We start from the raw sequence: 55087 nt of genomic DNA on the forward strand, positions 1-55087 counted from the left end.
GGGCACCCGGCGAACCGGTCACCGTCAACGGCCGCCCCCTCGACGAGCCGTACGTCATGTCCGGCGAACCGGGCGCCGCCAGCCCCCGCTACTCCGTCACCGTCCCGGCCGGCCGGATGTTCCTGCTCGGCGACTACCGGGGCAATTCCAGGGACTCCCGCTCCCACCTCGACACGGACGCGGGCACCAGGCCGCTCTCCTCCGTCCAGGCCCGCGCCCTCGACAGCCCGACCATGCCCCTGACCCTCGCCTCCACGGCCCTACTCGGCCTCCTGGCCACCCTCACGGCCCTCCCCCTGGCGATCGCAGCCAAGATCGCCCACTCCCGCGCGAAACGCGCCCTCCCCCCCCACACCGACGTATGGCACCTTGCAGTAAGCCGACACCCCCGAACACGCCGAAGGCCCCCTGGCTGATCCAGGGGGCCTTCGCTGCTGTGCGCTCGGCAGGATTCGAACCTGCAACCTCTTGATCCGCGGGCAACCCGACCAATGGCCCCTGCCGTGTCTGAACCACCGCTGATCTGCGACGGAAGGTGCGCAGACGCTCGCGCTTGTTCGCAGCCGCACGCCCTAGCCGCCACGCGCTTGGGCACTCAGACGACCCGGGGCCGACCCGGCGGGATCACGAACTGCCGATGTCGATCATCATGACAACCACGCCCACGAAAATCACCGTGATCCCCCCGATGACGACCAAGGCAACCGTGCCGGCGACACCCGCGCTGATCGCCAGTCCCGCCCGCGCAGCTCTCTCGGCTCGCTCTACCGCTGCCTGGTAGTCACTGCCGTCGTTCCAGTCGCCGCTGCCGCCCATGGCACCCCCTAGCGGCAGACTAAGCGACACGGAAGAGTACCGACGAGACCTCGGACCGGATCAGCTCGCCCGAGCAAGACGTATCCGAGCTGCACATCCTGGAGCACTACCCCAGATACGGCTCGCCCCGCCGCTCAAGGTAGTGGCGCAGTCGTAGCCGCTGGGTGTGGTGCATCGGTAGTTGCTCAAGGTCGCCGGGTGCGACGAACTTCAACTCCGTCGACTCCTCCGAGATCGCGAGTGTCCCGCCGGTGATGCGGGCGGTGAAGCAGATGTTGAACTGCCGGCGCACTTCGCCGTCGGTGTAGGCGATGACGTGGCGGGGGTCGGTGTACGTACCCACGAGCCCGGTCACCTCGACGTCGAGGCCGGTTTCCTCCCGGACCTCCCGCACGGCGCAGCCGGGCAGGCTCTCGCCCACGTCCATGCCGCCGCCGGGAAGCGCCCACAGGCCGCTGTCCGCGCGCCGCTGCAGCAAGATGCGCCCCGCGTTGTCAACGACCACGGCGGACGCCGCAACGACCATGGCGTTGGGCTCGGGGGCGGCCGGATCGTCGAAGAACTCGCGGCGTGCCATCAGGCTTCTCCCTCGACCGGGCGGGCGGTGTCCCACACGGCGGCGAAGGACTGGGCGTAGGTGTCGAACAGGCCGCCGTCCTCGACGCGGCGTAGCTGCCAGACAGGGGCGGCGTAGGCGTTGACGCCGAAGACATGCGCGTTGACGAGCACCTGGTCATCCGCGCGGTACAGGGAGTTGTACAGAGGCGTGTCGTGCAGACGCAGTTCGATCCCCGGCGTACCGAGCAGCGGGAGGTAGTGCATCAGAGCCAGCCGGCAGCGTGACTCGATGCCGTGCCCGAAGCGCTCCTCAACGCCGCGCTGTTGAACGTTCGCGCTGTCGGCGTCCCCCAGCGCGATCCGCACCCGGCATCCCTCGGCGGCCCGCTCGGCGAGCAGCTCGTTCAGCCGCGGATACGCCTCATGCAGGAAGATGCCCGCGTAGACCAGGACGTCGATGTGCTCGCGAGCACGGGCGAACAAGTCGACGAACGCGGACACCGGAAGGTCGGCGCGCTGGGCGTACAGGGCCACCAACTCCGCGTTCACAGCGCGGGCCTTACGTCCCTGGCGCAGTGCCGGCCACAGTGCGTGTACGTCCTCCCCCAGTGTCTCGGCGGCCCGCAGCGCGGTGACCCGGCGCGGGATGCGATCGAGGTTGACCCACCGCTCCACGCTCTTGGGGTCGACGTCCGTCGCGCCGGCCAGCATCGCGCACGTCCAGCCGCCCGCCGCCATCACCGCCCGCAGCCTCTCGTTCGCCATGCCAGTCCCCCTCCTGGGCGCAGGACACCACCAGGGACGTTCTACCCGACATAGGACGTCCCCAAGTGGTGTTCGTGGGAGGTTCCCCCGTCCCGGCGACCGGAACGACCGTAGAGAGCATGGCGACCAGCACCCCCGCACCTATCCGCCCGCCGGCCAGCGCCCAGTGCGCCGACGACGCACACGAGGTGTGCCCCGGCTGGCGGGGAATCTACGCCCGCGGCGCCGCGTACACCGATCCTCCGCTCCTGACCGTCCCCTGCGGCTGCCGGGCCTGCGCATGCGGGCACCGCGGGGAGGAGCAGTGACACATCCCCGACGACGGCGAGATGGACCGGTGGGCCGCCTACGCCCGCGACCTGGCCGCCGAGCGTCGACAGCCCACCCAACCGGACTGGAACCCCACCCGGCCGCCGCAACCCGCACCCCGGTGCGCCGACTGTGACCAGCTCGCCCAGCAGCGCCACGACGCCTACGCAAGGCACGACTACAGCGCCGTCACCGACGCCGACGTCCACTTGCGTCACCACCTGGGCGAGCTGCTCGGCTGGGCAAGGCCCACAACTGAAGAGTGGGAAATCGTGAGACGAACGGCCCCTAGAACGACCAAGGGCCCTGTCTCACCGGAGTGAGATCAAGGCCCTGACCTGAGGTGGAAGCTAGCTTCCGTGTGTGCGCTCGGCAGGATTCGAACCTGCAACCTCTTGATCCGTAGTCAAGTGCTCTATCCGTTAAGCTACGAGCGCTTTGCTTCCCGGTTTTTCTTGCCGGTCGGCGTTGCGGGAACAACATTACATGACCTGCGGCCGGAGGCGAAATCCGTTTGTCGCACCTGCTCTGACCTGCGGAAACGTCTATGCGTTCGGACGGGGGGCGGCCTCGTCCGGGGCGCCGCGCGGGGCCGTACAGCAAAGAAGCCCCGGCCGTAAGGGCCAGGGCTTCGTGATCGCGGGGATCGAAGGGCGGAGGCGGAGGGATTTGAACCCTCGATGGGGGGTAAACCCCAAACCGCATTAGCAGTGCGGCGCCATAGACCGGACTAGGCGACGCCTCCAGCACACGCCACGCGTCACCCGGGGGTGCCGCAAAGGTGTGAGCAGATGATGGCACAGCCGCAGGGGCTGTCACCAATCGCCCCCACCGTACCCGGCGGGGGGCTGCGAGGGCAAAGCTCTTCCCGCTGCGATCCGCATCCGCCAGCGGGCGACCGGCGGGGCGACCGGCGGGAGCGCCCTTCCCGCACTCCGCCCGCGCACTCCGCCCCCGCCTCCACCCCGCCGCCGTAGCATCGACATCGCGGTCGCGGGGCGCCCAGGCCCGGGGCCCGATCGAGCCGACCGACTGGCTGACTGGCTGACCGACTGGCTGACTGACTGGCGACCCGAAGCGCCGACCCGCGCACCCCCCACCCCCCGAGGAGGCCCCGCATGACGTCCGAGCGCCGCCCGGTCCGGGACGCCAGCGCGAGCGTCTGGCTGCGCGAGAAGCCCGTCCGCGCCTCCTCCGCCGGCGGCGGCGCGCAGCCGGCGGGGCTGCGGCTGGAGCGCATCGTCGCCGCCACCGTCGAGCTGCTCGACGCCGAGGGCCTGGCCAAGCTGTCGATGCGCCGCCTCGCCGCCGGGCTGGGCGTCACCGCGATGTCGGTCTACTGGTACGTGGACACCAAGGACGAGCTGCTGGAGCTGGCCCTCGACCAGGTCCACCAGGACCTCCGGCTGCCCGCCGAGGACGCCGACTGGCGCGAGCGGCTGCGCCAACTCGCCCGCGAGCACCGGCGGATGCTCGTCGCCCACCCCTGGGTCTCCCCGCTGGCCGGCGAGTACCTCAACATCGGCCCGCACGCGCTGGCCTTCGCCGGGTCGGCCCAGCGCGCGATCCGCGCCTCGGGGCTGCCGGACCACTCCTGGATGGGCGCGCTCTCGCTGCTCTTCCAGTTCACCTACGGCTTCGGCACGGTGGAGGGGCGCTGGCGGGAGCGCTGTCGGGCCTCGGGGGTGGACGAGGACACGTTCTACGGCGAGGTCATGGAGCGGCTGTCGGGGCGGGAGAAGTACGCCGAGTCGCTGGCGACGGTGCGGGCGCGCGGCGGGGAGACGGTGCACGCGATGCGCGAGCGGGACTTCGAGTTCGCCCTGGACTGCGCGCTGGCGGGGATCGCGGCGCTCGGGGGGCAGGCGCGCTAGCCGCGCGGACACGGGGCACAATTCACCCTGTTTGACCCTTTATCAGCCCTACCATGCGTAGCCATGCGCCGCCTCCCCCTCCTCGCCACCCTGCTCGCCGTGCTCGCCACCGGCGGGACCGTCCAGGCCGTGTCCGCCGACACCTTCGCCGCCGGTACGAGCGACCGCGCCGCCGCCGGCGGGACCAACATCCTCGTCGCCGGCGTCGACACCCGCCGCGGGCTCTCCCGCGAGACGATCAACAAGCTGCACGTCGGCGGCGAGGGCTGCGACTGCACGGACGTGCTGATGCTCGTCCACCTCTCCGCCGACGGGAAGCGCGCGAGCGCGGTCTCGCTGCTGCGCGACTCCTACGTCGAGTTCGCCCCGCACGACCATCCCCGCCACCACGGGAAGATCAACGGCGCCTACCAGCACGGCGGTCCCGACCTCGCGATGCGCACCGTGGAGCGGGCCACCGGCCTGAAGGTCGACCACTACCTGCAGGCGGACTTCCCCGGCTTCGCCGCCGCCGTCGACGACCTGGGCGGCGCCACCGTCTGCACCGCCGAACCGCTCGCCGACAAGAACTCCGGCCTGCGCCTGGACCCCGGCACCCATCACGTGGACGGCAACGGCGCCCTGCGCTACGCCCGCGCCCGCCACGTCCCGCCGCCCGGCGACGGCGGCCGGGTGCGCCGCCAGCACAGGCTGCTCGCCGGGATGCTGGAGCGGCTGCGTACCGGCGGTGCCTTCGCCGACCTGCCGTCCGCCGCCCGCACCGCGCGCACGCTGCTGCGCTCGGTCCGTACGGACCCGGGCACCTCCCCGCTCGAACTGGCGCGGCTGGGGCTGGCGTTGGGGAAGGTGCGGGACACGGAGTTCGCCACCGTGCCGGTCGCCGACTGGGACCACCGGGTGCCGCAGTGGGGATCCACGGTGCGCTGGCACGGGCGGCGCGCGGCGACGCTGTGGAAGGCGCTGCGCGAGGACCGACCGGTCACCGGCGACCAAGGCGTCCTGCCGGGCGGGGCCGTGGCGGTGGACATGCCGCCGACGTTCGTCCAGGTGCGCGCCGCGGACGGGCGGGTGGCGCGGGCGCTGCGGGCCAACGGCTTCGACGTGCGCGGGCGCGGCCCCGTGGCGGCCGCCGGCGGGGAGCGCACCGTCATCACGTACGACCCGCGCTGGCAGCGCTACGCCCCCACCCTCGCCGCCGCGCTGCCCGGCGCCCGGCTGGACCCGGTGGCGGGCCACGGCCCGGTCTTCGACGTGCGTCCGGGGACGGACCGCCAGCGGACGGCCCGGGTGGTCTTCGACCGCACGGCGGTGCAGGGCGCCCCGGTGTCCGGAGAGTCCCTTCTCTGCCGGTGAGGGCCGGTGAGGGCCGATGAGGGCCGATGAAGGCCGCTGGGGGCCCGTAACAACGCGTAACAGCGGGTGGCCAGCCCGCCGGGGCGTTCGCTAGGGTGCGGCTCCATGGCTCACACTCCCCATGGTCAGGCTCCGGATCCGAACTACGACCCGGCGGGCAGCACGCAGATGTTCCGCGCCTTCGTCGACGAGGGCGCCCCGCAGGGACAGCCCCGCCAGCCCGGTCACACCCCGCCGCAGGTGCGGCGCGCCGCCGGCGGCTCGCGCCTCGGCCTGATCGTCGGCGTCCTGGTCGTCCTGGCCGCGGTCGCGGGCGCGGCCTGGATCGCGCTGGGCTGATCCCTCCCGTACGACACCCTCCCGTACGACACCCGCCCGCACACCCGTGGGCCCCGCCCCCGCGCGGGGCCTCCCGGTGTCCGTACGACGCGGGCTGCGGGCCTCAGTCCGCCGTCAGGCCCTCGCGCAGCTGCGCCAGGGTGCGGGTGAGCAGCCGGGAGACGTGCATCTGCGAGATGCCCACCGTCTCGCCGATCTGCGACTGCGTCATGTTGGCGAAGAAGCGCAGCATGATGATCTGCCGCTCGCGCGCGGGCAGTCGGGCCAGCAGGGGCTTGAGCGACTCGCGGTACTCCACGCCCTCCAGCGCGCTGTCCTCGTAGCCGAGGCGGTCCGCGAGGGAGCCCTCGCCGCCGTCCTCCTCGGGGGAGGTGGAGTCCAGGGAGCTGGCGGTGTAGGCGTTGCCCACCGCGAGGCCGTCGACCACGTCCTCCTCCGATACCCCCAGGCAGCGGGCGAGTTCGGGGACGGTGGGCGAGCGGTCGTACTTCTGCGACAGCTCGTCGCTGGCCTTGGTCAGCGCCAGGCGAAGCTCCTGCAGCCGGCGCGGGACGCGCACCGACCAGCTGGTGTCGCGGAAGTAGCGCTTGATCTCGCCGATGACCGTCGGCATGGCGAAGGTCGGGAACTCCGTGCCGCGGCCGCAGTCGAAGCGGTCGATCGCCTTGATCAGGCCGATCGTGCCGACCTGGACGATGTCCTCCATCGGCTCGTTGCGGCTGCGGAAGCGGGCCGCCGCGTAGCGCACGAGGGGGAGGTTCAACTCGATGAGGGTGTCGCGGACATAGGTGCGCTCGGCGCTGTCCGGTGCCAGCTCGGCGAGCCGCAGGAACAGGGAGCGGGAGAGCGCGCGGGTGTCGATGGCGCCGCCGGTCGTCGGCAGGTTGCCGGTCGTGGTCACGGCGTCGGTCGCGGCCGCAATCGCCGGGTCGTCAACGGTGAGCACCTTGGAGCTGCCCAGTTCTACGGACATGCCACCCCCTTGAGGTCGCGGTCGGTTCGCAGCCTTCCTGCCGGGCGGCATCCGCCCGGTCGGTCCAGCCTCATCCTGAATACCGGAGGGCGGGCCGCGGCAAACACGGTTCCAGCAGAATGTCACAAGTCGGCAACACGCTGAAGCGCCAAATCGACATATCCGCGCTGATGGCAGCCCTGGGGACCGGAGCGGGCCCTACCCGTTCCGGTTACGAATCGATCTTGTTTGCGGACCGCAGCCGCGCGAAGCTCCGCGAGAGCAGCCGGGAGACGTGCATCTGGGAGACGCCCAGCTCAGCGCTGATCTGCGACTGCGTGAGGTTGCTGTAGTAGCGCAGCACCAGGATCCGCTGCTCGCGCTCGGGGAGTTGGACCAGCAGGTGCCGGACGAGGTCGCGGTGCTCGACGCCGACGAGCGCCGGGTCCTCGTAGCCGAGGCGGTCGAGCAGGCCGGGTGAACTCTCGCCCTCCTGTGCGGCCTCCAACGAGGCCGCGTGGTACGCCCGTCCGGCCTCGCGGCAGGCGAGCACCTCCTCCTCGGGGACGCCGAGGCGCTCGGAGACCTCCGCGACGGTGGGGTGGCGGCCGTGCAGGGTGGTGAGGTCCTCGGTGGCCCCGTTGACCTGCACCCACAGCTCGTGCAGCCGGCGCGGGACGTGGACGGTGCGCACGTTGTCCCTGAAGTAACGTTTGATCTCGCCGACCACGGTGGGCATGGCGAAGGTGGGGAACTGCACGCCGCGCTCCGGGTCGAAGCGGTCGATGGCGTTGATCAGGCCGATCGTGCCGACCTGGATCACGTCCTCCATCGGCTCGTTGCGGCTGCGGAAGCGGGCCGCCGCGTAGCGGACCATCGGCAGGTTCGCCTCGATCAGCGCGGCCCGGATCCGGGCGCGCTCGGGGGAGCCGGGCGGCAGTTGGGACAGCTCCTGGAAGAGCACCTGGGTCAGCGCCCGGGTGTCGGTGGGCCGCTGCCTGGGGGGCGTCTGCGGTGACACGGGCGGCCCTGGGGCGGGCGGCGCGGCGCTGGTCGACACGGACCGAACCACCCCTTCTGCATACCTAGTCAGCGGGGGACCCCGGAGATCAGCGGCGGCCCTCATGGGAACAAAACGGGAAAACCAGGAAAAGCGGTCATAGCATCACAAGAGATGTGCACTGTGCGCAAGCACCGCAATTCGTCGTGTTGACGATCGATGGGGTCGAACACCCCTTCCCATACGGTCAATTCGACCCCGGGCGGGCGGAGCCGACCGCCGCTCGGCCGGCCGGTCAGTTGACCAGCTCGCTCATGAAGTCGCCGATGCCCTCCGCCGCGTCCGCGAGGCCGCTGAAACCGACACCGACCAGCTCGGCGGAACGCTCCGGCGAGGTGATGATGGTGTACAGGACAAAGACGACCAAGATGGATATCGCCAGCTTCTTCACATCCACGATGCGCCCACAACCTCCCCGGCGGTCGCCCATGCGCCGCCCTCCGCCATCGGGCGAGTCTATCGATCGGCCTTGCGATTGACGGACGAAAGTCCCCTGCTCCCAGGTCTTTCGGCGCTCCGGATAAGGACCGGGGCAGGGCACCATGGAAAGCGAGCCCCCGGATCCGCCAGGAACCGGGCGCGCTCCGGGACGGCCTCACTGCGTGGCCGACGCGCGCCGCACTTCCCCCAGCGGCGCAGCGGGGCCTGACGGCCGTCCTCGTCGGGGGGAGGCGGCGCTGTCCCCCCGATGCCGCCTCTCCCCGTACCCCACCGATACGCAGTCACCGCACCAGCCCCACCCCGGAACGGCCGCTCACGGTCCGGACGTGGGGCTTTCGCATGTCCGGGGGCGGATCGCGGGGCGTGCTCCGTAAAGACCTGCGGCCATAAATCGAACAGCAGTAGCATTGCGGGGTGGCTGAAGCGATGAGGGAAACCCAGCAGCCCGAGGCCGAACTCGCCCGGGTGCGTGCCGATCTGACCGCGCTCTGGCGCACTCTGCCCTGGTCCACCGACCCCTTCCCCGGCCGCTGCGAGGACCTGGGCTGGCTGCGGGTGGAGCTGGTGGCCAGCCCTGCCTGGACCCCCGAGCAGCAGGCGGAGGTGGAGCGGCTGCGGGCCAGGGAGCGGGAGCTGGTGCTGTGGCTGGGGAGGGCGGCGTAGCGGCTGCTACGCCCCGGGGGGCGGCACCGCCCGCGGTCCGTACGCCCCCGGTACCAGCGGGCCGCGCTCGCGCTGGGCGTCCAGCGCCGCCTCGGCCAGGGCCCGTACGAGCGCGGTCTCGTGGGCCGTACGCCAGACCAGCGCCCAGCGCGAGTGCTCGGCGTCGCGGATGGGGACGAAGTCGATGTCCGCACGCGGGTAGTGCCGGGTGACCGGGGCGAAGACCACCGTGGCGCACAGCCCCGCGGCCACCATCGCGAACGCCTCCTGGATCGTCGCCGCCCGGGGCCCGGAGCGGATCGGCCGGCCGCCCGGGGTGTGCGCCGGGCGCAGGGTGCGCAGCCAGTAGTCCGGCACCGGGGCGGTGGGCTGCATCAGCTCGCAGTCGCCCAGGTCCTCCAGCGTGACGTACGGGCGCCCGGCGAGCGGGTGGCCGGGCGCGACTGCCAGCGCGACCGGCTCCACCAGCAGCTCGGGGCCCACCGTCAGGTCCGGCTCGCGTACCGGCAGCCAGGTCAGCTGCACGTCCACCTCGCCGGCCCGCAGCGGGCCGAAGGGGTCGCTGAAGTGGGCCTCGCGGAAGCTCAGTTCGCAGTGCGGGCGGCGCTCGCGGAAGAGCGCGGTGACGTGGGCGATGTCGTGGGCCAGCGGGCCCATGATGCCCAGGCTCAGCGTCCCGGCGGCCCCGCGCGCGGTCTCGGCGGCGCGCCGCAGCCCCTCGGTGATCTGCCGGTAGCCGGCGTCGAGGTCGGTGTGCAGGCGCTCGCCGATCGCGGTGAGGGTCACCCGGCGGCTGGTGCGCTCGAAGAGGGCGGCGCCGATCCGGCGCTCCTGCTTGGCGATGGCCTGGCTGACCCGCGCCTGGGAGATGTGCAGCCGCTCGGCCGTGCGGCCGAAGTGCAGCTCCTCGGCGAGCGTGAGGAAGATCTCGATGTCGCGCAGCTCCACCCGGCTTTTCCGCCTCCCGTCCGCATCCATAACTGGAGGGTTATTCAACCATCTCCGATATGGAGTTGATCAGGACATGATCTGCGGAAATGGTGGAGGTCCGATACGGGTGGCAGCCGCCACGGGGGTGCGGCTGCCCACCCGGGTCCCCCCTGGCGTCCAGGGCCCCCACCAGCCCGTATCCGTCCGCACCGGCACCGGCGGCACGCAGACGGCGGGGGCACGCAGACGGCGGGGGCCCGCCCACTGCAGCCGGGCAGGCCCCCACCTACGGTCATCGACCGTGACTCAGCGTAACGTCAGAGTGTGACGACTGTCAGCTCCCCGTCCGCGTAGCTCTTGCGCAGCGCCTTCTTGTCGAACTTGCCCACGCTCGTCTTGGGCACCGCCTCGATCAGCGTCCAGCGCTCCGGCAGCTGCCACTTCGCGATCCGCTCGCCGAGGAAGGCGCGCAGCTCCTCGAAGTCCAGCTCCGCGCCCGCCACGGGCACCACGGCGGCCAGCGGGCGCTCGTCCCACTTGGGGTCGGGGACGGCGACCACGGCGGCCTCCGCGACCTGCGGGTGCGCCATCAGCTCGTTCTCCAGCTCCACCGAGGAGATCCACTCGCCGCCGGACTTGATGACGTCCTTGGCGCGGTCGGTGAGCGTCAGGAAGCCGTCGGCGGTGATGGTGCCGACGTCGCCGGTACGCAGCCAGCCGTCCTCGCTGAACTTGTCCTCCGGGCGGAAGGGCTCACCCTGCGCGCCGCCGTAGTACGCCCCCGCGATCCACGGGCCGCGCACCTCCAGCTCGCCGGCCGCCGCGCCGTCCCAGGGCTGCACCGTGCCGTCGGGGCCGACCAGGCGCGCCTCGACGGAGGCGGCGAAGCGGCCCTGGGTGAGGCGGTAGGCGAACTCCTCCTCGCCGTCGACGCCGGGCGGCGCGTAGCAGACCGTGCCCAGCGGGGAGGTCTCCGTCATGCCCCAGGCGTGGACCAGGCGGATGCCGTGGCGCTCGTCGAACGCCTTCATCAGCGCCGGCGGGCAGGCGGAGCCGCCGATGATGACGCGGCTGAGGGAGGAGGTGTCGCGCGGCTTGGCGTCCAGCTCGGCCAGCAGTCCCTGCCAGATGGTCGGCACGGCGCCGGAGATGGTCGGGCGGAGCTGCTCGATCATGTCGGCCAGCGGGGCCGGCTGCAGGAAGCGGTCGGGCATCAGCAGCGAGGCGCCGGCCATGAACGCGGCGTGCGGCAGCCCCCAGGCGTTGACGTGGAACATCGGCACGACGGGCAGCGCGAGGTCGGCCGGGGTGAGGCCGAAGGACTCGGCGGAGTTGACCTGCATGCAGTGCAGGTAGACCGAACGGTGGCTGTAGAGCACGCCCTTGGGGTCGCCGGTGGTGCCGGAGGTGTAGCACAGCGCGGCGGCCTCGCGCTCGTCGATCTCGGGCCAGTCGTACGTCTCGGGGCGGCCGGCGATCAGCTCCTCGTACTCGTGGACCCGCACGCCCAGGCCCTCCAGCGGGGTGCGGTCGCCGACGCCGGCGACGACCACGTGCTCGACGCTCTTGAGGTGCGGCAGCAGCGGTGCGAGCAGCGGGATCAGGGTGCCGTTGGCGATGACGACGCGGTCCGCCGCGTGGTTGACGATCCACGCCAACTGGGCGGGCGGCAGGCGGAGGTTGAGGGTGTGCAGCACGGCGCCGGCGGCGGGGATCGCCAGGTACGCCTCCAGGTGCTCGGCGTTGTTCCAGGCCAGGGTGGCGACCGGCTCCTGCGGGCGGACGCCCAGCTCGTCGCGGAGGGCGTGGGCGAGCTGTGCGGCGCGGGCGCCCACCTCGGCGAAGGAGCGCTCCTGCGGCTCCCCGCCGGTCCAGGTGACGACCTTCGCGCGGCCGTGGACCGTGGACCCGTGGGTCAGGATCCGCGAGACGGTCAGGGGTACGTCCTGCATCGTGCTCAGCACGTGGGCCTCCAGGCGGCGGTATGGGAGGCGCTGATTCACGGAACGGAAAAGCGCCAGCAATCACTGGCGCTGATTGTGCCGTCCGGGGGTCGGATTGTCACCGGTTCGGCCCCATGAAGTCCCGGCCCCGCCCCGCCCCCGCGCTAGGCGGCGGCCACCAGCTCCTCCAGCCCCGCGTCCTCCCGCAGCTTGGCCAGCGCGCGCGAGACGGCGCTCTTGACCGTACCGACCGAGACCCCGAGCAGCTCGGCGGTGCGGACCTCGCTCAGGTCCTCGTAGTAGCGCAGCACCACCATCGCCCGCTGCCGCGCCGGCAGCCGCAGCACCGCCCGCCACACCGCGTCGCGCACCGCCTGGCGCTCGGCCGGGTCGCCGCAGCGCGCGGACCGCGGCGCGGCGGCCGGCTCGGGCGACTCGGGCAGCTCGTCGCCCGCCGCGAACTCCGCCACCCGCCGCCGGCGCCACTGCGAGGTACGGGTGTTGAGCAGCGCGCGGCGGACGTAGCCGTCCAGGGCGCGCGGGTCCTCGATCCGCTCCCAGGCGAGGTAGGTGCTGGTGAGCGCGGTCTGCAGCAGGTCCTCGGCGTCCGCCGGGTTGGGCGTCATGGCACGCGCGGTGCGCAGCAGGACCGGGCCGCGCTCGGTGACGTACGAGGTGAACGTCGGCCGGGGCGGGAGGGCGCCGGGGGCGGTGTCGGCGCTGCGGCGCAGGGTGGCGGTCATAGCGTCCACGCTAGGAGCCGGGCACCCGGCGCGGGATCGGCCAAAGGTCGCGAGCGCGGCTCCGCCTCAGGGAGTAGGGGTGGGGCCCGCCCCACCTCCTGAGGTCGGAGAAGCCCCGGCCCCGTCCCTGACACGCGGCGGCCGCGTCCCTCGGGGGACGCGGCCGCCTGGGCTCGTACGGGCGGGCTTACCAGAGCTTGGAGAAGAGGATCGTCGTCTCGCTCTGGTCGATGTAGTTGCCCCAGCCGATGACGTTGGCCGAGTTGCTCTTGTTCGAGCCGCCGCCCAGGGCCACCTGCTGGACCTGGGAGTTGATGCCTCCGCTCTTGCCCTTCACGGACAGGGACTGGCCGACGTTGGCGGCGTTGGAGAAGCCGTGGGCGAAGGCGCCGTCGTCCGCATGGGCGATGCCGCCCATCATCGCTGCGGCGAGCGGGATCGAGGCCACGGCGGCGATGAGGCGAGCGGTGCGGATCGATGCCATGTGGGCCATGTGGAATGCCTCCCGTAAGGATGGAAGTCGAGCTGGTACCGGGGCGGTTGGCCGGCCTCCCGGCTGCGGGTTGCGACGTCGCGGAGACATCTCTGCCCGGCGATAGGGGACTTATCGCAGCAGATACCTCGAATCCCCCGCAGGCGTGAGCGCAGGCCCGCAAACCTCCCGCCCCACCCCCTTCCGATCATCGAACGTTCGTACGAATATAGGGGTATGGACGGACCTGTTTCGGCCCATTCCCCCGCGCTGGCCGCGGCCCTCGCCGCCGCCCGCCACCAGCTGCCCGTCTTCCCCCTCTCCCGCACCAAGCAGCCCGCGATCCCCTCCCCGCACCGCGGCGCCCCTCCCGGCGGGGAGCCCCCCGCCCCCTGCCGCGGCGAGTGCGGCCTCCCGGGCCACGGCGTCCACGACGCCACCACCGACCCCGCCGCACTGCGCGCCCTCTTCGCCGCCGCCCCCTGGGCCACCGGCTACGGCATCGCCTGCTGCCGGCCGCCGCACCACCTCATCGGCGTCGACCTGGACGTCAAGCACGGCGCCGACAGCCTCGCCGCGCTCCAAGCCCTGGGCGGAGTCCACGGGTTCACCCTCCCGGAGACCGTCGTCGTCGCCACCCCCAGCGGGGGCCTGCACCTGTGGTTCACCGGGCCGCCGGACGCCGCCGTCCCCAACTCCGCCTCCCGGCTGGCCCCCGGCATCGACGTCCGCGGCCGCGGCGGCTACCTCACCGGCCCCGGCTCGCGCACCCTCGCCGGCGGCTACCGCCTCGCTGCGGGCTCCGCCCTCTTCCCCGCCCCTGTCCCCGCCGCCCTCCTGCGCCTGCTCACCGCGCCGCCCACCCCGACGGCGCCACCGCCCCGCCGCGCCCCCGGCCCTCCCCGCACCCCCGACGCCCGCGCCGAGGCGCTGGTGCGCTTCGTCCAGCGCTCGCGCCCCGGGGAGCGCAACGCCCGGCTGTTCTGGGCGGCCTGCCGGGCGTACGAGTCCGGGCACGGCAGCTCCCTCGCGCAGACCCTCGTGGACGCCGCCACCGCCACCGGCCTCACCCCCCGCGAGGCCCGCGCCGCCGTCGATTCCGCCGCCCGCCACCAGCGCCGCGACCGTTTCCCGCCATCTGCCTGCTGAGTCCCAACCCGCCCCGTTACCTTGAGCGTTGAACGAACGCGCGTGCCCCGCCGACCTCTTTGCAATGGAGACCACGTGACCACCCACGCCGCCCAGCCCGACCCCGTGATCGACACGACCGTCCCGCACTCCCCCCGGATCTGGAACTACTGGCTCGGCGGCAAGGACAACTACGAGGTCGACCGCGTGGTGGGCGACCAGTTCTGCGAGATCTACCCGGACATCGTCCCCGTCGCCCGCCACTCGCGCGCCTTCCTCAGCCGCGCCGTGGCGCACCTCGCGGGCGAGGCGGGCGTCCGGCAGTTCCTCGACATCGGTACGGGCCTGCCCACCCTGGACAACACCCACGAGGTCGCCCAGCGCACCGCCCCCGACGCGCGCATCGTCTACGTCGACAACGACCCCATCGTCCTGGCCCACGCCCGCGCCCTGCTCACCTCCAGCCCGGACGGCGTCACCCGGTACATCGACGCCGACCTGCGCGACCCCGACCGCATCGTCGCCGAGGCGGGCGCGATCCTGGACTTCGACCAGCCCATCGCCCTGATGCTGCTCAACATCCTCGGCCACATCGAGGACACCGGCGAGGCCCGCTCCATCGTCAAGCGCCTGCTGGCCGCCCTGCCCGCCGGCAGCTACCTGGTCACCGCCGACGGTACGAGCGAGGTCACCGGCGCGGCCTTCGAGCGGGCCATCGAGATCTGGAACGAGGTCGGCCGGCCCACGTACCACCTGCGCACCCCCGCGGAGCTGGCCGGCTTCCACGAGGACAACGAGCTGCTGGAGCCGGGCGTGGTCTCCTGCTCGCGCTGGCGGCCGGTGGAGAACCCCTTCGGGCTGCCCGCACAGGTCGACGAGTTCTGCGCGGTGAGCCGCAAGCCGTAGGCGCGGCGGCGGGCGGCGTCACCCGCCCACCCGCCCCCGCGTGCGCGCGGACCCCCCGACCGGGAGGGTCGGGGCATGGCCTCCGCTTCCCCCTCCCCGCTGCTGCGCCTGTGGCCCGCGGCGGTCCCCGCCCTCGCCCTCGTGGTCCTCGCCGCCTGCTGGGGCCGCGACCTGGCCGGCTGGGGGATCGCCCTGGTCGGGCTGGCGCTGGTCGGCGCGGTGGTCGCCGCCGTCCACCACGCCGAGGTCGTCGCCCACCGGGTCGGGGAGCCCTTCGGCACCCTGGTCCTGGCCGTCGCCGTCACGCTCATCGAGGTCGGCCTGATCATCACCCTGATGGTCTCCGGCGGCAGCGAGGCGGACTCCCTGGCCCGCGACACGGTCTTCGCCGCCGTGATGATCACCTGCAACGGGGTGGCGGGCGCCGCGCTGCTGGTCGCCTCGCTGCGCTACCGCACCGCCGTGTTCAACGCCGAGGGGGCCGGCGCGCTGCTGGCCACGGTGATCACCCTGGCCACGCTCACCCTCGTACTGCCGCGCTACACCTCCAGCCAGAACGGCCCGGAGTACTCCCCGCCGCAGCTCGCCTACGCCGCCATCGCCTCGCTGCTGCTCTACGGGGTCTTCGTGCTGGTCCAGACGGTCCGCCACCGCGAGCACTTCGTCCCGGTCCGCTCCTACGAGCCCGCGCCCCCGCCCGCCGACGCCCGCCCCTCCCCCGTCCCCGCCACCGCCACCCCGCACGCCCCCACCACCGCCCCAGACACTCCGGCCGAGCGCTGCCGCGACCGCTACCCCGGCGACTACGAGCCCGGCGACCACGGCCCGCGCCCCACCCCCCGCCAGGCGTGGACCAGCCTGGCCCTGCTGCTGCTCGCGCTGATCGCCGTGGTCGGCCTGGCCAAGCTCGCCTCCCCGGCGCTGAAGTCGGCCGTCGACTCCGCCGGCCTGCCCGCCGCCGTGGTCGGCGTCGTCATCGCGCTGCTGGTCCTGGCGCCCGAGACGATCACAGCGGTACGGGCCGCGGCCCGCGACGAGGTGCAGACCAGCCTGAACCTGGCCTACGGCTCCGCGGTCGCCAGCATCGGCCTGACCATCCCGGTGATCGCGCTGGCCTCCATCTGGATCGACGGCAAGCTGCTGCTGGGCCTGGGCGCCACCCATCTGGTGCTGCTCGTGCTGACCGCGATCGTCGGCACCCTCACGGTCGTCATGGGCCGCGCGACGCTGCTGCAGGCGGGGGTGCACCTGGTGGTCTTCGCCTCGTTCGTCTTCCTGGCGGTCAACCCCTGACCCCGCGCCGGGCCGCCTGCGAAAAAAGCCCGAGGGCCGGCGGGGACTCCCCGCCGGCCCTCGGTGCGCACCGCCGGGGACTCAGCCCCGACGCAGGCGCGCCATCCACTCCTCGACCTCGTCGGCGCGGCGCGGCAGCCCCGCCGAGAGGTTCACGTTGCCGTCCTCGGTGACCAGGATGTCGTCCTCGATGCGCACACCGATGCCCCGGTACTCCTCCGGCACCGTCAGGTCGTCGGCCTGGAAGTACAGCCCCGGCTCCACGGTCAGCACCACGCCCGGCTCCAGCTCGCTGTTGACGTACTGCTCGGTGCGCGCGGCGGCGCAGTCGTGCACGTCCAGGCCGAGCATGTGGCCCGTGCCGTGCAGCGTCCAGCGGCGCTGCAGCCCCAGCTCCAGCACCTTCTCCACGTCCAGGTCGCCCAGCAGCCCCCAGGACACCAGCCGCTCGGCCAGCACCCGCTGGGCGGCGTCGTGGAAGTCGCGGTACGGGGCACCCGGCTTCACGGCCGCGATGCCGGCCTCCTGGGCGTCGTAGACCGCGTCGTAGATGCGGCGCTGCAGCGCGGTGAAGCGGCCGTCGACCGGGAGGGTACGGGTCACGTCGGCGGTGTAGTAGCTGCGCGTCTCCACACCCGCGTCCAGCAGCAGCAGGTCGCCGGAGCGCACGGGGCCGTCGTTGCGCACCCAGTGCAGGGTGGTGGCGTGCGGGCCGGAGGCGCAGATGGAGCCGTAGCCGACGTCGTTGCCCTCGATACGGGCGCGCAGGAAGAACGTGCCCTCGATGTAGCGCTCGGAGGTGGCCTCGGCCTTGTCGAGCACCTTCACGACGTCCTCGAAGCCGCGGGCGGTGGCCTCGCAGGCGAAGCGCAGCTCGCCGATCTCCCAGGCGTCCTTCACCCGGCGCAGCTCGGAGAGGTGGACGCGGAACTCCTCGTCGCGCTCGGCGGTCACCTTGTCGGTGAGCGCCGACTCGATCACGGTGTCGTAGCCGCGCAGCACCCGCACCGGGCCGGTGGCCCCGGTCAGCGCCTCGGGCAGCTCGCGGACGTCCTTCACCGCGAGGCCCAGCAGCTTCTCGTTCTCGGTGAGGCTGTTGCGGCGGCCGACCCACAGCTCGCCCTGGCCGGAGAGCCAGAACTCGCCGTTCTCGCGGTCGGAGCGCGGCAGCAGGTAGGCGGTGGCCTCGTGGCCGGCGCCGTCCTTGGCGGGCTCCAGCACCAGTACGCCGTTCTCCGTGTCGTCGCCGGTGAGGTAGACGTAGTCGGAGGAGGGGCGGAAGGCGTAGTCGGTGTCGTTGGCGCGGACCTTCAGGCGGCCCGCCGGGATCACCAGGCGCTCGCCGGGGAAGGCGGCGGACAGCGCGGCGCGGCGGCGCGCGGTGTGCCCGGCCTGCTCGATGGGCTCCAGCACGTGGCGCTCGGTGTCGGCCCAGCCCTGCTTCATGTTCTCGGCGAGTTCGTCGGAGACGCCCGGGTACAGCCCGTTCTTGCGCTGCTTGAGCGCCTCGGCCTGCTCACCCTCGGTGGTCTCCGGGGCATCCGGGCCGACCGACTCGCCCAGCTCCGTCTGCCCGTCCCGGTTCTCGGTCGTCCGCTCCGTCACTGCTGCCTCCTGAATCGATACGTCCCCGTCCATCGTATGGGGGAATCCGACAGGTCAGGGCAGCGCGGCGGCGGGAAAGGGGCTACGGGGCGGTCCTGCCGCGCTCAGCGCGTCAGCTGCACCGCCAGCAGCACCACGTCCTCCGGATGGTCCTGGTCCTGCGCCCTGCCGTCGGGGCCGTCCGGCAGCATCACCCGCAGCACGTGGTCGGCCAGCAGCTGCGGATCCTGGCGGGCCGGGGGCGGGGCGCACGACGCCGCCTGGTGCAGCCGGCTCAGCGCCCGCTCCATCGGCTCGCCGCTGCGGTGCAGCAGGCCGTCGGTGTAGAGCAGCACCGTCTCGCCGGGGGCGGGGTCGATGTCGATGCTCGGCGCCTCCCAGCAGGCGAGCATGCCCAGCGGGGCGGACAGGGTGGTCTCGGCGAACTCGGTGCGCCTGTCGCCGGTGATCAGCGGCGGGCAGTGCCCCGCCCCGGCCAGCACCAGCCGCCGGCTGCCCGGCTCGACGTGCGCGTAGAGCGCGGTGGCGGTGCGCCGGCCCTCGGTCTGGCGCATCAGCAGCTCCAGGTCGGACAGGACCGCGACCGGGTCCTCCCCCTCCATCACCGCGTACGCCCGCAGGCCCGCCCGCAGCCGCCCCATCGCGGCCACCGCGGCGGCGCCGCTGCCGGTGACCGAGCCGAGTGCCAGGCCCAACGCGCCGTCGGAGAGCGGCAGTACGTCGTACCAGTCGCCGCCGCCGCGCGGGCCCGTGCAGTGCCGGACGGCCAGTCGGGCGCCCGGCACCTGCGGCAGCCGGGGGGGCAGCAGCCCCTCGCGCAGCAGCAGCAGCGCCTGCTGGGTGCGGCGCAGCTCCACCCGCCGGGCCAGGCTCTCGGCGGCGTGGCACAGGTAGAGGGCCAGGAGCTGGCGGCGCCCGTCGGGCGGGACCGTCGGCTCGTCGAAGAGCCAGACGGCCGCGCCGAGCACCGCGCCGGAGCGGGTCACCAGCGGCACCGCGTAGCTGGCGCCGCAGCCCAGGCGGGCGGCGACCTCGCGGTGGCGCGGGTCCAGGTCCGGCTCCTGGGCGAGGTCGGGGTGGAGGATCTCCGCCGCGGGCCGGCCGGGGGCGTCGATCAGCAGCTCGCAGGGCGCGGAGTGGCGCGGGATGGTCTCGATCGCGCCCAACTCGGAGCGGCTGAGCCCCAGTCCGACGTGCGCGATGGGGCCGAGGCCGTCGGCGGGGCGCAGCACCACGAAGCCGCGCCGGGCGCCCACCAGCAGCGCGCCGGCCCGCAGCACCTCGTGCAGCGCGTCGTCCAGGCCGGCGGTGTGGGAGAGGGAGGAGGTCAGCTCGTGCAGGGTCGTCAGGTCCGCGATCCACGAGGTCAGGGCGCCCCGGTCGGCGTCCTCCCCCGCCCCGCCGGGCGCGCCCACCGCGCGGGGCCCCTCGGCGCCGGCCTGGGCGGCGGCCGCCGCCGGGGGCGCGAGGGGCGCGCGGGGCAGGTCGATTCCCGCCACATTCGGCAGCGACGGGGTGCTCAAGGGAGCCGCCGTCCGATCACGGCCGGCCCGTGCCATGCGCTCGTCAGCATCACTAGCCACCCCGTGCCCGTAGATGAATGCCGCCAGCTACCCGGCTGACAGTGCGTCCACATTTACACGTACCGGTGACGCGATGTCCAGTGTTGTCGGCTTGCGGCAGGGTGCGTCTGAAGTGTCCTGGGAACACCTGTGGGATTGGCTGAAAAGCGCCCCTTGCCGCGGGGTGTTGCGGTCTGCTGGGCATGAGTTCTACGGTCTCGAAGACACGCCCCGGAACCCGCGGGGCGTACCGGAGCGTCATACCCGAGGAACGGTGTGACCCCTGCGAACGGCTCCTCCGGGGGGAGGGCGGCAGGGCGTCTCGAGTACTGTCCGCGTGCCGCGCCCGGATCGGGCGGCCCGTGCAGCATGCTCAGGGGGCGGGCACGCGGTCGGCACGTCGGCAACCAGCTTCAGGGCAGCGGGTGTTCATGCCCGCACTCCGCCCGGCAGTCAGGCACGTCAGTCAGTCCTGTTCTAGTCCTGTTCTAGTCCTGTTCCGAGCTGGCCCTGGACCGGACCAGCGGTCCACGCAGGTGCGCGCGACACCCGCCGCACCCCCGTCGCGGGAACGATCGAGGAGGCGGTGCGCTGATGCGCGAGACCCCCGGAAGACGCATGCGGCGCAGGCTCGGACTCCCCGGGAGTACGGGCTCCGCGCTGCCGGCCGCGGCCTTCGACTACGCCGCCGGCTTCGGCTGGCGCGTCCTGCCCGGCGCGAGCCCGGCCCCCCGGCGCGAGCCGGAGGTCCCGTTCCTCGTACGGCGCGCCGCGGCCCGCCCCGCTCCGGTGCGCTGTTCGTGCCCCGTCCCCGACTGCCCGCAGCCCGGGGCGCACCCCCTCGATCCGCCGCTGCCGGCCGCCACCGCCGATCCGCGCATGGTGCGCTGGTGGTGGCGGGTACGCCCGCAGGCGTCCCTGCTGCTGGCCACCGGCGGCCGCGGCCCGAGCGCCGTCAGCCTCCCCGCTCCGGCCGGCGCGCAGGCACTGCGCGCCCTGGACAGGCGCGGGGTGCGCACCGGCCCCGTGGTGGCCACGCCACAACGCTGGGCACTGCTGGTGGCCCCGTACAGCCTGGCCGAACTGGGCGAGCTGCTCTACGAGTTGGAGTGGGTCCCCCCCACCCTGCGCTTCCACGGCGACGGCGGCTACCTGGCCCTCCCCCCCACGACATGCGGAGCAGCCCGAACACACTGGGAACGCCCCCCGCAGACAGGCCCGACCACAGCCCCCTGGCTACCGGAGGTATCCACGGTAATCAACGAACTGGTAGCGGCAGGCGCGGCAATGAGCCCCTCAGAACAGAACGGCCGCTAAGCCTTATAGCTCACCCCGGAGAGCGGCGTCCGGTGCGTGCTCTCGGCGTGCGGTGGATCAGGTCATGTGGCGGAGCCACCTGTCCTGATTCGCCGTGCGGCCGGGGGTACCCCCTGCTCGAAGAGCTTGGGGGCGCGTGCCGGGCGTTGCGAAAACCCGGTCGCTGGCGACGGGGGATGCACCAGCGACCGGGCGTATGAGTGACCGTAACAAGGAATCGGCGATACGCAAATTGCCGGCCGGCCTCCGATCGCGGCTTTCCCGACCGGAGTGACCAATGCCATAGCGCCCTTGTGCGGTGCGTGTCCGGACCGTCGCCGCAGGGTGACGAAGCGCCCGCGGCGGCGGTCGGTCCGCGCGGGGGGAGGCCCCGCGCGGATCGCTCAACTCAGCGTGATCTGCCGGTTGGTGAGGCTGCTGCGCGCACCGCGCTCGGCCGCGGTCAGCGGACCGGTCGCGGTCAGTGCCCCGGTCAGGCGCTCGGCGAAGGCGGCGGCCGGCTTCTCGCAGTCCTCGGCGGTCATCGTCGTGGGCAGGTCCCAGACCGGTACGAGCAGGCCGTGCGCCCGGAAGGAGCCGACCAGGCGGGTGCCCTCGCCGAGCGAGGACTCGCCGGCCGCGTGCAGCCGGGCCAGCGCGTCCAGGAGGCGGTCCTCCTCGTGCGGCATCACCCAGCGCAGGTGGTTCTTCTCCGGGGTCTCGCACCAGTAGGCCGACTCCACGCCCGCCAGTCGTACGGTCGGCAGCGCGGCGGCGTTGGCCCGCTCCAGGGAGGCGGCGACCTCGCCGGAGGCGGCGTCGGCGTCCTCGATCCAGAACTCGAAGCCCGGGTGCACCCGCGGCTCGAACGGGGCCTCGGTGTCGAGGAGTTCCTGCAGCCCGGGGCCGTCGGCGGCGCCCGCGACGGCGGCCACCGGGGTGCCGGGCTCGGCGGCGAGGGCGGCGGTCAGCACGGCGGCGAGGTCGCGGCTGATGTCGTCGCCGGGGGTGTCGTTCTGCAGGCCGATCAGAACCGCGCCGTTCTCGCGGCGCAGTGCGGGCCAGGCCATCGGCAGCACGGTCGCCAGGGTGACGGAGGGGACGCCCTCGGGGAGGCCGTCCTTCAGGGTCAGCTCCACGGTGGCGGCGGGGACCAGTTCGCGCAGGGCGATCCAGTCGCACTCCGCCGGCAGCCCTTCGAAGGGGCGGCGCGCGGGCCCCGCGGCGCTGTCGGCGGCGCGGCCGTGGCACGCCTTGTAGCGGCGGCCGGAGCCGCACGGGCAGGGCTCGCGGGCACCGACGACGGGGATCTCGCCCGCGGTGGCCTGGGGCCGGTTGCTTGCTGCCTGGGGCTGCGGGCGGCGCTTCTTGGCCATGCTTGTCGGTCTCCCGGATCCTGCGCGCGGTGTGCCGCGGCGGCGGCTCGTACGCGCGCGAGCTTAGCCGCTTTCCCGGGGAGGGCCGGGCGGCCGGTCGTACACCGCAGCCGGGCCTACGAGGCGAGGTCCGCCGTGTAGAGCGCCTCCGCGCGGCGGGGGAGCGCGGCCCAGACCGTGACCTCGCCGGCGCCGTAGTCGACGCCCCAGTCCTTCGCGAGGCTGCGGATGATCGCCAGGCCCCGGCCGCCGTGCGCGGTCACCGAAGGGCTGGCCGGGAGGGGGCGGGTGGGGCCGCCGCCGTCCGTCACCGCGACCGTGATGCGGCCACGCGCGTCGAGCGCCCAGTGGGCCCGTACCGCGCCGTCCGCGCCGATCGGGCGGGCGTGGCGGCAGGCGTTGCTCAGCAGCTCCGAGAGGATCAGCACCGCGTCGTCCACCGCCGTATCGGCCGCTCCGGCCCGCGTCAGCTCACTGCGCATCCGGCGCCGGGCGCCGCCCACGCCGGCCGGGCCGTGGGGCACCGCCACCGTCGAGGACGCGGGCACCGCGTGTGCCATCACGTACGTCACCACCCCCGAAACCCCTTCCACACCCTGCCGCCGCCCCGGATCCGCTGCTGCGGACCGCCGTCGACCGCCGCCCCACGCCAGGGGAGAGATGCCCTCGCCCGTCGGGGCGGAAACCGGGCGGCGGTGGTGCCTTGACGTACTCGTTATGAACAGTTGCGCAACGAATGCGGCGGCGTGCGGTCGGTAGCGGTTTCGGTGGCCGTCGTTCCGTTTGCGTACGGGGCTTGTGCGCGGGCGGTTACCGGCCGAGTTGGGCCAGCACCTGCCGGGGCCGGTTGGTGATGATCGCGTCCACGCCCAGCCGCGCGCACAGCTCCACGTCCTCCGGTTCGTCCACCGTCCAGACGTGCACCTGGTGGCCGGCGCGGTGCAGGCGCGCCACGTACTCCGGACTGCTCCGCACGATCCGCAGACCCGGCCCGGCGATGCGCACCCCCGGCGGCAGCGAGCCGTCGCGGTAGCGGGGGAGGAGGAACTGCGTCAGATAGACGGTGGGCACCTGCGGCAGCCGCTCGCGCACCCGCTGCAGCGAGCGCGCCGAGAAGCTCATCACCCGCACCGCCGGCGCCTCCCCCGCGGGCGGCCGGTCCAGCCCGTACTCCCGCAGCAGCGCCACCAGCCGCTCCTCGACCTGCCCGGCCCAGCGCGTGGGGTGCTTGGTCTCGATCGCCAGCTCCACCCGGCGCGGGGCCTCGGCGACGAGCTGCAGCAGGCGCTCCAGGGTCAGGACGGAGGTGCGCTCCCACTCGGGCGCCTCGTCCTCGGCGGCGGTGGGCTTCCACGAGCCGAAGTCGAGGGCGGCCAGCTCCGCCAACTCCAGCCGGGAGACCGCCCCTTTGCCGTTGGAGGTGCGGTTGACGCGCCGGTCGTGGACGCAGACGAGATGGCCGTCCGCGGTCAGCCGGATATCGCACTCCAGAGCGTCCGCGCCGGAGTCGATAGCGGTACGGTAGGCCGCCAGCGTGTGTTCGGGTGCCTCCTGCGAGGCGCCGCGGTGGGCGATGACGGCGGGGGTCTGCGTCCGGGTGGCTTCCACCGGGTCATGGTGCCACCTGCGGGCGCCCCGGCCGCGTGGGACGTACGAAACGGAAGGCTTGCGCACGCAGGCGGGACGCTTTCGTACGAAGCGCGCGGGCGCCGCCCGTTCGCGCGCCACCGGATGCGCCCGCCGTGTCCGGGAAGAAGGATGGCCGTCCACGCGTGTGTGCGCCTTACCGTCCCCTGACACCTCGTGGGCCACCCTGGTAGGGGGTTACGCACCCCGCCGGGGGCCGGCGTGTCGTGGACGCTGCCGGGACGGGGGCACAAGGGTCCGAGCTGAGGGAGACGAGTACACGTGAGCACCGAGAACGGCCCGACGCCCGAGCGCCCGGACTCCCCGCCCCCGGCGGGTGGTCCGTCCGCGCCCGCCGGCGGGGGGCAGCCTCCGGAGCACACTCAGGGCGCGCCGCACGCCGCCGGGCCGCAGTGGGGGGCGCCCGCCGGGCCCGGGGGGCCGTCGCCGTACTCCCCGTGGGGGGCGCCGCCGCCGGCGGCCGGCGGTGGTGCGGGCGCCGGTGGGGGCTGGGGCAGCGCGCCCGGTGGTCCGACGCCCGGCTCCGACTCCGGCTCCGGCTCCGGGAAGAAGGGCGCGGGCGGGCTGGTCGCCGCGGTCCTCGCGGCGGCTCTGCTGGCCGGCGGGGTCGGCGGCGGCATCGGCTACTGGGCCGCCGAGCACAACGACGACGACTCCTCCTCGACCACGATCTCCGCCCCCGACGGCGGCAGCCAGCGCATCGAGAACCCGCCCGGTTCGGTGGCCGCCATCGCCAACAGGGCGCTGACCTCCGTCGTCACGATCGAGGCCCGCGGCGCCTCCGACGGCGACGGCGGCACGGGCACGGGGTTCGTGTACGACAAGGAGGGCCACATCCTCACCAACAACCACGTGGTGGCCTCCGCGGCGAACGGCGGGAAGCTCTCGGCGACGTTCTCCGACGGCAAGACCTACGACGCCGAGGTCGTCGGCCGGGCGCAGGGCTACGACGTGGCGGTCATCAAGCTCACCAACGCCTCCGGCGCCAAGCTGACCCCGCTGCCGCTGGGCGACTCCACCGCGGTGGACGTCGGCGACATGGCGATCGCGATCGGCGCGCCCTTCGGCCTCTCGGGCACGGTGACGACGGGCATCGTCAGCGCCAAGAACCGCCCGGTGGCCTCCGGGGACGGGCAGAGCGACAAGAACTCGTACATGAGCGCGATCCAGACGGACGCCTCCATCAACCCCGGCAACTCGGGCGGCCCGCTGCTCGACACCCAGGGCCGGGTCATCGGCGTCAACTCGGCGATCCAGACGACCAGTCAGGGCGAGTTCGGCGGCCAGGGCGGCTCCATCGGCCTGGGCTTCGCCATCCCGATCAACCAGGCCCACTGGGTCGCCGACACCCTGATCAAGGACGGCGAGCCGGTCTACGCGGTGATCGGCGTCCAGGTCGACATGTCGTACCAGGGCCAGGGCGCCCGCGTCTCGGAGTCGAGCAGCGGCTCGACCCCCGCGGTCACCCCGGGCGGCCCGGCGGCGAAGGCCGGCATCAAGCCGGGCGACGTGATCACGAAGGTGGACAACACGGTGATCGACAGCGGCCCGACGCTGATCGGCCAGCTGTGGACGCACAAGCCGGGCGACAAGGTGAAGGTCACCTACGAACGCGACGGCAAGGAGCAGACGACGACGATGGTGACGCTGGGCGAGTTCAAGGGCGATCGCTGACCCGGCGCCGCGTGATGCGCTGAACGAAAGGGGGCACCTCCGGGTGGAGGCGCCCCCTTCGCGCACGTCCCCACCGTGCGGGACGCACCCGTCCCACTCCCACCCGGGGCCGGTACTCTGTACCCGCGCTCGCCCCTTGCCGGCGGGAGCGAGGTGGGTTGCCCGAGCGGCCTAAGGGAACGGTCTTGAAAACCGTCGTGGCAGCGATGTCACCGTGGGTTCAAATCCCACACCCACCGCAGCAGGTCAGAGAAGGTGCTGATCAGAAGGGGTGTCCCGAGAACGGGGCGCCCCTTCGTCATGGGCCCTGTCTCACCCTGAACCGCCCCTGTTCCGTTTTGGATCATTGTTTGTGGACCAGGCGTGGACCACGGTCCATCGATCCGCAGGCCGCTGACCAGCCACTATGGGACAGTCGTGCAGTGCTCAGATATCCGAGTGCCGCAGTTGGCGAGCCGCCGTACCATCCCGGCGTGACAACGACCTACGTGCTTGATGGGCAGCGGATCCACAACCTTGAGGACTTCTGGCGGGTGATGGGAGAGGCGGTGAACGGCCCGGGAGGATACTTCGGCAGGAACCTCGACGCCTTCCGTGACTGCCTATGGGGAGGCTTCGGCACGCCGGATGACGGCGAATTCAAGGTTCAGTGGCGGGAGCACGCGTGCTCGAAGCAGGCCCTTGGCTACCCGGAGACGGTCCGGCAGCTCGAGATACGGCTGAAGCGTTGCCACCCCACGAACCGAGGATGGGTCACCGAGGACCTGAACGCCGCGCTGGCAGGCAGAGGCCCGACGGTATTCGACTGGCTTGTCGAGATCTTCGAAGAGACCGCACCTGAAGCACTGGAGCTCGGCTGAGAGACAGGTCGTCGCACGCGAAAGGGGTGCCCCGTGATGGGACGCCCCTTCTGGCTTGGCTGGGCTACTGGTCGTTGGTTTCGGCGAGGGCCCGTTCGATCTGTTGGGACGTTCCCCTGCGCACCGGGCGTCCTGAGTGCAGTTCCAGCTCGATTCCCATGGCCCCTCCCGCGGTCTCGGATACCGAAGCTTCGCAGAGGCCGTCGTCGGCAAGGGGTGTCTGTGGGCTCGTTGAGGTGGGCGTTGTCCGCCATGCTGAAGATCTTCCGGGCGTAGGGGAAAGGTGAGTGCGGTGGCGGCGGGTGAGCGGATGCGGGGGGTGGTGCGGACTCTGATTGATGACCTGGTGCGGTGGGAGCCCGTCGAGGTGCAGGTGCTGCGGATGCTGGCCTCCGCGCTCGCGTTGGCGGGGCCCGTCGCCATCGGGGTGGCGTGCGGGCAGGTCGGGCTGGGGCTGGCCGCCGCGCTCGGGGGGCTGCTGGTCGCCTCCGGTGGGCATCGCGGGACGCTGCGGCACCGGGTCGCCGAGCTGTGCGGGACCGGGGCGGCCGGGGTGTGCGCGGTCTGGGTCGGGATGGAGATCGGCGGCTGGGCGTCCTGGGGCAGCGTGGCGCTGGTGCTCCTCGCCGTGGCGATGGCCCTGCTGGGGTCGCTGCGGCGCCCCCTCGCGGTGGTCGGCGCGCAGGTCACCGTCTTCGCCATCCTGGGCATGAACCTGGGTACGGGCCCGCTGCCCCGGGGCGAGACGCTGCTCCTCTTCGCCTGCGGCGCCGCGGGCGGGGCGCTGGCCACGCTCTGCGTCCACGGGGTGGCGCGGCTCGTGGCGCCCCGGCTGCGCGAGGCCGCCGAGCCGGGCGGGGACCGTTCGCTGCGTGCGGACGCGGCCCGGTGGTGGGCGGGGCTGCGGCATGTCAGCCGCTGGCAGTACCCCCTGCGGCTGGGCGCCTGCCTCACCGTCGCCGAGGTCGTCGCGCATCTGGGGCCGGGCTCGCACTCGTACTGGATCGCCCTCACCGTGAGCCTGGTCGTCCAGCGCGACCACGGGGCGGTGCGGCGCCGTACGGTCCAGCGCGCGGTGGGGACGGCCGTGGGCGTTGCGGCGGGGGCGCTCCTGCTGCACCTGTCGTCGTGGGCGGCGGTGGGGCTGATCGCGGCGATCGGGGCGGTGCGGGCGGAGCTGAAGGAGGCCAACTACACCGCGTACGCGGCGGTGATGACCATGCTGGTACTGGCGCTGACGGCGACCGGGGGCGCGCCGACACCGCAGTTGCTGCGGGAGCGGTTGGTGGACACGCTGCTGGGCTGCCTGATCGGCATCGTGGTGAGCGGCCTCGTACGACGGGCACTCCCGGGCGGGGCGGCGGCTGCGGCGGGGTCCTGAGCGGAGGTTCACTCGTTTGCGGCTGTCAGCGGGGAGGGGCCGTCGACTTCGTACAGACGCTGATCATGCCGGTGTCCCCGGCTCCGTGACGTCGCCGGGATCCGCGCGAGGGGGTGGGAGGCCGCGGCGGCCACCGATCGACCGTGCGATGGGACATTCCCCCTGCGGCACGTCGCACAGATCAGCGCTCAGCATCGACACGTCCGTCGGGTCTCCGCTTGGATCAGTCCATGCAGCCGCCCGCCGATCCTCCGCCCGCAGTGAACCGGCCTTGTTCGCCCCTGGGATGGGGTGTTGCAGCCATCGCCGTGTGGCTGTTCCCGTTTTGGCTCCTCAGTTCGGTTGTCTCATTGGCCCTGGGGATCATCGGATTGCTACAGGGAGCTCTCACCTACCGAAAATCGACGGATTCGAGCGTGTGGCACCGGCGTTTCGTGGTGGGTATCTCACTCTCCGCACTCGCGACGATCGCGGCAATTGCGTACTGGGAGTACCTCATCGCCCATCCTGAGCTGCTTGAGGTAGTCCAGGACTGACAGGCCATCCAGCCGTAGGGGCAGCCCAGGCGCGCCGACTCGCAGGTGCCGGGTGCGCTTTCATGGGGTGCCTGGATGCCGGAGGTGTCGACCTGGATGGCATGGTCGATCGCCGATGAAGGGGAGGTCTGGGGCAGGGTCAACTTCCGCCATTTCGGCGGGGATTGGCGAGCAGACGACCCTCCCGGGCCTTGTCAGCGCCGCACCCTTCGCGGGATGACTGCCTCACGGGGCCCAGGGTGATTTGAGCCGTTTGGGTGGGCAATGTTTCACGTGGAACCGTCGCACCGTGGTCTCACAGTTCCACCAGCGTGACCTCCGTCGCCTTGACGCTCATGTGGATGTCCGTGCCCTCCGTCAGGGCGAGGGTCGTTGCTGATTCCGGGGTGATCTCCGCTACCAGGTCCGGGACTTGGGGGGACGTGATCAGGAGGCGGAGGCGGCTGCCCGCTGCGGTGATCTCGCGGATCGTGCCCTGCCAGACGTTGCGGGGGCTGCCCTCGGGGAGGGCGCGGTGGAGGGAGACCGCTTCCGGGGGGATGATCGCCAGCGTCTGCGTGCCCGGGGGGAGGGGGTCCGCCGCTACCAGGCGGCCGCCGTTGGAGAGGGTCAGCGTGCCGTCCTCGGCTGCCGTCGCCGGCCAGGCGTTGCGGCCCAGCATGCGGGCCACCCAGGGCGAGCGCGGGTGGCGGGTGACCTCGGCCGGGGGGGCGTCCTGGATCGCCGCGCCCTCGTCCAGTACGAGCACCCGGTCCGCCAGCGAGACCGCCTCCACCGGGTCGTGCGTCACCATCAGGCAGACCCCGCCGAAGTCCGCCAGGTGGGTGCGGAGCAGGTGGCGTACCTGCGCGCGCGTCGTCTGGTCCAGCGCCGCCAGGGGTTCGTCCAGCAGCAGCAGGCGGGGGCGGGCCGCCAGCGCGCGGGCCAGGGCCACCCGGCCCGCCTGGCCGCCCGAGAGCTGGTGCGGTCTGCGGGCCGCCAACTCCCCCACGCCCAGGCGCTCCAGCCACTGCCGCGCGGTGCGCCGCGCCTGCGCGCGGCCGACGCCCTGGGCGCGCAGTCCGTAGGCGGTGTTGGCCAGCGCGCTCAGGTGGGGGAAGAGGGCGCCGTCCTGGGGGACCCAGGCGACTCCCCGGCGGTGCGGGGGGAGGTCGGTGACGTCCCTGCCGCCGAGGCGCAGGGCCGCGCGGGCTCGGGGGGTGAGGCCCAGGAGGGCGCGCAACAGGGTGGTCTTCCCCGCCCCGTTGGGGCCGACCACCGCGATCGTCGTGCCCGGCTCGGCGTCGAGGGTGAGGTGGGTGAAGCCGGTCACCTCGGCCCGTAGCGGCCAGGTCTCATGGGGCGTGGGTACGTCAGGGGCGGGCTTCTTCTCGTACGAGACCTCGCGCGCCTCCTCCCGGCGGATCAGCCGGACCCGCCGGACCCGCCAGACGTGCCGGACCCGGCCGGAGCGCCAACCCCCGCCTCCCGCCCCGCCGTTCCACCGCCCCCGCAGCGCGATCAGCACCGCCATCGCCACCGCCAGCAGCAGCAGCGACACGGACGTGGCCGCCTGCGGCTCGTCCTGCAGCAGCAGGTACACCTGCAGCGGCAGCGTCTGCGTCACCCCCGGCAGGTTCCCCGCGAAGGTGATCGTCGCGCCGAACTCCCCCAGCGCCCGCGCCCACGTCAGCGCCGCCCCCGCGACCAGGCCGGGCGCGACCAGCGGCAGCGTCACCGTGCGGAACACCCGCAGCGGCGAGGCACCGAGGGAGGCGGCCGTCTCCTCGTACGAGGGACGCAGTCCGGCGAGCGCCCCCTCCAGGCTGATGACCAGGAACGGCATCGCCACGAACGTCGCCGCGACCACCGCCCCCGCCGTGTGGAACGGCAGCGTCAGCCCGAAGGTGTCCTCCAGCCACGGCCCCAGCAGCCCGCGCCGCCCGAAGCCCAGCAGCAGCGCCACCCCGCCGACGGTCGGCGGCAGCACCATCGGCAGCAGCACCAGCGAACGCACCAGCGCCTTGCCGGGGAACTCCACCCGCGCCAGCAGCCACGCCAGCGGCACCCCCAGCAGCAGCGAGAGCCCCAGCGCCCACAGCGACACCTCCAGCGACAGCCGCAGTGCCTGGGTGACGCCGGGGCTGCCCAGGTGCGTGCCCAGCGCGCCCCACTCGGTGCGCGCCAGGATGCCCACCAGCGGCAGCAGCAGGAAGGCGACGGCCAGCAGCGCCGGCAGCAGCAGGGTCAGCGGCGGGCGCGGGTGCGCGCGGCGGCGGGCGGACGGAAGGATCACGCGCGGAGCCTACGGGGCCTGGAAGCCCGCGCCCCGGAGGATCCTCTGCGCCTGCGGGCCCGAGAGCCAGGTGACGAAGTCCGCCGCTACGTCGGCGTTCGCGGAGTCCTTGAGGGTGGCGGCCGGGTAGGCGGCGACGGCGTTCTGGTCGTCGGGGATGGTGACGGCGTCGACCGTGTCCGCGGCTCCGGCGGCGTCGGTGCGGTAGACCAACCCGGCGTCCGCCTCGCCGAGTTCGACCTTGCTCAGCACCGCGCGGACGTTGGGCTCCTCGGAGACGGGCTTGACCGTGACGCCCTGGGCGTCGAGGATCTGCCGGCTGTAGCGGCCGACGGGGACCTCGGGGGCGGCGAGGACGACCTTGAGCTTGGGGTCGGCGAGGTCCTTCAGGCCCGCGACCTTCGTCGGGTTGCCCTTGACGGTGGCGATGACCAGGCGGTTTCTGGCGATGACGGTGGCGGGGCCGGTCTCGGCGGCCAGCGCGTCCATGGTCCTGGTGTCGGCGGTGACCAGTGCGTCGGCCGGGATGCCCTGGTCGACCTGGGCGGCCAGCTCCTGGGAGCCGGCGAAGGAGAAGACGACCTTCGTCCCCGGGTGGCCGCTCTCGTACGCCCTGCCGGCGGTGGTGAAGGCGTCGGTGAGCGAGGCGGCGGCCAGGACGGTGAGCTTCGTGTCGGCGGCGGCGCTCTCGGCTGCGTCGCCGCAGGCGGCGAGCGGTACGGCCACGGCGGCGGCCAGCAGGGCGGCGGCGAGGCGGCGGCGGACGGGCGAAGCGGGAGCGGGCAACGCGGGCGGCGCAGACGTCATGGCGGAGGGCTCCTTCGTCGGACGTACGGCAGCGGACAGGCGCGAACCGCCCGGTCAGGCGCGGTCGATGTGCACGTTGGTGGACTTCACCCGGGCCGTGGCCCGCATGCCGACCTCCAGCCCCAGTTCCTCGACCGCCTCACGGGTCAGCAGCGACACGAGGCGGTGCGGGCCGGCCTGGATCTCGACCTGGGCGGCGACGTCGCCGAGCTTGACGGCGGTGACGATGCCGGGGAAGGCGTTGCGCGCCGAGGTGTACACCTCGCCCTCCCCCTCGCCGCCCTGCGCCAACTCCACGCAGAACGCGGCCAGATCACGGCCGTCGACCAGCCGCCGCCCGCCCTCGTCGCGGTGCGTGGCGACCCGTCCGGCGTCCGCCCAGCGCCGGGCGGTGTCCGCACTGACGCCGAGGAGCTGCGCGGCCTGGCCGATGGTGTAGGACTGCATGTGCGCCACCATACAAGTGCTGGCATAGCAGGTGCAAGGCATCGATGATGCATGGCTTGCATCTGCGGGAACAGCACCCCTCTTAACCATTTGCCCCCCGCTCCCGCCTCCGCTCCCATGGCCTCGTGATGCACCCCGACGAACACCCCATCGACGACGCCCTCGTCCGGCGCCTGCTCGCCGACCGCTTCCCCGACTGGGCCGGGCTGCCGCTGCGGCGGCTGGCCTCCGGCGGCACGGTCAACGCCATGTACCGGCTCGGCGCGGACCTGGTCGTCCGGCTGCCGCTGGTCAAGGGCGGTGCGGGCGACGTACTGCTGGAACGGCACTGGCTGCCGCGACTGGCGCCGCTCCTCCCCGCCGACGTACCGCAGCCGCTCGGGGCCGGGGAGCCGGCGGCGGGCTATCCGTGGCCGTGGTCGGTGTACCGGTGGCTGGACGGCGCGAACCCCGAGCCGGGGGAGCTGGCGAAACCGGAGCAACTGGCGGTGGATCTGGCGCAGTTCGTCACGGCGATGCGCGCGATCGACCTGCCGGACGCGCCGGCGGCCTACCGGGGCGGCCCGCTCGCCGAGCAGGACGCGGCCACCCGCGACGCCGTGGCGCAGCTGCGGCGCCTGCCCGAGGAGGGGGTGGACTGCGACGCCGCGCTCGCCGTCTGGGAGGCGGCCCTGCGCGCCCCCGCCTGGGACGGGCCCCCGGTCTGGCTGCACGCCGACCTGTCCCCGGGGAACCTGCTGGTCGCGGACGGCCGGCTGCGCGCGGTCATCGACTTCGGCTGTACGGGCACGGGCGACCCGGCGTGCGACCTCTTCCCCGCGTGGAACCTCCTGCCCCCGCCGGCCCGCGAGGTCTTCCGTACGGCACTGGGCACGGACGCGGCGACCTGGCTGCGGGGACGGGGCCGCACCCTGTCCCAGGCCCTGATCGCCCTGCCGTACTACCGCCGCACGAACCCGGTGATGGCCCGGCACGCTCGGCATGTGATCAGGGAGGTGCTGGCGGAGGGCTAAGCGTGTCCGGCAGTCAGAGCCAGATGCGGCGTTTGGCGAGGTAGCGCAGGGGGTCGACGTCCGAGCCGTAGCCGCGCTGGCTGCGGACCTCGAAGTGCAGGTGCGGGCCGGTGGACTGGCCGGTGTTGCCGGAGAGGCCGATCATGCTGCCGCCCCGGACGCGCTGGGAGTAGCTGACGTCCAGGCGGCTGAGGTGAGCGTAGAGGACGTAATGCCCGTCGTCCATAAGGACCTTGGCGTACGTGCCGTAGGCGGCGTGGCGCCCGGCCTCGACGACGCGGCCCGGCCCCACGGAGCGCACCCGGCGGCCGGTGGGGACGGCGAGGTCCACGCCGGTGTGGTGGCCGGCGGCCCACCACTTGCCCTTGATGCCGTACGCGGCGGAGATCCGGCCCCCGACCAGCGGTGCTGCCCAACCGCGCAGCGGCGGGCGGGAGTCGGGGGTGTAGACCAGGACGCGGTCGGCGAGCAGCAGGCCGGGGTCGGCGCCGATGGTGCTGCGGTTCTGGCGGTAGAGGAGCTGCCAGGGCTGGCCGAGGCGCTCGGCGACGGAGCTGAGCGTGTCGCCGCTGCGTACGCGGTAGCGGCCGACCTGGGACAGCAGGCCGGCGGCCCGGTCGTCCGGCGGATCGGCCTGGGCGGGACGCGCGACGCCGGCCTGCTGGGACGGGGACCAGGCCGCGGCCACCGCGGGGGCGGCCGGCAGGGCGACGGCGGCGGAGAGCAGCAGGGAGAGCGCGGTTTGCAGCGGGCGCACGGCGAACCTCCAGCGCTGGGCGAACGGGAAGGGCCACCGTAGGCACGCCGCCCCCGCCCGTTTCCGCCCGCCACGCACGGCTCGGGGAAAGCCACCCGTGCGCCACGGCCGGCTGGCGGCGGGCGGATCGGTGTGCTCGTAACGGACAGGAGGTGTCTGGCGGGGCGTCAGAATCCGCCGCGATCCGCCAGGTTGCGACGTCGGGCGGCCGACCGGGCGCGCTGCCCTTCAAAAGGGCTAGTCTTCACTGCACAAGAGCCCGAGTCCCCGGCCCTCCCTGCAGAGTGATCACGGCACGGCCGTGCAAGGGGATGGGCGCGTTGAACACACACACCTCCACGTCAAGTGAGGCGCTGTACAGGGTCGTCGAGGCCGAGGGGGAGCTGGACATCCTGACGGCCCCGTCCTTCGGGGCGAGGCTGCGGGGCGACGAGGACGACGAGGGCGACGGGGGTCCCGCACGGTGGCGTCTGATCGCCGACCTCAGCCGGGTGTCGTTCATGGACAGCAGTCCCCTGTACGAACTGTGCGCCGTGGGCCACCGCAACGACCTCCGGGGCGGCTGGACGCGAGTGGTCTACGCTCACGCGGGCATCGCACTCCTGTTCCGCGCGGCCGACTTGGCCCGGACGTTCCCCCGGTACGCAAGCGTGGACGACGCGCGGCAGGACCGCCGCTCGTCCGCTCACGAGTGACACCCGTCGGGGAAGCGCAGGCAGGCACCTGTGGCCAGTGACCGGATGGCGAAGGCGCTGCGGACCCTCGACCGCGACGCCGGCTCCGGGCTGGCCGCAGTCTGCGCACGCGCGCTCGACTCCGACGGTGTCGCCGTCTCCCTGGTGCTGGAGAACAGCCATGCGGAACTGGTGTGGTGCTCCGGCCCCGTGAGCGCGTCCTTCGAGGACCTGCAGTTCACCCTGGGCGAGGGGCCCGGCCCCGACGCGATCCGCTCCGGCGCGGTGGTGCAGGTCCGCGACCTGGGGAGGGTGGCTGCCGAGCGGTGGCCGGCGCTCCTCCCGGCGGTGGGCGCGCTGGCCGTGGGCTCCGTCTGCTGCTTCCCCCTCGTCCTGGGAGCCATCCGGCTCGGCGTGCTCACGGTGATCCGCCACCCGGTACGGGCCCTGTCGGCGGGAGAGGTGGACGACGCGCTGGTGCTGGCGTCCGCGCTGACCGCGCTGGTGCTGGACGGCGGCGCGGGCGCCCCCCGCCAAGACGGCCTGGAGGCCCCGCGCGTACTGCACCGCACCGCCGTGCACCAGGCGACCGGAATGATCAGCGTCCAGCTCGGCGTGCCCCTGGCCGAGGCACTGCTGCGGCTGCGTGCGCACGCCTACGCCAGCAGCCGGCCCGTGAACGAGATCGCCCAGGACGTAGTGACGAGACGGCTCCGCTTCCACGACGATGAGACCGGGTCGCGGCCGCCCGACGGACCAAGGGGATGACGACATGACTCGCGAACAGCGACTGGCGGGGATCTTCGTCGAAGTGGCGGACTCCCTCATCGACGACTTCGACATCATCGACTTCCTCCAACGGCTGACCACCCGCTGCGTGGAACTGCTCGACGTCACGGCCGCCGGCATCCTGCTGGTCGACCCGCACGGCGACCTGCAGATCATCGCGGCCTCCGACGAACACACCCGGCTGCTGGAGCTGTTCGCCCTCCAGCACGATCAGGGCCCCTGCGTGGAGTGCTACCGAAACGGCGCCGCGCACATCGACATCGACCTCACCGACCCCGCCTCCGTACGCCGCTGGCCGCGCTTCGCCCCGCACGCCGTCGCCACGGGCTTCACCACCACCCACGCCCTCCCGCTGCGGCTGCGCAACCGCGTGATCGGCGCACTGAACCTCTTCGACACCGAGCCGGGCACCCTGGCGCCCGAGGACGTCACGCTCGGGCAGGCCCTGGCCGACATCGCGACGATCGCGATCCTGCAGCAGCGCACCCTGGAGCAGACCCACACCGAGAAGGGCCAGCTGCAGACGGCGCTGACCAGCCGCATCGTCATCGAACAGGCCAAGGGCATCCTGGCCGAACGCTGGCAGACCTCGGTCGACGACGCCTTCGCCGCACTGCGCACGTACGCCAGGTCCCACCAGCTGCGGCTGGTGGAGGTGGCCCGGCAGGTCATCGACGGCGCCATCGACAGCGCGGCGATCGCCGGCGAACTCAGCCAGGAGGGGTGAACGCCCGCCGGTCGCGCCGGGCGGGGGCGGCGCCGTCCGCGTCGGTCACGACGCCGAAAGCAGGGCGTCCTCGCGCCACTTGAGGATCTTGTCGAAGGAGACCACCGCGCCGCGGCCGGGGCGGTTGTGGATGTCCACGTGGTCCGTGAGGGTTTCGATCAGGTAGAGGCCGCGGCCTCCTTCCGCCTGGAGGGCGGTGCGGGGGCCGGGGCCTGCGGGGTGGGGGGACGGGAAGCCCGGGCCCGAGTCGATGACCTCGATGCGGCAGGTGTCGCCGTCGATGAACGCCGTCACCCGGTAGTCGTCGCAGACCTCGCCGCCCCGGTCGCCGCCGGCCGTGCCGCCGCCGTACTCCACGGCGTTGGCGCAGGCCTCCGTCAGGGCGAGGGAGAGGTCGAAGGAGATGTCCGGGTCGACGCCGGCCGTGTCCATGGCGCCGATGAGCAGGCGCCGGGCGAGCGGGACGCTCGCGGCCTCACGCCGCAGGTGCAGGGACCACCAGATGCTCATCGCGCTTCAGCCTTCCTGGCCGGACTGCGGCGGGGCGGGGGCGGGATCCGTACAACGTGTCCCAGAGGCCGAAAACAGGCTCTGAGGTACGTATAACCGGCATCCGGGCGCAGCAACCGTCGTGTCGTGGTGAGGACACTCATTTAGCGGATGCGTTTATTCCCCATGTGCGGTAAGGGCGGCTCCGGTGTGATCGTTTCGGTCCGGATGCGACCGAGTGATCCCCCTCCCGGGTGCGGGGGCGGGGCGCGGTGAGATGATGGCGCCGCCATGACTCCCCCCGTGCGGCGCTCCGGCGCCGACCTGCGACTGCTGCGCGCCGCCGTCTTCACCGCGGTGTGCGTCGCGCTGTCCGCCGGGGGGCACGTGCTGGCGTCCGCCGGGTCCGTACCGCTGTGGACGCTCGGCGCCGCCGCGCTGCCCGTGCTCGCCGTGGCCTTCGCCGCCGCCGGGCGGGAGCGGTCGCTGCCGGCCATCGGCTCGCTGCTCGCCGTCGGGCAGTTGGGGCTGCACGGGCTGTTCGTTGCAGGGCAGCACAGCGTTGCAGGTCAGCACGAGGGCTCCACGAGCGGCGCCATGGCCCTGGCCCGGCGGCTGCTGTGCGGGGACGGCAGGGCGACGCTGACCGAGGGGCGGGCCCGGCGGCTCGTCCTGGACGCCGGCATCGACCCCGACCGGCTCGCGCCCGTCGCCGACGCCGTCCGGCACGCGGGGCATGCGGGCCACGGCGCCCTCGATACCACCGGCGCCCTCAGCGCCGTCTACGCGCCGTCCATGCTGATCGGCCACCTCCTCGCCGCGCTCGCCGCCGGCTGGCTGCTGCGCCGCGGCGAGGCGGCGCTCTTCCGGCTCACCGGGCTGGCCGCCGGCGCCGGCGCACCGGCGCGCGCGCTGCGCAGTGCGCTGCGGCTCGCCACCGCACTGCGCTCCGGGCTCCGGTACGCGGGGGGCGTACGCCGTACGTCCCGGCCCGTACGGACGGCCGCCCCGCCCCGCGACCCCTCCGTCGTGCTCGCGCACAGCGTGCACCGCCGCGGGCCGCCCGCCTGGGGGCTCGCCGCCTGACGCTCCGCCGGTCCGTACGAGGACGGGGGAGGCCGGGCGGGGCCCTGCCGCGCCGTTCCCCTGTCACCTCTTCACAGACCCGGAGTGATCCACCCATGCGTCTTCGTCACGCACGCACCGCCGCCATCGCCGCCGTCCTGGGCGCCGGCAGCCTGCTCCTCGCCGCCTCGCCCGCCTTCGCGCACGTCAGCGTGAGCCCGGAGGGCGCCGCCGAGCAGGGCGGCTACGCCACCGTCAACTTCAAGGTCCCCAACGAGCGCGACGACGCCTCGACGGTCAAGCTTGAGGTCACCCTCCCCGCCGACCACCCGCTGTCCTCCGCGATGCCGCAGCCCGTGCCGGGCTGGAAGGTCAAGGTCACGAAGGCGAAGCTCGACAAGCCCCTGGAGGTCCACGGGCGAAAGATCACCGAAGCGCCCCGCACGATCACCTGGACCGGCGGGAAGATCGCGCCGGGCACCTTCCAGCAGTTCCCCGTCTCCCTCGGCCAGCTGCCCGAGGACACCGACGAGCTGGTCTTCAAGGCCGTCCAGACGTACGACAGCAAGGAGGTCGTGCGCTGGATCGAGGTCGCGCAGGAGGGCGCCGCGGAACCGGAGAACCCGGCCCCCGTACTCGCCCTGGTCCCGCCCGCGGAGGGCGGCCACCACGGGGGGACGAGCGGAGGCGCCGAGGACAAGGCCGACGCCAAGTCCCACGACGACGACGGCAAGCAGGACGACGCCGGCAGGGACGCGGACACCGCCGCCGCCGACAGCAGCGACACCACCGCCCGTACCCTCGGAGCGGTGGGCATCGCGCTCGGCGCCGCGGGGCTCGCCTTCGGCATCGTCTCGCGGCGCAAGCGCGCCTGACGTCCCGCGCCGCACCCGGTGGGGCGGTCCGCCGACCGCCCCACCGGGTGCCCCCCGCACGCCGGCCGTCCCCCGCGTGCCCGGCCGTACCGCGTCCGCAGACGTACGAGAAGGAACCTCCGACCATGCGCATCCCCCGCACGGCCCTCGCCCTCGCCGCCGCCGGCCTGCTCGCCACCACGCTGGCCGCCTGCGGCTCCACCGAGCCCGAGGCCATGCCCGCCGTGGAGGTCTCCGGCGGGCAGAGCAAGCCCGGCTCCGTACTCGACGAGCCCAAGGACAAGCCCGACCTCGTCCTCACCGACACCAAGGGAAAGCCCTACGAGCTGCGCCGCGCCACCGCCGGGCAGCCCACCCTGCTCTTCTTCGGCTACACGCACTGCCCGGACATCTGCCCCACCACCATGAGCGACCTCGCCCTGGCCAAGCAGAAACTCCCCGCCGCCGACCGCGCGAAACTGCGCGTCGTCTTCGTCACCACCGACCCCGAGCACGACACCCCCAGGCAGCTCGGCGCCTGGCTCGCCGCCCAGGACAAGGACTTCATCGGGCTGACCGGCGACTTCGCCACCATCCAGGCGGCGGCCAGGAGCGTCGGGGTGTACGTGGAGAAGGCCGTGACCGACAAGGACGGCACCGTCACCGCCGACCACGGCGCCCAGGTCATCGCCTTCTCCCCCAAGGACGACAAGGCGCACGTCATCTACACGACCGGCGCCACCGCCGAGGACTACGCCAAGGACCTGCCGGTGATCATCAGGGGCGGCACGCCGTGAGGCCGCGGACCGCGCTGCTCCTGCCCGCGCTGGCCGTCGCGCTGGCCGCCCCCCTCACCGCCTGCTCCGGCGGGCAGGCACCGAAGCTGAGCGCCGGCTCCGGCTTCGTACCGCAGCCCGCGCTGGCCGACGTCGCCGCCGGCTACCTGACCGTACGCAACGACGGCGACGCCGCCGACACCCTCACCTCCGTCACCTCCTCCCTGGCCGGCCGCATCACGCTGCACACCTCCGACGGCACCCGGATGAAGAAGGTCGACCGGCTCGACGTACCGGCCGGCGGGGCCCTCGAACTGGCGCGCGGCGGCAGCCATCTGATGCTGGAGAAGCTGGACCGCCGCCCGCGCGTCGGCGAGCGGGTGACCCTGGTCCTGCACTTCGCGAAGTCCGGCCCCATCGAGATACAGCTCCCGGTGGAGCCGCCCACCTACCGGCCGAGGCAGGAGACGCACTCGTGACCGCCGCCACCACCGCACGCACCGGAGCCGTCCTGGCCCGCCGCCTGTGCACCGCCCTCGCCGCCGCCCTCCTCGGTCTGCTCGCCTTCGGCGCCACCCCCGCCGCCGCGCACGCCGCCCTCACCGGCACCGACCCCGGCAACGGCGCCGTCCTGCCCGACGCCCCCGCCTCCGTCTCCCTGCGCTTCTCCGAGGGCGTGCAGCTCTCCGACGACTCCCTGCGCGTCCTGGACCCGCGGGGCCGCGACAGCACCAAGGGCGCCGCGCACCACGTCTCCGGCGATACGAAGACCGCCGCCGCCGCACTGCAGGCGGGCCTGCCGGAGGGCACGTTCACGGTGGTGTGGAAGGCCGTCTCCGAGGACAGCCATCCCGTCTCCGGGGCGTTCACCTTCTCCGTCGGGGCGCCGTCGAAGACCACCGTCTCGCTGTCCGGCGGGAGCGGCTGGGCCGAGACGTACTACGACGCCGGGCGCTACCTCGCCTACGCGGGCTTCCTGGTGATGGTCGGCGCGGCCGTCTTCGCCGGCTGGTGCGGCGGACGCTCCCCCATGCTGCGCCGGCTCGCGGGGGCCGGCTGGGCGCTGCTCTTCGGCGCCACGGTGGCGCTGCTGCTGCTGCGCGGGCCTTATACGGGCGAGGAGTTCGGGCTCGCCTCCGTACGCGAGGTGCTGGCCACCCGGCCCGGCGCGGCGCTGCTCTCGCGGCTGCTGCTGCTGGGGGCGGCGGCGGTGTTCCTGGCGGTGCTCTTCGCGGTGCTGCGCCCGCGCGAGGGCGGCATCGGGGACCGTACCCCCCGCGAGCAGCGCGACCTGCGGCTGGGGCTGGCCATCGGCGGCAGCGTGGTCGCCGTCGGACTGGCCGCGACCTGGGCGATGGCCGAGCACGCCTCCGCCGGGATCCAGCCGTGGCTGGCGATGCCCGTCAGCGTGCTGCACCTGCTGGCCGTCGCGGTCTGGCTGGGCGGACTGGTCGCGCTGGCGGTCTCCCTGCGCGGCGGCCCCCCGGTTTCCGCGACGACGGTGCGGCGCTTCTCGCGGCTGGCCTTCGGCTCGGTGCTGGTCCTGGTCGCCACCGGGCTCTACCAGTCCTGGCGCGGCGTGGGCAGCCTGGACGCGCTCACCTCGACGCGCTACGGGCAGCTGCTGCTGGTCAAGGCCGGGCTGGTCGTGGTCCTGGTCGGCACCGCGTGGATCTCGCGGCGCTGGGTGGCACGGCTGGGGGAGGGCGCGGCGGTACGGGCCGAGGCGGCCGCCCCCGAGGAGAAGCGCGTGACCGTACCGGCCGCGAACACCGCCTCCGTACCCGCCCAGCCCGCCGACCCCGAGCGCGCCCGCCAGCTCGCCCACCAGCGCGCCGCCCTCGACCGGGCCCGCGAGCGGCGCACCCTCGCCGCCGACCCGGCGCGCGCGGGACTGCGCCGCACCGTGCTGGCGGAGACCGCCGTCGCGCTGGTCCTGCTCTCCGTCACCACGCTGCTCACCGGCACCCAGCCCGCCCGCGCGGAGGCCGAGCAGTCCGCCGCGACCGAGGCGGTACGCAACGCGCGCCCGATCACGCTGAAGGTGCCCTTCAACACCGGCGGCCCGCACGGCCGGGGCACCGCCGAGCTGACCCTCGACCCGGGCGCGAGCGGCGCGAACACCCTGCACGTGTACGTCACCGGCCCCGGCGGCGAGCTGCTGGACGTACCCGAGCTGCGCCTGGCCCTCACCCAGCGCGGGAAGCGGATCGGCCCGCTGCGGACCGTGCCGGAGAAGGTCGACACCGGGCACTGGTCGGCGACCGGTATGCAGCTGCCGGTGGCGGGGCGGTGGAGCGCGGAGGTGACCGTGCGGACCTCGGAGATCGACCAGGTGACCGAGACGAAGACCTTCGAGGTGACGCGATGACGACCGTGGACCGGAGCGCCGCCCGGACGGCCGCGCAGCCGCCCGGGGTCTCCCGCCGCCGCCTGCTCGCCGCCGCCGCGGCGGCCGGCGCGGGCGGACTGGCGGCGGGGGCGGCGGGCGGCGCCTTCGTCCAGGAGTCGGTACGCGACGAGCCCGCCGCGCTCGCCACCGTCGGCGCCACCCGCGTCCCCTTCCACGGCGTCCACCAGGCCGGCATCACCACGCCGCTCCAGGCCGCCGGCCACCTCGCCGCCTTCGACCTCACCCCCGGCGCCTCCCCCGCCGCCACCCGCCGCGAGGCCGCCGCCCTGCTGCGCCGCTGGTCGGACACGGCCGCCCGGCTCACGGCCGGCGAACCGGCCGCCGGGCACGACACCGGCATCGCCCGCGACGCGGGCCCCTCCTCGCTCACGGTCACCTTCGGCTTCGGGCGCGGCCTCTTCGACCGTACGGGCCTCGCCGCCCGCCGCCCCGCCGCCCTCGCCCCGCTGCCGCCCTTCTCCGCCGACGCGCTCGACGCCCGCCGCAGCGACGGCGACCTGTGGGTGCAGATCGGCGCCGACGACGCCCTCGTCGCCTACCACGCCCTGCGCGCCCTGATCCGCGACGCCGGGCAGGCGGCGGCGGTGCGCTGGCAGGTCCGCGGCTTCAACCGCACCCCCGGCGCCACCGCGCGGCCGCGCACCGCGCGCAACCTGATGGGCCAGGTCGACGGCACCAACAACCCCCGCCCCACCGACGAGGACTTCGCCGCCCGGATCTTCGTCCCGGCCGGCGGCGACCCCGACTGGATGGCGGGCGGCTCCTACGCCGTCTACCGCCGCATCCGGATGCTCCTGGACCGCTGGGAGCACCTCTCCCCCGCCCGCCAGGAGCGCGTCATCGGCCGGCGCCGCTCGGACGGGGCGCCGCTCTCCGGCGGCCCGGACGCACAGGAGAGCACCCCCGTCGACCTGGACGGCCGCCTCGCGGACGGCACGCTCGCCATCGCCGGGGACGCCCATGTCCGCGTCGCCGCCCCGGAGTCCAACGGCGGGGCGGCGATGCTGCGGCGCCCCTTCTCGTACGACGAGGGGCTGCGCGACGACGGCGCCCCGGACGCGGGGCTGCTCTTCGTCGCCTGGCAGGCGGACCCGGCGCGCGGCTTCGTCCCCGTGCAGCGCAAGCTCGACCGGGGCGACGGGCTCTCGCGCTTCCTCAGCCACGAGGCGAGCGCGCTGTGGGCGGTGCCGGGCGGGGCGGCGGCGGGGGAGTACGTGGGGCAGCGGCTGCTGGAGGGGTGAGGGGGCGCGCCACGGCGCCCGTACCACCGGGCCCGTACCACCGCGTCACCCGTGGGGTCCCAGCTACCGGACAACGTCCGCCACCCGTACGGGTGCTGGGTATCGTGACTGACCTCCCCTTCCCCTTGCCCCCTCCCCCCTCCACCAGGCCCCCGTCAGGAGCCCCCGCCATGAGCGCCAGCCGCTTCACCTACCTCGGCCCCGAGGGCACCTTCACCGAGGCCGCCCTGCGGACGCTGCCCGAGGCCGCCACCCGCGAGCTGGTGCCGATGGTCTCGGTGCCGGCCGTGCTGGACGCGGTACGGGGCGGGGAGGCGGCCGGGGCGCTGGTGCCGATCGAGAACTCCGTCGAGGGCGGGGTGACCACCACCATCGACGAACTCGCCGTCGGCGCCCCCCTGATGATCTACCGCGAGGTGCTGCTGCCGATCGCCTTCGCCCTGCTGGTCCGCCCCGGTACGCAGCTGGCCGACATCAAGACCGTCACCGGCCACCCGGTCGCCCAGCCCCAGGTCCGCAAGTGGCTCGCGGCCCACCTCCCGGACGCCGAATGGGAGTCGTCGGCCTCCAACGCCGACGGGGCGCGGCGGGTGCGGGAGGGGCAGGTGGACGGCGCCTTCGCCGGGGAGTTCGCCGCCGCCGTCTACGGACTGGAGCCGCTGGTCACCGACATCCACGACGCGAAGAACGCCGAGACGCGCTTCGTCCTGGTCGGCCGCCCGGCCCGCCCCGCCGCCCCGACCGGCGCCGACAAGACCTCCGTGGTCATCTGGCTGGGGGACGACCACCCGGGCGCGCTGATGGAGTTGCTGCAGGAGTACGCGGTACGCGGCGTCAACCTGATCCGCATCGAGTCCCGGCCGACCGGCGAGGGCCTCGGCCGCTACTGCTTCTCCGTGGACTGCGAGGGCCACATCACCGACCGCCGGGTCGGGGAGGCGCTGATGGGGCTGAAGCGGACCTGCCCGCAGGTGCGCTTCCTGGGCTCGTACCCCCGGGCCGGACTGGCGGCGGCGGGGGTGGCGGTACCGCGGACGGGGACCTCGGACGCGGACTTCACGGCGGCGTCGGACTGGCTGAACCGCAGCCTTGACGGGCGGGCTTGAGCTGCTGTCGGCCGTTCGGGGGACGGTGAGCAGGCGTTTCGTCTGATCAACAAAAGTTGTCCACAGGCGCCATTGAGTTATCCACAGGTGGCCCTTCCCGGCCTGTGTACAAGTTGAGGGGGGAGGGTGGACATCATCGACAAGTCAGCCTTCTATCCACAGGCATCGCGAAGTCGGACAGATGTGGATCCGTCACCTCAATTCCACAGATCCACTCTTTGGGCGTACGCATTCCCGCCCCAAAGGGTGTGTAGTTGATGCTTAAACCGGGAATCCTGCACCCCCTGGGATGAGAACGGAATGATCTTCTCCGCCATCCACAGGCAATCAACAGGGGGTGTGGATAACTCTGGGGATATCTCTGTGGCCTGTGGAAAAGTCAGAGGGGGTGGCCCCCCGCGCGCAGCCACCACCCCTCAACCCCTGACCGTTTTGACACGATTTAGGCAATTGAAGAATCCCCCAACCCCCCACCCCCACCCCGACCATTTCCAGCCGCACCCCCCGCCCGAATTAAACCCCCAAACCGGACAAAAGCCAACGCAAGGGAATACCGCGTCGAGCTTCGCCCTTCACCCCGGTAGCCTTGCCCCCGTGATTGACCTTCGCCTGCTCCGTGAGGACCCCGACCGTGTGCGCGCCTCGCAGCGCGCCCGTGGAGAGGACGTCGCGCTCGTCGACGCCCTGCTCTCCGCCGACGAGCGGCGCCGCGCCTCCGGGCTGCGCTTCGACGAGCTGCGCTCCCAGCAGAAGCAGCTCGGCAAGCAGGTCGCCCAGGCCAAGGGCGAGGAGAAGGCCGAGCTGCTGCGCCGTACCAAGGAGCTCTCCGAGGCGGTCAAGGCCGCCGACGCCGAGCAGGACGCCGCGGCCGAGGAGGCCCAGCAGCTGCTCCAGCGCATCGGCAACCTCGTCCACCCCGACGTCCCCGTCGGCGGCGAGGACGACTTCACCGTCCTGGAGACGATCGGCACCCCGCGCGACTTCGCCGCCGAGGGCTTCGAGCCGCGCGACCACCTGGAGCTGGGCTCGCTGCTCGGCGCCATCGACACCGAGCGCGGCGCGAAGGTCTCGGGCGCGCGCTTCTACTACCTGACGGGCGTCGGCGCCCTGCTGGAGCTGGCCCTGGTCAACGCGGCCATCGCGCAGGCCACCGCGGCCGGCTTCATCCCGATGCTCACCCCGGCGCTGGTCAAGCCGCGCGCCATGGAGGGCACGGGCTTCCTCGGCCAGGCCGCCGACGACGTCTACTACCTGGAGAAGGACGACCGCTACCTGGTCGGCACCTCCGAGGTCCCGCTCGCCGCGTACCACATGGACGAGATCCTCGACGGGGCCCAACTCCCCCTGCGCTACGCCGGGTTCTCGCCCTGCTTCCGCCGCGAGGCCGGCTCGCACGGCAAGGACACCCGCGGCATCATCCGCGTCCACCAGTTCGACAAGGTGGAGATGTTCTCCTTCGTCGCGCCGGAGGACGCCGACGCGGAGCACAAGCGGCTGCTGGAGTGGGAGAAGCAGTGGCTGACCGCGCTGGAGCTGCCCTTCCAGGTGATCGACGTCGCCACCGGCGACCTCGGCTCCTCGGCCTCGCGCAAGTACGACTGCGAGGCGTGGATCCCCACCCAGGGCAAGTACCGCGAGCTGACCTCGACCTCCAACTGCAACGAGTTCCAGGCCCGCCGGCTCTCGGTGCGGATGCGCGAGGACGGCCCTCAGGGCAGGGTGCGCCCGCTGGCCACGCTCAACGGCACGCTGTGCGCCGTCCCGCGCACGATCGTGGCGCTGCTGGAGAACCACCAGCGGGCGGACGGCTCGGTGTACGTCCCCGAGCTGCTGCGTCCGTACCTGGGTGGCCGCGAGGTGCTGGAGCCGCTCGGGCGCTGAGGGGGTCGATCGGCTAGCGTCCCCTCATGCCCCCTGCGCCCCGCCCGTTTCCGTACCGCCTGATCGCCACCGACCTCGACGGCACGCTGCTGCGGGAGGACGGCACGGTCTCCGCGCGCACGCGCGCGGCGCTGGCCGCCGCCGTCTCGCGGGGCGCCGTGCACCTGGTCGTGACGGGTCGGGGCGCGCCCGGTACGCGGGGTGTGCTGGAGGCGCTGGGCTACCGCGGGCTCGCGGTGTGCGGGCAGGGGGCGCAGCTCTACCACGCGGGGGAGGACCGGATCCTCACCTCGGTGACGCTGGACCGGCGTTCGGCGCTGGCGGCGGTGGAGAAGGCCGAGGCGGAGTTGGGGCCGCTGGCGCTGGCGGCGTCGGTGGACGGGCTCGACGGGGGGTTCCTCGCCGGGCCCGGTTTCGTTGCGCAGGGCTCCCCCCTCGTGCTGGAGCACGCCAGCCGCGAGGAGCTGTTCGCCCGCCCGCTCACCAAGCTGCACGTGCAGCATCCGACGCTGGGCGACGACGAGTTGACGGCGGCGGTACGGGCGCAGGTGGGCGCTCTGGTGGACGTGGTGCTGGCCGGTCCGGGCATGGTGGAGCTGCTGCCGCCCGGGCTGACGAAGGCGGTGGGGCTGTCGCTGGCGGCGCGCCGGCTGGGCGTGGCGCGGGGGGACGCGATCGCGTTCGGGGACATGCCCAACGACGTACCGATGCTGCGCTGGGCCGCGCACGGCGTCGCGATGGGCAACGCGCATCCGGAGCTGGCGGCGGTGGCGGACGAGGCCACCGCATCGAACGAGGCGGACGGGATCGCGCTCGTGCTGGAGCGGCTGCTCGCGGGCTAGCGGGGACGGGTTTACGGCCCTCGCATCTCTTTGCGGCTTTTTGCACGCCTTGGGTATAGGTGGCGCGGCCTGGCGCTTTCGCCACCGCCCCTGACCTGCGTGACTTCATGATTTTCGGCTCGTTGCTCCGTATGCGTGGAGACACCTACGAAAAGCCGATATGAAACGTAACGCGATGATGTGAGAGTGCCGGTCGCTTGAACAGTCCGGTGGTGAAGCGAGTGGGTCGTCAACTCCTGCGGTCTCCGCCCCTGCGCCCTGGGTACGGGCAGGCCAATCGAACAATCGATCCCTCAAGGAGGGCTGCTGGATGCTGCCCGAAAGTTCATTGCTGGAATCGCGCACGATGCGCGAGAGCCTGTCGGCTCGTACAGAAGTACTCGACAAGGTCAAGGTGCTGGAGGTGCTGCCGGACGGGCTGCACGTGACGACGGATGGCGTGGCCGACTACTTCAAGGTCACCCGGCAGGCTGTGGAAAACTTGGTTGTCAGGCATCGAGAGGAGCTCGAATCTAACGGTCTCCATGTCCTGCGAGGCTCTGACCTGCGAGAGTTTGAGACATTCAATTTGAATGTCTCAAACGGCGCCCCAGGAAGTTATCCACAGCGGCGTCGGCGCCTGACGCTTTGGCCCCGCCGCGCCGTCCTCAACGTCGCCATGCTGCTGCGCGACAGCGAGGTCGCGCGTCGCGTCCGGACCTACCTCCTCGACGCCGAGGAGACGCACCGCGCCCGCGAACGCTACGGGCGGGAGCGGGCGTCCGAGCCGTGGGAGTGGTACGAACCGGGGTTCGACGATCTGCGTCCACTGCTGGTGCGGACGCACCGGATGGTGAGCGCCATCAACGTCGAACTGTGTGCGGTGCGGACCGATGTCCGACGGCTCGACGAGCGGATGGACCGCTTCGAGACGCGCATGGATCGACTCGAGACCCGGATGACCGGGGTCGAGACCCGGGTCGACGGCCTCGCGGCGCACATCCGGCGCGGCGGCCGCCGGTGAGGTAGCACGCTGCCCGGCTGCCCCACGGTGGGGCAGCCGGGCGGCTGCGGGTGACTGCGCTACGACGCTGCGAGGCTCTGACCTGCATCTTTTTGAAAGGGACAACTTGTCCCTTTCAAAGCAGAGTTATCCACAGCCCCGCCGGGACGCCCCTACTCCTCCCCCGCCAACGTCAGCCCCCGCAGTCGCGTGCTCGCGAACCACGTCGTGGTCAGCGTGACGAGGGTGAGGAGGGTGATCGCGGTGGGGAGGGCGACGTCGGAGAGGACGTAGCCGCCTTCGCCGATGCGCTGGGCCACCGCTGTCGCCCACTGCTGGACGCTCAGGGTGCGCGCGCCCTCGACCAGGGAGCCGAAGAGGGACTCCCAGACCAGGGCGTAGATGAGGCCGATGACCACCGCGTGCTTGGTGATCGTGCCGAGCAGGAGGAAGAGCGAGGCGTAGGCGATCGAGGCGATCGCGGCCGCGAGGGCGTAGGCCACTGCCAGGTTCTGGCTGTTGGCGTTGAGGATGAGGCCGGCCAGCAGGGTGGGGATGGCGGAGAAGGCCGTCGTGACGCCGATGGCGACGAGCAGCTTGGTGAGGATGATGGTGTGGCGGGGGACGGGTTTGGCGAGGAGGTAGACGATCGAGGAGTCGTCGATCTCCGGTCCGATGGCGCCGGTGCCGGCGATGACGCCGACGAGGGGGACCATCGTGCCCAGGGCGAAGCCGCCGAGGAGGCCGTTGGTGACCTCGTCGTCGGCGCCGACGAGGAGGCGTACGACGAGGGCGATGACCAGCAGCAGGGCCGGCAGGGCGAACATGATCAGTGCGCGGCGGCGGCCGAGCAGCGCCCGGTAGGTGAGCCGGGCGACCGTGGGGTGGTACACAGCGGACACGCGGGGCTCCTTAGGCGGCGACGAGGTAGGAGAAGACCGATTCCAGCGACTCGTCGGAGGGCGAGACGGTGTAGAGGCGGATGCCGGCGTCGCGGGCGACGCGGGGCAGCAGCTCGGTGAAGCGGTTGAAGTCGACGGCCTGGATGCTCAGTGCCCGCTCGGTGTAGTCGAGTTGGATGCCGGCGGTGGAGTCGTCGGCGATGAGGGCGGCGGCGAGTCTGCGGTCGTCGCTGGAGCGCACCAGGTAGCGGTGCGGGCGGTCGGTCATCAGCCGGCGGATCTTGCGGAAGTCGCCGGAGGCGGCGTGCCGGCCGGCGACGATGACCTCGATGTGGGCGGCGAGCTGCTCGACCTCCTCCAGGATGTGCGAGGAGAACAGCACGGTGCGGCCTTCGGCGCCCATCCGCCGCAGCAGGTCCATCAGGTGCATGCGCTGGCGGGGGTCCATGCCGTTGAAGGGCTCGTCGAGCAGCAGGACGTCGGGCTGGTGGACGAGCGCGGAGGCCATTTTGACGCGCTGGCGCATGCCCTTGCTGTACGTGGCGATCTTGCGGTTCTGGGCGTACTCCATCTCCACGGTGGCCAGGGCGTTCTTCGCCGCCTCGCGGGGGTTGGCCAGTGCGTGCAGTTCGGCGTTGGCGAGGACGAACTCCCAGCCGGTGAGGAAGTCGTACATGGCTTCGCGCTCGGGGACGAGGCCCAGGGTGCGGTAGGTGTCCTGGTTGCGCCAGATCGTCTTGCCGTCGAGCGTGACGGTGCCGCCGGAGGGGGCGAGGAAGCCGGCCATCATGTTGATGAGGGTGGATTTTCCGGCGCCGTTGGGGCCGAGGAGGCCGGTGATGCCGGGGCCGATGGTCATGGTGACGTCGTTGACGGCGACGACGTTGCCGAACCAGCGCGAGACGCGGTCGATGGTGATCGTGGCCATGGACTACAGCCCTGCCTTTCGGTAGCGGCGCAGCAGCAGGGCGAGGCAGCCGGTGATGATCAGGAGGCAGACGAGGAGGGAAGCGGCGCCGACCGTGCCGGAGGCCGCGGAGTTGCCGGGGTTGAAGCCCTCCGCGCCGAGGAAGGCGGACTGGACGTTGCCGACGAGGCTCGTCGGGGAGGCGAGGCCGATCCAGTTAACGGCGTCGGGGTGGCCCTGGTCGAAGGCGATGACCTGGACGGCGGAGGTGGCCGCGAAGGGGACGAAGAGGGAGCCGATGACGGCGGCGACGCCGAAGCCGCGCCGGGGGGTGAGGGCGGCGACGAGCAGGGCGACGGCGGCGTAGAGCAGGGAGAGGAGCAGGGCGGAGAGGAGCCCTTGGGCGAGGCCCTTGGTGTTGTCGGCGAAGTCGAACTTGGCGAGCAGTGCACCGAGGTACATCAGCACCAGGGGTACGCCGGTGAAGACGAACATCGCGGAGGTGAGCGCCGCGTACTTCGCGCCCACGTAGTCCAGGGGGGCGATGGGGCGGGAGAAGTACAGCGGGACGGTGCGGAAGCGCAGGTCGCGGGAGACGGACTGGGGTGCCTGGGCGGCGACGAAGAGGAAGACGATCAGCGTCAGCTGGGGGAGGAACTCGGTGTAGCCCAGCGGCAGCGCGGTCATCGCCTGCGAGTAGATCGCCACGGCCGACATGACGACGGCCACCGCGCACACCAGCGCGAGGAGGATCATCGGGAGGACCTTGGACTTCGCCGAGCGGCCGAGTCCGTACGCGCCGCGCAGCGACTGCACGTACAGCGAGCGGCGGGCGTAGCCGCGGCCCAGGCGGGGGCCGTCGTAGTGGCGGTAGCCGATGTCGTGGATGACGTCGGCGGGCTGGCTGGGGATGGCTGCGTCGACCGCGCCGGCGGTGGCGGCGGGCGGTGTGCTCGCCGTGGTGGTGTCAGGCTGCGTCACGGCTGCCCCCGTCTGGGTCGGTGGGGTCGGTGGTGAAGATCTCCGCGATGCGGTGGCGGCGCTGCTCCATGCGCACCATGCCCAGGCCGAGGCCGGCGACGGCGTCGCGGATCGTGTCGTACGCCTGCCAGTCGTCGTCGTCGGCGGCCTCGACGTAGAGCACGTGGCCCTCGGTGTGCAGGGCCAGGCCCGAGTCGGCCAGTGCGGCGCGCAGGGCGGCGGCGCCGTCGGGGTGGCGTTCGGTGTCGGTGACCTCGACGGCGAGGGTGGTGGTGGACTGGGTGAAGTCGCGGGTGGAGCTGGCGCGCAGCAGTCGGCCGCCGTCGATGACGACGACGTGGTCGGAGGTGCGCTCCAGCTCGCCCAGGAGGTGCGAGGTGACGAGCACGGAGATGCCGAAGTCGGACCAGACGCGGCGGATGAGGCCCAGCATGTCGTCGCGGCCGACGGGGTCGAGGCCGTTGGTGGGCTCGTCGAGGAGGACGAGCTTGGGGTCGTGGACGAGGGCCTGGGCGAGCTTGACGCGCTGCTTCATGCCCGTGGAGTAGCCGCCCATGGGGCGGTAGCGCTCCTCGTAGAGGCCCACGTGGCGCAGGGTGTCGGCGGTGCGCTCGCGGGCGGCGGTGGGGGGCAGTCCGGACATGCGGGCCATGTGCACGACGAACTCGGTGGCCGAGACGTCGGGCGGCAGGCAGTCGTGCTCGGGCATGTAGCCGACGCGTTCGCGGATGGCCGCGCCCTGCGTGGCGACGTCGAGTCCGAGGACGGCGGCGCGGCCTTCGCTGGCGGGGGCGAGACCCAGGAGGATCTTGATGAGGGTCGACTTCCCCGCCCCGTTCGCACCGACCAGCCCCGTCACGCCTGGCTCGATGCCCATGGTCAGGCTGTCGAGAGCGGTCACCCGTGGGTACCGCTTGCTGAGGCTTTCAGTGGCGATCAAAGTCACGGGGTTGACGCTATCGGTGGGCAGGGCCGTTCGCGTCGGTCGGGAGTCCCTGATCTGACCCTGATTTCGCTACCTGAGGGGGAGGGGGTGTGCGTCTGAGGTAGGGGGTGGGACGACAAAAGACCCCCACCTGTGTACCTCGGCAGTCAGGAAGGGGGCCGGGCACGGTACCGCCCCTCTTTCGGGGGATCTCCGAGCCGGTACGCAAGGACGGAGCCGCTGCCCAGGCTATGCGCCCGACCCGTGTTCGGGAACGGCGACCGAGTCCGGTACGGAACGGCATCACGGAGCATTCACCGGCGGCGGCGGTGTGCTGATCGTGCGGAGGGTCACCGGTTGGTGAACGGGAAGCGTCAACGATTGACGCCGAAGGGTAGCTCGTACGGATGATCCGCCCACCCGGGATCCACCGCCCCCGAACACCGCGGCACCCACCACCCCCGATATTCGAAAACCCACCTCCCACCAGGGAGAACGCCCCCGCCCCAGCACCCGGCACCACGGCCCCCGCTCCCCAACCCCCCACCTTTTCCCACCCTTTGACCGGGTTGCGCGGCGCTCGGACTCTGGTCCTTGATTCCCCCATGCCCGACACATCCCAGTCCGAACACCGGCCCGACCCCCCGCCCCACCCCGATGCGTACACCCGCCTCAGCCTGGAGACGCAGGCCACGCTCGCCGCCGTGCAGGAGCGCCAGACCGAGACACTCGCCGAGCTGGCGCAGACCTCCGCGCGGATGACCGAGCTGATGCGCAGGCTCTCCCCGCTGCCCGGCCGCCCGCCGCAGCCCTCCGTGGTGCCGGCGGCGGTGCGGCTGCTGGACGCCTGGCGCCGCGAGCACCGGCTGGACGAGACGACCTGCACGGTCGCCGCGTACATCCTGCCCCGCCTGCTGGAGCAGGGCGCCCTCATCGCCCCGCCCGCTCTCCTGGCCCGCCGCACGGGCCTGACCCCGCGCGCCGCCGAGCTGGCACTGAAAGCGCTCCTGACCGCGGACTGCCTGCGCGTGGTGCACCCGGCGGCCCCACCGGAGACGGCGGTGTACGAACTGGGCCCGGACCTCACCTCCACCTGACGCGGCCCGGCGCAGGGGCCGACCGCCCACCGGTCGGCCCCTGCGCCGGTGTCAGAGGCCGCACGTACCCTCACCTCATGAGCCTGCGCCTGAGCACCGTGATCCTGCCCGTCGACCGCTGGCACGAGGGCGGCCGCGCCACGTGGCAGCGGGCCGAGGAACTGGGCTTCCACGCCGCGTACACCTACGACCACCTCTCCTGGCGGACCTTCCGCGACGGCCCGTGGTTCGGCGCGCTGCCCACGCTCACCGCAGCGGCGGCGGCCACCACCCGCCTGCGCCTGGGCACCCTCGTCACCTCGCCCAACTTCCGCCATCCCGTCACGCTCGCCAAGGAGCTGATGACGCTCGACGACATCTCCGGCGGGCGCCTCACCCTCGGGATCGGAGCGGGCACCAACGGCTTCGACGCGACCGCGCTGGGCCAGGAGCCCTGGACACCGCGCCAACGGGCCGACCGCTTCGCCGAGTTCGTACCGCTCCTCGACCGGCTGCTCACCGAGGGCTCGGTGACGGAGCGCGGCGAGTTCTACGCGGCCGAGGAGGCCCGCACCCTCCCCGGCTGCGTACAGCGCCCCCGGCTGCCCTTCGCGGTGGCGGCGACGGGCCCGCGCGGCCTCGACCTGGCCGCACGCCACGGACAGGCATGGGTGACGACCGGCGACCCGAAGCTCTACGAGAACGGCACCCCGGAACAGTCCCTGACCGCCCTAAGCGGCCAGCTCGAACGACTGAACGAAGCCTGCGCAAAACTCGACCGAAACCCGGCGGAACTCGACAAGATCCTCCTGCACGGCTTCAGCCCGGACCGCAACAAACCACTGGAATCCGTATCCGCCTTCGTCGACTTCGCCGCCCGCCACCAGGCCCTGGGCTTCACCGAGATCGTCATCCACTGGCCGGTCCCCCACTCGGACTTCGCCACCGCCCAGTCGGTCTTCGAGAAGATCGCCACCGAGGCCCCGGCGCAGCTCGCACGGGACTGAGCCCCCCTGCTCGTACCCACCCCTACGGAAAGGTGACGACCGCCCCACCCAACAACTCGGCCATCGTCTCCGCCGCACCGACCGCCGCGTCCCCGCAGCAGTTGTTGAACAGCACATGCACCTCCCGCACCCGCTCGGCCAGCGTGCGGATGCGCGGGAGCCACTCGGCCAGCTCCTCGCGCCCGTAGCGATGCCGAAAACGATCCTCCTTGCCACCCGTCCCCCAGGCAGCACTGCGCCCGTGAAAACGGACCACCGCAAGCGCCGAATCAGTAACAGGAGTGACGGGCGGCATGGAGGCGGGAAGGCCCTGGATCATGTCCACCGCCACCGCACCCACCCCCAGCTCCGTCAGCAGCGCGGCCGTCCCCGAAGCCCGCTCCCCGGCCCACCAGGCGGGATCACGGAACTCCACCGCCATCGGCCACCCCGAGGCCCGCTCACGCGCACGGCGCAGGAACGCCACCGACTCACCCTTGGGCGCGAACCACGGCGGAAACTGAAAGAGCAGCGTCCCCAACCGCCCACCCGCACGCAACGGCAGCAACGCCCCGCTGAAGCGCTCCCACACCTCGTCAAGAAGACCGGGATCCGACCCCGCCCGATCCTCCCGCGCCCGGTAGCGCTCCCGCTCCAGGGCGGTACGCAGCTCCACGGGCAGCGCCGCAGGCCGGGTCGGATGCCCGGTGAGCAGCGAAAACGCCTTCACATCAAACCGGAAGCCCACCGGAGTGCGCTCTGTCCACAGCACACTGTTGCGCAGACTGGGCAGCCCGTAGTAAGTGGAATCCACCTCCACCACAGAAAACCGCGTCGCGTAGAAGCGCAAACGCCCCTCGGAACCCCCCTGACCCGGCGGATACCAGCCACTACCCACCAGCGCCTTGTCCGTCCACGAACAGGTCCCGACCCGAATCTCTCCCACCCCGCCAGTCTGCTCCCAAGACCACACCCCCGCAGGTCAAAGAACGCCACCCGAGCGCACCAGGAACCCACCCGCCCGTGTGAGGGGCCCGGAGCGACGACTCCGAAAAGACGCACCGCAACGCAGGCCCCCGACAGAGCAGCAAATCGACCGATGGCCAGTAAATCCCTATGGCTTTTCGGAGTTGTCGCGGAGAGGCCCCGCCCCCAACGCGAAGAGGCCCCCCGCACAAAGCAGCACCCCCCGCCCACCTTCTCGCACACCCGTACGCCCCATGGGAGATGATGCCCGGTGTGACTGACGAAGCCGCCACTCCCACCGCCCCCCGCCCCCGCCTCATCGCCACCGACCTGGACGGCACCCTGCTACGCGACGACAAGTCCGTCTCGCCCCGCACCATCACCGCCCTGGCCGCCGCCGAGAAGGCAGGCATCGAGGTCTGCTTCGTCACCGGCCGCCCCGCCCGCTGGATGGGCGTCGTCAGCGACCACGTCCACGGCCACGGCACGGCCATCTGCGCCAACGGCGCCTCCGTGGTGGACCTGCACCGGGGCGGCGAGCTCACCGAGGTGCGCCCGCTGGCGGAGGCCGACGCCCTGGCCGTGGTCACCGCGCTGCGCGCCGTCGCGCCCGCCGTCACCTTCGCCGTGGAGCGCACCGCCGGCATCCACTACGAGCCGCACTACCCGCCCTTCCACCTGGACCCCGCCGCCACCGTCGCCCCCGTGACCAAGCTGCTCTCCG

General features: G+C 72.9%; 56 protein-coding genes and 3 tRNA genes (2 of these 59 only partly in view). 32 read left to right on the forward strand and 27 right to left on the reverse strand.

What is annotated here, in order from left to right; translation table 11 throughout:
• Positions 1 to 416, forward strand: partial view of a signal peptidase I gene (gene lepB / locus ACFQLX_RS07240; RefSeq protein ID WP_386413219.1) — the 3' portion only. The gene continues 244 nt to the left of window position 1, outside the view; 416 of the gene's 660 nt are visible here — the last part of the coding sequence; its start codon lies beyond the left edge, outside the window; its stop codon occupies positions 414 to 416.
• Between the two features lie 208 nt (positions 417 to 624).
• Here the strand turns inward: lepB and ACFQLX_RS07245 are convergent, their stop codons facing one another.
• The 3 genes from ACFQLX_RS07245 to ACFQLX_RS07255 all read right to left on the reverse strand — a co-directional run bounded on the left by ACFQLX_RS07245 (position 625) and on the right by ACFQLX_RS07255 (position 2139).
• A complete protein-coding gene (locus ACFQLX_RS07245; protein WP_386413220.1) occupies positions 625 to 816 on the reverse strand; it encodes a hypothetical protein in 192 nt (63 codons plus the stop codon).
• Between the two features lie 106 nt (positions 817 to 922).
• The gene (locus tag ACFQLX_RS07250) at positions 923 to 1393 is read right to left on the reverse strand and encodes an NUDIX hydrolase (protein ID WP_386413221.1); all 471 of its coding nucleotides are present in this window, start codon (positions 1391 to 1393) and stop codon (positions 923 to 925) included.
• The gene (locus ACFQLX_RS07255) at positions 1393 to 2139 is read right to left on the reverse strand and encodes an XRE family transcriptional regulator (protein WP_386413222.1); all 747 of its coding nucleotides are present in this window, start codon (positions 2137 to 2139) and stop codon (positions 1393 to 1395) included. The genes ACFQLX_RS07250 and ACFQLX_RS07255 overlap by 1 nt, the downstream gene beginning before the upstream one ends.
• 119 nt (positions 2140 to 2258) lie before the next feature.
• Here ACFQLX_RS07255 and ACFQLX_RS07260 point away from each other — a divergent pair, with 119 nt between their 5' ends.
• The gene (locus ACFQLX_RS07260) at positions 2259 to 2447 is read left to right on the forward strand and encodes a hypothetical protein (protein WP_386413223.1); all 189 of its coding nucleotides are present in this window, start codon (positions 2259 to 2261) and stop codon (positions 2445 to 2447) included.
• Between the two features lie 365 nt (positions 2448 to 2812).
• Here ACFQLX_RS07260 and ACFQLX_RS07265 read toward each other — a convergent pair.
• Together ACFQLX_RS07265 and ACFQLX_RS07270 are read right to left on the reverse strand one after the other, a co-directional pair.
• Positions 2813 to 2885 (reverse strand) — tRNA-Arg (locus ACFQLX_RS07265).
• Between the two features lie 217 nt (positions 2886 to 3102).
• Positions 3103 to 3193, reverse strand: a tRNA-Ser gene (locus ACFQLX_RS07270).
• 373 nt (positions 3194 to 3566) lie between these two features.
• Here ACFQLX_RS07270 and ACFQLX_RS07275 point away from each other — a divergent pair.
• The 3 genes from ACFQLX_RS07275 (at position 3567) to ACFQLX_RS07285 (ending at position 6014) form a co-directional block, all read left to right on the forward strand.
• Positions 3567 to 4322, forward strand: a complete 756-nt coding sequence (locus ACFQLX_RS07275) for a TetR/AcrR family transcriptional regulator (protein ID WP_386413224.1) — start codon at positions 3567 to 3569, stop codon at positions 4320 to 4322.
• Between the two features lie 63 nt (positions 4323 to 4385).
• Positions 4386 to 5675 (forward strand): LCP family protein, encoded by a 1290-nt coding sequence (locus tag ACFQLX_RS07280; RefSeq protein WP_386413225.1) that lies wholly within the window; start codon positions 4386 to 4388, stop codon positions 5673 to 5675.
• Between the two features lie 105 nt (positions 5676 to 5780).
• Complete coding sequence (locus ACFQLX_RS07285) at positions 5781 to 6014, forward strand: hypothetical protein (protein WP_386413226.1); 234 nt, start codon at positions 5781 to 5783, stop codon at positions 6012 to 6014.
• Positions 6015 to 6117: 103 nt separating this feature from the next.
• Here ACFQLX_RS07285 and ACFQLX_RS07290 read toward each other — a convergent pair whose 3' ends face one another.
• The 3 genes from ACFQLX_RS07290 to ACFQLX_RS07300 form a co-directional block, all read right to left on the reverse strand.
• Positions 6118 to 6987 (reverse strand): RNA polymerase sigma factor SigF, encoded by an 870-nt coding sequence (locus ACFQLX_RS07290; protein ID WP_386413227.1) that lies wholly within the window; start codon positions 6985 to 6987, stop codon positions 6118 to 6120.
• 211 nt (positions 6988 to 7198) lie between these two features.
• The gene (locus ACFQLX_RS07295; RefSeq protein WP_386413228.1) at positions 7199 to 8092 is read right to left on the reverse strand and encodes an RNA polymerase sigma factor SigF; all 894 of its coding nucleotides are present in this window, start codon (positions 8090 to 8092) and stop codon (positions 7199 to 7201) included.
• A 169-nt stretch (positions 8093 to 8261) separates the two neighbouring features.
• A complete protein-coding gene (locus tag ACFQLX_RS07300) occupies positions 8262 to 8423 on the reverse strand; it encodes a hypothetical protein (protein ID WP_386413340.1) in 162 nt (53 codons plus the stop codon).
• Positions 8424 to 8881: 458 nt separating this feature from the next.
• Here ACFQLX_RS07300 and ACFQLX_RS07305 point away from each other — a divergent pair, with 458 nt between their 5' ends.
• Positions 8882 to 9130, forward strand: a complete 249-nt coding sequence (locus ACFQLX_RS07305) for a hypothetical protein (protein WP_386413229.1) — start codon at positions 8882 to 8884, stop codon at positions 9128 to 9130.
• 6 nt (positions 9131 to 9136) lie between these two features.
• On the opposite strand, the gene ACFQLX_RS07310 is transcribed toward ACFQLX_RS07305, so the two are convergent.
• From ACFQLX_RS07310 to ACFQLX_RS07325, 4 genes are all read right to left on the reverse strand, one after another.
• A complete protein-coding gene (locus ACFQLX_RS07310) occupies positions 9137 to 10078 on the reverse strand; it encodes a LysR family transcriptional regulator (protein WP_386413230.1) in 942 nt (313 codons plus the stop codon).
• A gap of 299 nt (positions 10079 to 10377) precedes the next feature.
• Entirely contained in the window at positions 10378 to 12024 is a 1647-nt protein-coding gene (locus ACFQLX_RS07315; RefSeq protein ID WP_386413231.1) for a long-chain fatty acid--CoA ligase, read from the reverse strand.
• 143 nt (positions 12025 to 12167) lie between these two features.
• A complete protein-coding gene (locus ACFQLX_RS07320) occupies positions 12168 to 12746 on the reverse strand; it encodes a SigE family RNA polymerase sigma factor (protein ID WP_386413232.1) in 579 nt (192 codons plus the stop codon).
• A gap of 187 nt (positions 12747 to 12933) precedes the next feature.
• Positions 12934 to 13239, reverse strand: a complete 306-nt coding sequence (locus ACFQLX_RS07325; protein WP_386413233.1) for a hypothetical protein — start codon at positions 13237 to 13239, stop codon at positions 12934 to 12936.
• 216 nt (positions 13240 to 13455) lie between these two features.
• Between ACFQLX_RS07325 and ACFQLX_RS07330 the strand changes: the two genes are divergently transcribed.
• The 3 genes from ACFQLX_RS07330 (at position 13456) to ACFQLX_RS07340 (ending at position 16545) form a co-directional block, all read left to right on the forward strand.
• On the forward strand, positions 13456 to 14367 hold the full coding sequence (locus ACFQLX_RS07330) for a bifunctional DNA primase/polymerase (protein ID WP_386413234.1): 912 nt from the start codon (positions 13456 to 13458) through the stop codon (positions 14365 to 14367).
• 75 nt (positions 14368 to 14442) lie between these two features.
• Positions 14443 to 15252 (forward strand): SAM-dependent methyltransferase, encoded by an 810-nt coding sequence (locus ACFQLX_RS07335; protein ID WP_386413235.1) that lies wholly within the window; start codon positions 14443 to 14445, stop codon positions 15250 to 15252.
• A gap of 75 nt (positions 15253 to 15327) precedes the next feature.
• Positions 15328 to 16545, forward strand: coding sequence for a calcium:cation antiporter (locus ACFQLX_RS07340; RefSeq protein WP_386413236.1), 1218 nt, complete (start codon positions 15328 to 15330; stop codon positions 16543 to 16545).
• An 81-nt stretch (positions 16546 to 16626) separates the two neighbouring features.
• Here ACFQLX_RS07340 and ACFQLX_RS07345 read toward each other — a convergent pair whose 3' ends face one another.
• Entirely contained in the window at positions 16627 to 18165 is a 1539-nt protein-coding gene (locus ACFQLX_RS07345; protein WP_386413331.1) for an aminopeptidase P family protein, read from the reverse strand.
• Positions 18166 to 18254: 89 nt separating this feature from the next.
• The gene (locus ACFQLX_RS07350) at positions 18255 to 19709 is read right to left on the reverse strand and encodes a PP2C family protein-serine/threonine phosphatase (protein ID WP_386413332.1); all 1455 of its coding nucleotides are present in this window, start codon (positions 19707 to 19709) and stop codon (positions 18255 to 18257) included.
• Between the two features lie 597 nt (positions 19710 to 20306).
• Between ACFQLX_RS07350 and ACFQLX_RS07355 the strand changes: the two genes are divergently transcribed.
• Positions 20307 to 21029 carry a bifunctional DNA primase/polymerase gene (locus tag ACFQLX_RS07355; RefSeq protein WP_386413237.1) on the forward strand — a complete coding sequence of 241 codons (723 nt, stop codon included), beginning with the start codon at positions 20307 to 20309 and terminating at the stop codon, positions 21027 to 21029.
• A gap of 383 nt (positions 21030 to 21412) precedes the next feature.
• Here ACFQLX_RS07355 and ACFQLX_RS07360 read toward each other — a convergent pair whose 3' ends face one another.
• The 3 genes from ACFQLX_RS07360 to ACFQLX_RS07370 form a co-directional block, all read right to left on the reverse strand.
• The gene (locus ACFQLX_RS07360) at positions 21413 to 22384 is read right to left on the reverse strand and encodes a DUF5926 family protein (RefSeq protein ID WP_386413238.1); all 972 of its coding nucleotides are present in this window, start codon (positions 22382 to 22384) and stop codon (positions 21413 to 21415) included.
• Between the two features lie 116 nt (positions 22385 to 22500).
• Entirely contained in the window at positions 22501 to 22956 is a 456-nt protein-coding gene (locus tag ACFQLX_RS07365) for an ATP-binding protein (protein ID WP_386413239.1), read from the reverse strand.
• 238 nt (positions 22957 to 23194) lie between these two features.
• Positions 23195 to 23992: a glycerophosphodiester phosphodiesterase gene (locus tag ACFQLX_RS07370; protein WP_386413240.1), complete on the reverse strand. Its 798-nt coding sequence runs from the start codon at positions 23990 to 23992 to the stop codon at positions 23195 to 23197.
• 300 nt (positions 23993 to 24292) lie between these two features.
• Here ACFQLX_RS07370 and ACFQLX_RS07375 point away from each other — a divergent pair, with 300 nt between their 5' ends.
• The 5 genes from ACFQLX_RS07375 to ACFQLX_RS07395 all read left to right on the forward strand — a co-directional run bounded on the left by ACFQLX_RS07375 (position 24293) and on the right by ACFQLX_RS07395 (position 28482).
• Entirely contained in the window at positions 24293 to 25705 is a 1413-nt protein-coding gene (locus ACFQLX_RS07375; RefSeq protein WP_386413242.1) for a S1C family serine protease, read from the forward strand.
• 152 nt (positions 25706 to 25857) lie between these two features.
• Positions 25858 to 25944 (forward strand) — tRNA-Ser (locus ACFQLX_RS07380).
• Positions 25945 to 26178: 234 nt separating this feature from the next.
• Complete coding sequence (locus ACFQLX_RS07385) at positions 26179 to 26565, forward strand: barstar family protein (RefSeq protein ID WP_386413243.1); 387 nt, start codon at positions 26179 to 26181, stop codon at positions 26563 to 26565.
• 322 nt (positions 26566 to 26887) lie between these two features.
• Positions 26888 to 27946, forward strand: a complete 1059-nt coding sequence (locus ACFQLX_RS07390) for an FUSC family protein (protein WP_386413244.1) — start codon at positions 26888 to 26890, stop codon at positions 27944 to 27946.
• Between the two features lie 230 nt (positions 27947 to 28176).
• Positions 28177 to 28482 (forward strand): hypothetical protein, encoded by a 306-nt coding sequence (locus ACFQLX_RS07395; protein ID WP_386413245.1) that lies wholly within the window; start codon positions 28177 to 28179, stop codon positions 28480 to 28482.
• A gap of 295 nt (positions 28483 to 28777) precedes the next feature.
• On the opposite strand, the gene ACFQLX_RS07400 is transcribed toward ACFQLX_RS07395, so the two are convergent.
• From ACFQLX_RS07400 to ACFQLX_RS07410, 3 genes are read right to left on the reverse strand one after another with little or no spacing between them, the layout of a single operon-like run.
• Positions 28778 to 30757, reverse strand: a complete 1980-nt coding sequence (locus ACFQLX_RS07400) for an ABC transporter permease (protein WP_386413247.1) — start codon at positions 30755 to 30757, stop codon at positions 28778 to 28780.
• 9 nt (positions 30758 to 30766) lie between these two features.
• On the reverse strand, positions 30767 to 31564 hold the full coding sequence (gene modA / locus ACFQLX_RS07405; protein WP_386413248.1) for a molybdate ABC transporter substrate-binding protein: 798 nt from the start codon (positions 31562 to 31564) through the stop codon (positions 30767 to 30769).
• Positions 31565 to 31618: 54 nt separating this feature from the next.
• Positions 31619 to 32011 (reverse strand): TOBE domain-containing protein, encoded by a 393-nt coding sequence (locus tag ACFQLX_RS07410; protein ID WP_386413249.1) that lies wholly within the window; start codon positions 32009 to 32011, stop codon positions 31619 to 31621.
• A gap of 128 nt (positions 32012 to 32139) precedes the next feature.
• Between ACFQLX_RS07410 and ACFQLX_RS07415 the strand changes: the two genes are divergently transcribed.
• Positions 32140 to 33024: an aminoglycoside phosphotransferase family protein gene (locus ACFQLX_RS07415; protein WP_386413333.1), complete on the forward strand. Its 885-nt coding sequence runs from the start codon at positions 32140 to 32142 to the stop codon at positions 33022 to 33024.
• 13 nt (positions 33025 to 33037) lie between these two features.
• Here the strand turns inward: ACFQLX_RS07415 and ACFQLX_RS07420 are convergent, their stop codons facing one another.
• Positions 33038 to 33781, reverse strand: a complete 744-nt coding sequence (locus ACFQLX_RS07420) for a M23 family metallopeptidase (protein ID WP_386413250.1) — start codon at positions 33779 to 33781, stop codon at positions 33038 to 33040.
• A gap of 320 nt (positions 33782 to 34101) precedes the next feature.
• Here ACFQLX_RS07420 and ACFQLX_RS07425 point away from each other — a divergent pair, with 320 nt between their 5' ends.
• The 3 genes from ACFQLX_RS07425 to ACFQLX_RS07435 are packed head-to-tail and all read left to right on the forward strand — an operon-like array spanning position 34102 to position 35971.
• Positions 34102 to 34476 (forward strand): STAS domain-containing protein, encoded by a 375-nt coding sequence (locus ACFQLX_RS07425; protein ID WP_386413251.1) that lies wholly within the window; start codon positions 34102 to 34104, stop codon positions 34474 to 34476.
• 30 nt (positions 34477 to 34506) lie between these two features.
• On the forward strand, positions 34507 to 35223 hold the full coding sequence (locus ACFQLX_RS07430; RefSeq protein ID WP_386413252.1) for a GAF and ANTAR domain-containing protein: 717 nt from the start codon (positions 34507 to 34509) through the stop codon (positions 35221 to 35223).
• Positions 35224 to 35227: 4 nt separating this feature from the next.
• Positions 35228 to 35971 (forward strand): ANTAR domain-containing protein, encoded by a 744-nt coding sequence (locus ACFQLX_RS07435; RefSeq protein WP_386413253.1) that lies wholly within the window; start codon positions 35228 to 35230, stop codon positions 35969 to 35971.
• A gap of 45 nt (positions 35972 to 36016) precedes the next feature.
• Here the strand turns inward: ACFQLX_RS07435 and ACFQLX_RS07440 are convergent, their stop codons facing one another.
• Positions 36017 to 36481: an ATP-binding protein gene (locus tag ACFQLX_RS07440; RefSeq protein ID WP_386413254.1), complete on the reverse strand. Its 465-nt coding sequence runs from the start codon at positions 36479 to 36481 to the stop codon at positions 36017 to 36019.
• A 270-nt stretch (positions 36482 to 36751) separates the two neighbouring features.
• Here ACFQLX_RS07440 and ACFQLX_RS07445 point away from each other — a divergent pair, with 270 nt between their 5' ends.
• The 10 genes from ACFQLX_RS07445 to ACFQLX_RS07490 all read left to right on the forward strand — a co-directional run bounded on the left by ACFQLX_RS07445 (position 36752) and on the right by ACFQLX_RS07490 (position 47641).
• On the forward strand, positions 36752 to 37546 hold the full coding sequence (locus ACFQLX_RS07445) for a hypothetical protein (RefSeq protein ID WP_386413255.1): 795 nt from the start codon (positions 36752 to 36754) through the stop codon (positions 37544 to 37546).
• A 95-nt stretch (positions 37547 to 37641) separates the two neighbouring features.
• Positions 37642 to 38400 (forward strand): YcnI family copper-binding membrane protein, encoded by a 759-nt coding sequence (locus ACFQLX_RS07450; protein ID WP_386413256.1) that lies wholly within the window; start codon positions 37642 to 37644, stop codon positions 38398 to 38400.
• Positions 38401 to 38525: 125 nt separating this feature from the next.
• Positions 38526 to 39176, forward strand: coding sequence for an SCO family protein (locus ACFQLX_RS07455; protein WP_386413257.1), 651 nt, complete (start codon positions 38526 to 38528; stop codon positions 39174 to 39176).
• On the forward strand, positions 39173 to 39634 hold the full coding sequence (locus ACFQLX_RS07460; protein ID WP_386413258.1) for a copper chaperone PCu(A)C: 462 nt from the start codon (positions 39173 to 39175) through the stop codon (positions 39632 to 39634). The genes ACFQLX_RS07455 and ACFQLX_RS07460 overlap by 4 nt, the downstream gene beginning before the upstream one ends.
• Entirely contained in the window at positions 39631 to 41526 is a 1896-nt protein-coding gene (locus ACFQLX_RS07465) for a copper resistance CopC/CopD family protein (protein WP_386413259.1), read from the forward strand. The genes ACFQLX_RS07460 and ACFQLX_RS07465 overlap by 4 nt, the downstream gene beginning before the upstream one ends.
• Positions 41523 to 42809, forward strand: coding sequence for an iron uptake transporter deferrochelatase/peroxidase subunit (efeB, locus tag ACFQLX_RS07470; RefSeq protein WP_386413260.1), 1287 nt, complete (start codon positions 41523 to 41525; stop codon positions 42807 to 42809). Before ACFQLX_RS07465 ends, efeB begins: the two co-directional genes overlap by 4 nt.
• A 170-nt stretch (positions 42810 to 42979) precedes the next feature.
• Positions 42980 to 43915 (forward strand): prephenate dehydratase, encoded by a 936-nt coding sequence (gene pheA / locus ACFQLX_RS07475; RefSeq protein ID WP_386413261.1) that lies wholly within the window; start codon positions 42980 to 42982, stop codon positions 43913 to 43915.
• Positions 43916 to 44509: 594 nt separating this feature from the next.
• The gene (gene serS / locus ACFQLX_RS07480) at positions 44510 to 45796 is read left to right on the forward strand and encodes a serine--tRNA ligase (protein WP_386413262.1); all 1287 of its coding nucleotides are present in this window, start codon (positions 44510 to 44512) and stop codon (positions 45794 to 45796) included.
• A gap of 26 nt (positions 45797 to 45822) precedes the next feature.
• On the forward strand, positions 45823 to 46638 hold the full coding sequence (locus ACFQLX_RS07485) for an HAD family hydrolase (protein WP_386413263.1): 816 nt from the start codon (positions 45823 to 45825) through the stop codon (positions 46636 to 46638).
• A gap of 310 nt (positions 46639 to 46948) precedes the next feature.
• Positions 46949 to 47641, forward strand: coding sequence for a hypothetical protein (locus tag ACFQLX_RS07490; RefSeq protein ID WP_386413264.1), 693 nt, complete (start codon positions 46949 to 46951; stop codon positions 47639 to 47641).
• A 152-nt stretch (positions 47642 to 47793) separates the two neighbouring features.
• Here the strand turns inward: ACFQLX_RS07490 and ACFQLX_RS07495 are convergent, their stop codons facing one another.
• Genes ACFQLX_RS07495 through ACFQLX_RS07510 form a run of 4 tightly spaced genes read right to left on the reverse strand, consistent with a single transcriptional unit; the run spans position 47794 to position 51350 of the window.
• The gene (locus ACFQLX_RS07495) at positions 47794 to 48513 is read right to left on the reverse strand and encodes an ABC transporter permease subunit (RefSeq protein WP_386413334.1); all 720 of its coding nucleotides are present in this window, start codon (positions 48511 to 48513) and stop codon (positions 47794 to 47796) included.
• A gap of 19 nt (positions 48514 to 48532) precedes the next feature.
• A complete protein-coding gene (locus ACFQLX_RS07500; protein ID WP_386413265.1) occupies positions 48533 to 49450 on the reverse strand; it encodes an ABC transporter ATP-binding protein in 918 nt (305 codons plus the stop codon).
• A gap of 3 nt (positions 49451 to 49453) precedes the next feature.
• On the reverse strand, positions 49454 to 50410 hold the full coding sequence (locus ACFQLX_RS07505) for an ABC transporter permease (RefSeq protein ID WP_386413266.1): 957 nt from the start codon (positions 50408 to 50410) through the stop codon (positions 49454 to 49456).
• The gene (locus ACFQLX_RS07510) at positions 50397 to 51350 is read right to left on the reverse strand and encodes an ABC transporter ATP-binding protein (protein WP_386413335.1); all 954 of its coding nucleotides are present in this window, start codon (positions 51348 to 51350) and stop codon (positions 50397 to 50399) included. The genes ACFQLX_RS07505 and ACFQLX_RS07510 overlap by 14 nt, the downstream gene beginning before the upstream one ends.
• A gap of 590 nt (positions 51351 to 51940) precedes the next feature.
• On the opposite strand from ACFQLX_RS07510, the gene ACFQLX_RS07515 reads away from it, so the two are divergent.
• Complete coding sequence (locus ACFQLX_RS07515; protein WP_386413267.1) at positions 51941 to 52432, forward strand: hypothetical protein; 492 nt, start codon at positions 51941 to 51943, stop codon at positions 52430 to 52432.
• 77 nt (positions 52433 to 52509) lie between these two features.
• Entirely contained in the window at positions 52510 to 53418 is a 909-nt protein-coding gene (locus tag ACFQLX_RS07520) for an LLM class flavin-dependent oxidoreductase (RefSeq protein WP_386413268.1), read from the forward strand.
• A gap of 22 nt (positions 53419 to 53440) precedes the next feature.
• Here the strand turns inward: ACFQLX_RS07520 and ACFQLX_RS07525 are convergent, their stop codons facing one another.
• A complete protein-coding gene (locus ACFQLX_RS07525) occupies positions 53441 to 54343 on the reverse strand; it encodes a DUF72 domain-containing protein (RefSeq protein WP_386413269.1) in 903 nt (300 codons plus the stop codon).
• A 284-nt stretch (positions 54344 to 54627) separates the two neighbouring features.
• On the opposite strand from ACFQLX_RS07525, the gene ACFQLX_RS07530 reads away from it, so the two are divergent.
• Positions 54628 to 55087, forward strand: the 5' portion of a protein-coding gene (locus tag ACFQLX_RS07530) for a Cof-type HAD-IIB family hydrolase (protein WP_386413270.1). 395 nt of this gene lie beyond the right edge of the window; 460 of the gene's 855 nt are visible here — the first part of the coding sequence; it begins with the start codon at positions 54628 to 54630; its stop codon lies off the right edge, out of view.

It is taken from the genome of Streptomyces polyrhachis (genome assembly GCF_042663125.1).
Classification (GTDB): Bacteria; Actinomycetota; Actinomycetes; order Streptomycetales; family Streptomycetaceae; genus Streptomyces; species Streptomyces polyrhachii.

Bases quoted from the DNA above. Each gene is read 5' to 3' on its own strand.
- ACFQLX_RS07245 (WP_386413220.1), bottom strand. From the start codon at position 816: ATGGGCGGCAGCGGCGACTGGAACGACGGCAGTGACTACCAGGCAGCG.
- ACFQLX_RS07250 (WP_386413221.1), bottom strand. From the start codon at position 1,393: ATGGCACGCCGCGAGTTCTTCGACGATCCGGCCGCCCCCGAGCCCAAC.
- ACFQLX_RS07255 (WP_386413222.1), bottom strand. From the start codon at position 2,139: ATGGCGAACGAGAGGCTGCGGGCGGTGATGGCGGCGGGCGGCTGGACG.
- ACFQLX_RS07260 (WP_386413223.1), top strand. From the start codon at position 2,259: ATGGCGACCAGCACCCCCGCACCTATCCGCCCGCCGGCCAGCGCCCAG.
- ACFQLX_RS07275 (WP_386413224.1), top strand. From the start codon at position 3,567: ATGACGTCCGAGCGCCGCCCGGTCCGGGACGCCAGCGCGAGCGTCTGG.
- ACFQLX_RS07280 (WP_386413225.1), top strand. From the start codon at position 4,386: ATGCGCCGCCTCCCCCTCCTCGCCACCCTGCTCGCCGTGCTCGCCACC.
- ACFQLX_RS07285 (WP_386413226.1), top strand. From the start codon at position 5,781: ATGGCTCACACTCCCCATGGTCAGGCTCCGGATCCGAACTACGACCCG.
- ACFQLX_RS07290 (WP_386413227.1), bottom strand. From the start codon at position 6,987: ATGTCCGTAGAACTGGGCAGCTCCAAGGTGCTCACCGTTGACGACCCG.
- ACFQLX_RS07295 (WP_386413228.1), bottom strand. From the start codon at position 8,092: ATGAGGGCCGCCGCTGATCTCCGGGGTCCCCCGCTGACTAGGTATGCA.
- ACFQLX_RS07320 (WP_386413232.1), bottom strand. From the start codon at position 12,746: ATGACCGCCACCCTGCGCCGCAGCGCCGACACCGCCCCCGGCGCCCTC.
- ACFQLX_RS07325 (WP_386413233.1), bottom strand. From the start codon at position 13,239: ATGGCCCACATGGCATCGATCCGCACCGCTCGCCTCATCGCCGCCGTG.
- ACFQLX_RS07330 (WP_386413234.1), top strand. From the start codon at position 13,456: ATGGACGGACCTGTTTCGGCCCATTCCCCCGCGCTGGCCGCGGCCCTC.
- ACFQLX_RS07340 (WP_386413236.1), top strand. From the start codon at position 15,328: ATGGCCTCCGCTTCCCCCTCCCCGCTGCTGCGCCTGTGGCCCGCGGCG.
- ACFQLX_RS07350 (WP_386413332.1), bottom strand. From the start codon at position 19,709: ATGGCACGGGCCGGCCGTGATCGGACGGCGGCTCCCTTGAGCACCCCG.
- ACFQLX_RS07355 (WP_386413237.1), top strand. From the start codon at position 20,307: ATGCGCGAGACCCCCGGAAGACGCATGCGGCGCAGGCTCGGACTCCCC.
- ACFQLX_RS07360 (WP_386413238.1), bottom strand. From the start codon at position 22,384: ATGGCCAAGAAGCGCCGCCCGCAGCCCCAGGCAGCAAGCAACCGGCCC.
- ACFQLX_RS07395 (WP_386413245.1), top strand. From the start codon at position 28,177: ATGCAGCCGCCCGCCGATCCTCCGCCCGCAGTGAACCGGCCTTGTTCG.
- modA (WP_386413248.1), bottom strand. From the start codon at position 31,564: ATGACGTCTGCGCCGCCCGCGTTGCCCGCTCCCGCTTCGCCCGTCCGC.
- ACFQLX_RS07410 (WP_386413249.1), bottom strand. From the start codon at position 32,011: ATGCAGTCCTACACCATCGGCCAGGCCGCGCAGCTCCTCGGCGTCAGT.
- ACFQLX_RS07415 (WP_386413333.1), top strand. From the start codon at position 32,140: ATGCACCCCGACGAACACCCCATCGACGACGCCCTCGTCCGGCGCCTG.
- ACFQLX_RS07435 (WP_386413253.1), top strand. From the start codon at position 35,228: ATGACTCGCGAACAGCGACTGGCGGGGATCTTCGTCGAAGTGGCGGAC.
- ACFQLX_RS07440 (WP_386413254.1), bottom strand. From the start codon at position 36,481: ATGAGCATCTGGTGGTCCCTGCACCTGCGGCGTGAGGCCGCGAGCGTC.
- ACFQLX_RS07445 (WP_386413255.1), top strand. From the start codon at position 36,752: ATGACTCCCCCCGTGCGGCGCTCCGGCGCCGACCTGCGACTGCTGCGC.
- ACFQLX_RS07450 (WP_386413256.1), top strand. From the start codon at position 37,642: ATGCGTCTTCGTCACGCACGCACCGCCGCCATCGCCGCCGTCCTGGGC.
- ACFQLX_RS07455 (WP_386413257.1), top strand. From the start codon at position 38,526: ATGCGCATCCCCCGCACGGCCCTCGCCCTCGCCGCCGCCGGCCTGCTC.
- efeB (WP_386413260.1), top strand. From the start codon at position 41,523: ATGACGACCGTGGACCGGAGCGCCGCCCGGACGGCCGCGCAGCCGCCC.
- pheA (WP_386413261.1), top strand. From the start codon at position 42,980: ATGAGCGCCAGCCGCTTCACCTACCTCGGCCCCGAGGGCACCTTCACC.
- ACFQLX_RS07485 (WP_386413263.1), top strand. From the start codon at position 45,823: ATGCCCCCTGCGCCCCGCCCGTTTCCGTACCGCCTGATCGCCACCGAC.
- ACFQLX_RS07490 (WP_386413264.1), top strand. From the start codon at position 46,949: ATGCTGCCCGAAAGTTCATTGCTGGAATCGCGCACGATGCGCGAGAGC.
- ACFQLX_RS07500 (WP_386413265.1), bottom strand. From the start codon at position 49,450: ATGGCCACGATCACCATCGACCGCGTCTCGCGCTGGTTCGGCAACGTC.
- ACFQLX_RS07515 (WP_386413267.1), top strand. From the start codon at position 51,941: ATGCCCGACACATCCCAGTCCGAACACCGGCCCGACCCCCCGCCCCAC.
- ACFQLX_RS07520 (WP_386413268.1), top strand. From the start codon at position 52,510: ATGAGCCTGCGCCTGAGCACCGTGATCCTGCCCGTCGACCGCTGGCAC.